Raw genomic sequence first — 57,671 nt, forward strand, 5'->3', positions numbered from 1 at the left:
TCATATGGTTCAACTTGTACAAAACGCAATGTTGAAAATGGAATGGTTATGATAGCGAGATCGCCTGTCACTGCCAAATGTTTTGCTGTCTGTTGATGAATGCAGTTAACCGTAACATTGTTTTGGTTTTGAGATATTTTCACCATTTTATGATGGAAGACAATATGTTCTTTTAATTGAGGAAGAAATGCTTGAGGAAGCCGATCCATGCCGCCTGTTATTTCATAGAAACGAGTTGGCGACGTATAAAAGATGGATTCCCGTAACACTTCAACAAGGGACATCCCCATATATGCTTCCATATCCAAAAGTACGCCGATCATATCGATTGCACCGTATGAAAAATAAGTATTCAAGTAAGAGCCTAACGAATGGTTCCGGTATTGTGTTTCAACAATCCGCCAATTTCTCGCAGGATCTACATAAATAAAATTGAGGATAGGCTGCAATACAGAAAGCATCAGCTCTTCGGCCGTTTTTCCTTGTTCATTTGCTGTAACTGGGTATCTTAAGATACCCGGATTGCTTTCAAAATGATGAAGACGTGTTTGAATGCCATTGGCGTAAATGATGTCCATTGGAGTTCTGTTCAAAAATACACTAGTTGGCAGGCTGAATCTTTTTATATATTCCAAGGTTAGAGTATGGATATCCGGAATACGCATTGGTCCAACATTGAAATACAGCCCGGCACTGAAGGGAGATCGCAACGTGCAAACTCTGCCCCCGACTCTATCACTCGCTTCCAGAATCGTCACTTTATGTCCTGCATTCTTCAGCAAAGATGCAGAAACAAGCCCGGCCAACCCGGCGCCAACGATAATAATGTGCTTTGGGTATTGTGATGTGCTAAGACCATTTCTAATAATCGCAATCATGTCTTCGTTCTTTAGTAGAGAATTCATTTTTGTGAGGCACCCTCTTTTTAGATTTATTGCATTATATTCATTCAAAAGGGTATCTATCACGAACTATATCTTTTTTTCAGTTGAGTGCTGCTCAACACAGCCTTTAAATCCTCTGGCATTCACATAACCGTTTTTACTCCAAATAGAACGTTTTTTCGTTTGTGCTTCCTGTTCATCTTTTCTAAACTGGTCTATGTATTTTGTATTTGGCTCATAAACATATGCTACTCTGGCTAATCCTTCTTTTAACAGTGTTTCTTGAACAGACTTGCCATCGACATAAACGTAAGCTAACAGCCTTCCGAATTTATCTCTGCGCTCTCCTTTATCAAATTCTAATTGCAGCTTTCCGCCGCTAACCAATTCTTTGTTTCGTTTAGATGCATCCTCGCCATATGGCTGAACACATGAATGTGGCTTTTTAGTCTCTGGAGTATCAATGAGCAAGTAGCGAACCGTATCAATATTGCCGTTATAGCTAACTTTGATCGTATCTCCGTCAACAGGCCTTTCTAACACAGCATCCACCAAGCCTTTTTTTGCTTCAGAGTTAGAATTCTTGGCAACTGGCTGTTTTAGATCTGAATGGCTTTTTTCAGCAGTATCATTTAATCCGCAGGCTGTCAAAGAAAAACTCAAAGCTAATAGACTAAAGCCTAACATTACTTTCTTCAATTCCATTTCTCCTTCTTCTGTTTCTTTCTATCTCAATCAACCAACATTCATTATAATGATATCGCTATTTATTGTGAATGTAATTTTTCTTAACACGTTTATATTTGAGTACTAGCTTTTGATCAATATTCCAATATCACAAAAAGGTTTCAAAAATGTAACCATGAAGAACATGTTTAGCTGAATTTCCTGAAATCATTCGGAGTATAAGGGGATTAGTATGTAATCCTGGTGTTAGGCGTTTTATCTGGGAAAATCCTATGATTGCTAAAAAACTTCAGAAGTTTTTTATTGACTGAAAACGCTTTTAAAATTATGATAATACCAAACCTAACAAGGATGTAACAAAAATATAACTAGGACATAACAAAAAAGTGGATATGTTTCTCGTGGTAAATGAAAACGATTTCAATTAGGCTGTTTTTGCGAAAAGCCTCTTCGCTGCATTGAGTATTGCTAATTTTCAGATTGATAAGGTCTCGGGAAATAAAAAAACTGGCTGAAACGAGTATTGCTCTTTAAAAGAGAAAGGGTGAATCCAGCACACTCGGTTGACAGAATGAAAAAATGTATAAAGCATTCTTCATAAAGGTGGGGAAAGGGTATGAAAGAACAACGAAATCCCAGGTCGTTTTTGCAGTTGATAATGATTTCAGCAACATTTGGCGGGCTTCTCTTTGGATATGACACCGGAGTTATAAATGGAGCCTTGCCTTTTATGGCAAGATCTGATCAACTTAACTTAACACCGGTCACAGAAGGGCTGGTTACAAGCATGCTTCTATTAGGAGCAGCGTTTGGTGCATTGCTGTGCGGCAAATTGGCTGACCGCTATGGCCGACGTAAAATGATCCTTAATCTTTCCTTTTTATTCTTTCTGGCATCACTCGGAACAGCAATTGCGCCGAATGTTTTAACGATGGTTATCTTTCGGTTTTTGCTGGGACTGGCTGTCGGTGGGGCATCATCAATGGTACCGGCCTTTTTAGCAGAAATGGCGCCGTATGAGAAAAGAGGGCGTATGGTAACGCAAAATGAACTGATGATCGTCGGCGGGCAATTTTTAGCCTACGTTTTTAATGCGATTCTTGGTGTTGCAATGGCTGATACAGGGCATGTTTGGAGATACATGCTTGTCCTTTGTGCCATACCGGCTCTCCTATTATTTGCAAGTATGCTCATGGTTCCGGAGAGCCCGAGGTGGCTAACTTCTAAAGGTAAAAAAAGCGAGGCGCTGCGCGTTCTTAAACTCATACGTGACGAGAAAAGGGCAGAAGCAGAATTTAAAGAAATACAAGCAGCGGCAGTCAAAGATTCAAATGTAGAGAAGGTATCTATCAAAGAGTTCTCTACACCATGGCTGCGCCGTCTTTTATGGATTGGGATCGGTGTTGCCATCGTTAATCAAATCACAGGCGTCAATTCGATTATGTATTACGGCACTCAAATCCTGCAAGAATCCGGTTTTGGTACAAAAGCAGCTTTAATCGCTAATATTGGGAATGGATTGATATCAGTCATTGCCGTTATCATCGGCATTTGGCTGGTTGGCAGGGTGAACCGGCGTCCGATATTGATGATTGGTTTATCAGGAACGACCACAGCGCTTTTATTCATTGCCATATTTTCAATCGTGTTTGATGGATCAGCAGCACTCCCGTATATCGTGCTATCTTTGACCGTTTTATTTCTAGCCTTTATGCAGGGCTGTGTCGGACCAGTAACATGGCTGGTCATTGCAGAAATATTCCCGCAAAAAGTAAGAGGGCTTGGTTCTGGCATCAGTGTATTTTTCCTCTGGATTTTAAACTTTATCATCGGTTTTGCTTTTCCAATCATGCTTAGCTCTGCAGGCTTATCCTTTACTTTCTTTATATTTGTCGCTTTGGGTATCTTGGCAATCGGTTTTGTGTACAAATTCATGCCGGAAACTAAGGGGCGAACACTTGAAGAACTAGAAGAGCATTTCCGTTCAATGGATAGAAATTATGACTCTGAAAAATCAATTCATGAAGCGTGATTATCTTATTAAAATGATATTGAATGCAATGGTTAAGCAGCCCACTTTCATCAAGTGGACAATAACAAGTAATTGTTTTCGACTAATCTTCTTGAAAATTTTACTTCTGTCTATGAACATATTAATAGTATTGCATTTGTAATTAAAGCTCTCTTTATGAGGGCTTTTTATTATGCGTCATACCGGACACTTATATTGGGGAAGCTAATGAAAAAGAAAGAAGGAGATACGAAGTGAAGAAGCATTTACTTTCCTTATGTGTTTTATTATTTGCATTGACTTTTGTTCAAACAAAGACTCAAGCCCTGACATTTACAGAATTGCCAATTAAACAAAAAACAGAACAATGGTCAGTCGAAATAGCTGAAGCAAAAAATGCAAAGGAATTAGCGAGTCCAAAAAAGGGGGAATATCACGTATATTCAATGGAAATCAAAAACATAGGGGAAGCCGCAGCTACAGTGGATGTACAATTGTATAGAAATGATCCTGATTCAACCACGAGGTTTTCACTTTTTGGCTGTCCCGAAAACTGTGTGAGACAGAAGGAGGATTTAATAAGCTTAGCCAAAAGTTTAAACGATGGTGCACCGCTGAAGTTTAACCATTTTATGGTGGCTGAAAAGGCATCTGAATTAGAGGTTGTTATTATTTGGACACAAAAAGGAAAAGAAGGACGCCAATTAAAACAAACCTTTACATTCAGTTAGAAGAGGTGAATTAGACAATGTAGTGACCTACATAGGACTTGAGCATTAAAGCTGTTTGAATGTTGTATCCATTTGGGTTAACAGGCAGATAATCAACACCTGATCAGTATTAAGGCAGACATAGATGCGCTGCGAATCACCAAGAAAGTCTTATGTGACTGCAAAACTGAAAAGACAATTTATTGGGCTGCTTTATGAGCAGCTTTTTTTATATTCTTTTTCAAGTAACATTTTGCCCATTTATTCTACTAATAAAATGAAGAAAGCGAGGGGAAACATGAGAAGCAAAAATAAAATCAAAAGATCACTAATCATTACAGCTCTATTATTGATTTGTTTAGTAACGTTCTTCGCAATGATATCAGGAGACAAAGTAAAAAATGAGGGAAGCAGCAGGAACGGATTGTGGGTTTCTACCATTGAAAAATCAGATAAAACTTCGATTGGCCCTAATTACTTCTTGAATTTATACTGGCAGGGGAACAAGAAAGAAGCGAAAAGAACCATTGTTGAAAAAATCATATTGTATATAGATGGTAAAAAGTACGATGACAGAGAAGATTATGATTTATCAGAGTACACAGGTGAAGAAATGCCAGGCGGAGGACAAATGGAAGACCACATTGCTACGTTTGATTTTATGCTTGAAGATGAAGTAATTGGACATGATGTAGTTGTTAAGGTGGAGTGGAAGACCGGTAGGGAAAAACATACAGATAAAATAAGATTACAAGAGAAACCATGGTATAAAAGATAAATCTGCAATGGCAAGTTTAGGGATGAACGTCCAAAATATAGGTCTGCTTTCAGAAACATCTGATTGATAAGTACATGTCATGATAAAGGCATGTTTTTATTCAAAGTAAAAATAAAACATGCGAGTTTAGTTCCTTACCTGTACATAAAATGCTTACATTTCTTTCAAATGCTCGTAAAGCAATTAAAGCAAACAGTACCAGATATCAAAGGGACTGCAAACAAAATAATCACTGCTATGATCTCCCAGCCGTTAAAAAAATCGTGGTTTTTAATGAATACCTGTCCTTCTAAAATGATAAAAGTTATAATCCCTGTTAATACTAAAAAGCATGAAAACAGAATGCTCCTTGCTTTTGGTTTTAGCTTTTTAAACTCATCTTTAAAATAAATGAAAACGAGAACTAAAGAGCAAAAGGATGCTACAGTGCTTATTACATCAATATTTTTCATGACTTTCGCAATGATGATACATAAGATGAAAAGAAAAAATGCTAAGTTTTTAGACAAAAAATCGCTCCTTATTTTATGGCTACCCAAAAAGTTTACAAGTTTTTCACAATAGGCACAATGCGATGGCAGTAAATTAATCAATTAGTTAACGAAATAGGTTTTTTTATCTTATTGTACCATGTACTAAATATTCAATCGTTTTTTATGTGCGGGCACTAGGGAATAATGTGTAACGGAAAGGCAAAACTGAATTGAAGAGAGTTTACCTGTGGTAAATGTGTTCTTCAAATCTATAAACTTGTACTGTCTTCCGGGTTCAGTACTCTTGTGTCGCGTTATTATAAATTACCTCTAAAATGATTTGCACTGTTATAAAACATACACCAAAAAGGAGAGATAAATGCGTAAAATCGGGATATTGGTCTTAGCGTTCTTTGCTTTTATTTCAGGCTGCAATGATAAGGAAGAAAATAAAATAAAAACGCCAAAGATGCAGAACCTTGTTGGTTTTATCCTTTTTAAGGATGACAAGTCAGCCGTTTTTCTTGAGGGCAAACATGCTCCTGAAAAAGAGGACTTTGAATTGTCTCAAGATAGACTAATAAGAAAATATAAAAATCATGTTGTGATATTGGGATTAAGTCAAATTGAAAACAAAGAAGACCTTGTGGCAGGTAAAAAAATGAAGGTGTGGTTCAACACTCTTAAAGAATCTGATCCTCCAAAAGCAACAATTAAAAAATTCAATTGGTTATAAAGGTTGGCATCCCCCGCATATGATCGCTTAATAGAAAGCTCTACAATTATTATATTTTAATAATGGTACTGCCATAAACAGCGCTATATTCAAATGCTGAGATGCCTGAAAAAAATCAATAAACACAGATGTTCTCTTTACCACGCGCAAGGGCATGAACATCACTTACACAATCAATGCAGCTTGTTGCTGTATAAAAGCAGCATGATAGTTTAGTATAAAAAACAGCACTCACACGAAGATGTAGTGCTGTTTTAACGTTTGCAGAGCATTGCATAAAAGTGGTTATTTCCAGACTGACAAATATTTCTTTCGATATTTGCTATCTTTCTCGATCTCAATCAAGTCCATTGCTATTTCCCTAATATGCTCATCTTTATCTTCATCGTATAATTTTTTTAATCCTACAATCATATCGTAGCGAATCAATGTATAATGTTTTTCGTTTATTCCATTTTTAAAGCGATCAATAATATGAGTAAGCACTAGGTCTTTTTGTTCTGGCCCAGCTAAACCAACCTTCCAGATTGCTTGCAAACTATGCCGAGCAGTTACAAATTTTGAATCCCTGGTCACTTCCCATAACGCTGGAAAGTCGTGCAGCATCCGTTTATCCGGATCACTGATTGCTAAACCAGCAAGAAACTGTGCAGCTCTCGCTCGCCTGTGGTTATCCGGATCGGTCAGCCATCCTATTAATTGATCCCATACTTCATAAGCCCAGTCTACTTTTTCTTTTGTGGCGTTAATAATATTCTGAAAGGCTTCTAATTGCAGGCTTTTGTCCTTTGCTTCTAGATTTTCAAAATGAGATTTCATTATACTGTCCATTTTCGTATCACCTTAAAATGATTAGTTATGTTGATTATATCCTTTCACTTGCGATCTTCCAATAAACATCATTTCTCGCGCTAGTGAATGCTTACCTTTTCCTATTATGTCTTTCTAATTCAATTTCAACATAAAATCTGTTACATTGGCTGGTCTTTACATTGTGTACTTGATGAGGGCTACATATCTTGTTTACAGATCAGATGTTTATGAAAGAATCATTTTTAAATCGTAATTTTTTATATAACGATCGAAGAATACAAAACAGCGAGTAACCTATTGCAGCACCTGACGTATTAAGGATTAAATCATCAACGTCAAAACTTCTATAAGAGTTTCTTAAATACATAGAAATCGAAAGTTGCGTTAGTTCTATAGACAATGAAATAAAAAATCCAGTTAATAACATTCTTTTTAGGTTCCTTAACTTGTCAAATAAAAGAGGGAACAACAAGCCAATTGGCAACAGTAAAATCAGATTTCCGCCAAGAGATCTTATCACATAAAACTGCAAGCCTAGATGATAAATATCTACAAAGAAATAAAACGGGATAAAGTTATTTCCATACAAAAATGGATGATAAGAATCGTTCCTCCAGTTCGCAATTAAATCATGATCTATAGGTAAAGGGAATATTGTAACGCTTATCAGTTCAAAGAAGTAAACGATTAAACAAACAATTACAAGATGCTTATCATTGGCCATTCGTTCTTTCTTAAATATAAATCGCTTAATAATTCTATAAAGAATAAAACAAAAATAAAGTACAAACATGAATGGCAAGAGAAAAGTTGAGTCAAGCATAAATACACCACAATTTCTTTTTTGAATCTATTTTAACATAATTAGGAAAGAGATTAAGATTAAATAAAAAAAGACTTTTATCTAGATTTAAAAGGAGGAAAGGGAAGGTGAAACTCAATAACGACAGTGATTTCCAAACCAATTTTGCTGACATGTTTTTAAGAAACGGTTGAGGAGAAGTTTATTGCTCATACGAGTCAAAGTTGAAAATGATTGGAGTGATAGTGAATTGATAAATTGTTAAAGAATAAAAAAATAACTAAATGTGTTGAAAAGATCAATTGCTCTAATAAAGGGGGGGTTCTTTTAAAGAATGCCTAATTTCGTATGGACAAATGACATTTGGCTGTGAGGTAAATACAATACAGTAAACTAGATGAGCGAATGGAGGGTTCGATGTGTTTAGACAATATCCAGTTTGGTATACACAAACACCTTACTATCTGAATTATCATGTGCCTCAATACCAAACAATCTCTTATGATCCACAACGATGCTATCAACGTTGCATGTATCAAACTGGCGGTAACTATGTTATGAAGAAATACAAGTGTAAAAGAGGGGACTTTCTCCTCTTTAAAACCACATAAATATAAATTAAAAATTAAGAATCTGATAAAAAAGGAAGTAAATTAGGATAACTCTATTTGTTAAACGATACATCTCAATTATAAATAATGATATCTCAGTTGAAGAATTTAAACCAAGTAGGAGCCAGAAAAAGCTTGCAGCTTAAAGAATTACAAAGGAAACAAGAGGACGGCAGCATCGGCAATACATATGATTACTAAGCTTGCTAAGAAAATAGAATGTTAACTGATGAAAAAGTTGACCAGGTCGATGATCTTCTTCATCAGTTAAAGAACGCTTCATCACGCATGCTTTGGAATCAAGACCAATTAAACTCAAAGGCATTTACACACTATGCTTTTACGAAATTCAAAGGTATTGTAATCAAGGAAAACTACATCGGCGGACTTCGTGTATTCGGCGGAACATTTATGGGTAAGACCGTAGCAATGAAACATTGGGTACCGGTCTAATGAAATCCAATACAATGTATTACAGCACATGAATACTAAAGAAAATGGATAAGAGCTCGGTGTCCATATCTTTAACAATAATGAGGGCTCGGTTACACACGTCCTATAGATCATTTCAATTAAGGGATCAATCCTGAAGTGAAGAACTTTATTACTTTACACACGATGATTTCAACTTGAATTAATTAATATAATACAAGCTTTCTTTTGAGACAGCAGTTTACATTATGTGGAGAAACACTGATTTGTTAAAATAAATATATCGTCACTATACCTCATTGCGAAAGGGGAATATTTATGACCAAGGTAGCGATAGTTACTGGTTCCGCAGGCGGATTAGGGAGAGGGATAGCAGAGAGATTGTGCAAGGATGGTTTTAGTGTCGTTCTGCATGATATTAACGAGGAACTGCTGCATGCAACTGTATCAGACTTCAAAGAAAAAGGCTATCATGTTATCGGAGTAAAAGGGGATGTATCCAAGCGTGATGATCAATTCAATTTAGTTAAAGCAGCGGCAGATACATTTGGCCGTTTGGATGTGTTTGTAAACAATGCAGGTATTGAGGCAGTTTCGCCATTTTTAGAAATAACAGAAGAACAACTGAATCAATTGTTCAAGGTTAATGTCAATGGCGTTGTGTTTGGTACTCAAGCAGCTGCTGATCAGTTCATTAAGCAAGAAACAAAAGGCAAAATCATTAACGCATGCAGTATAGCAGGTCACGAATCATTTGAAATGCTTGGCACATATTCCGCAACGAAGCACGCAGTGAAATCTTTTACACATTCAGCTGCTAAAGAGTTAGCCAAATATCAAATAACAGTTAACGCATATTGTCCTGGTGTTGCAAAAACAAAAATGTGGGATCGCATTGATGAGGAAATGGTTAAACATAGCGATGATTTAAAACCAGGAGAAGCTTTTGAAAAATTCTCTTCAGACATTGCTCTAAAAAGATATCAAACACCTGAAGATGTGGCCAATTTAGTCTCATTTCTAGCTTCAGATGATTCAGATTATATCACCGGTCAAGCTATTTTAACTGATGGCGGCCTGGTTTATAGATGATAGAATGTACAGTAAAATAAAAGAATCCATTTTAGAAATGGATTCTTTTTGTTTGAGATGAAACCATAATGACCTAGTTGTATAATGAGAAAAGCAATTCAGAGGTCCGTGTGTTCATTCAATGAAAATGGAGTGAACATGTTGGCAAAAAAATATTTGGTCCGTCAGCATGTTCATCTTGTGCAGGAATGATATGTTGGACAAGCAACATCGTGGCGCATGTGAGTTTTAGACACAAGCCAGACGAACAATACATAGCCATAAAGAGAGGCTTGGCGTTATACAAGCCCTATTTGTGTCAGTAGCCAAAAACCAATGTTGTACTTTGTGATCCGGCATATTTTGTGACAAATTCTTTTGTGTACTGCGGAGTTTGAACCCGGTAGCTGTAATTGGAGCCTGGATTCCACGTTGTCAACGGTGAGGATTGCCTGTTCAAGGATGGATAGCTTCCTGTATCCTTAAAGTATCCGGTGCCCTTGTCATCAAGGATTCCGCCTTTTTCGCTGCCTTTTCCAAAATAATTGTATTCAGAATATATTTTTGCTTTTGTCGCGATGGTAATTGCTTGGTTAAAATTGTTGCTGTAATTGTTTTTGACATGAAAGTAGCCATATCTCATCAGCCCCGGGCCTCTTACATACAAATTCTCAAAATAGTTGTTGGCGATGGTCATGTGCGGATAGCCGTCATATTGGTGCTGGGAATCATCAGGATATCCTAAAATTAAACCGTACTTATGATTTGCGAATTTTGAGTTGCTGATGGTGATATAATCAGCTGATTTACCGATATACAACAGCTTGTCCAGGTCACTTCCGCCAGCACTATAGCTGTGTCCTGAAAATGTAACATGGTCGATCCAATAGTTGAAGCCTGAATCTAGATAAAGCTGTATATCGTTATTTCCGTTAATCTGCGGGCTGTGTTCAAAGGTCAGATTTTGAAAGATGACATTTCCGGATGAAGAAGATGTTGTTAAATAAATATTTTTCAGCGTTTTTTTAGCGTAAGAACCTACAAGTGTTTTATTTGAACCAATCGTTACCGTTGTTTTTGAAGAAGCGGTTAAATCATTTTGAAGCACTAAAATTTTAGGTGTTGATCCGCTCAGATGGGTTTTTAAATCATTTAGACTTTGGATATAAACGATCTGGCCGTTTTTTCCGCCGGTTGTGCTGGCTTTAGAGACTCCTTTTTCATTTTTTGCATTTCCGGCAAATCCTAAAATGCCATTCGTCGAGGTATTTGGAAAATCGACGGCGCCTAAAGCTTTTTCAGGCAAGAGAAGCAATAATAAACTTAACATGGCAAATAATAAAGAAAATCGTTTCAAAGCCACTCAGCTTCCTTTCAAATTTAAATAATTTACATATGGATTATTATTACAGTTGGACAACAGTAAGAATAGAGTCTATATTCCTGATCAAAACCGGGATTTTATATGTTTTTTGATGCAAATAAAAGAGTTACAGTTGGAACCACACGAAAGGATTGATACACCATTGACTGCTGCAGCATATCGAAACACTTTGCTTTCTCTTCTTTGTTTAACAGCGGGAATCGTGGATGTGATCGGTTATTTAAGCCTAGGACACGTCTTCACTGCTAATATGACGGGAAATATCGTTTTATTGGGATTAGCAATCGGAAAATCTCTTCAAGTCACTGTTTTTCATTCTTTAACTGCGCTAATCGGCTTTATCGTGGGAGTGATTGTTTCCACGATCATTGTTGGAAAGGCAGAGAAAACATTTTGGCCATCCGCTGTAACAAAAGCTCTGGCAATTGAAGCGTTCATTTTATTTGTTTTTGCTTGTCTTTCAATATCTGCTGCTTTCGTTCCGGTGTACATCCTTATTATCCTTTTGAGTATTGCCATGGGGATACAAACAATAGCAGCTAAACAACTGGGGATTGCAGGCATTTCTTCTACAGTTTTGACCGGAACATTGGCTTCTCTTTTAGAGGATCTTTCCGGCCGGTTGTTTTTCTCTAAACAGAATAAAACATTCTTAAGAGATGCTGTGTTAAGGGCGCTGGCCATCATATTATATTGTGTGGGGGCTGTTATTGTAGCTTTTGCAGATCCACATTTTCATTACATTATTATCTGGTTTCCGATTGTGCTCATTTTAGGTATTATACTTACTGCTCTGACCAAGTTGCAAAAGGTAAAGTGAAATTCTCCCGCTTGCGATTTCAAGCGGGGATGGGAATTTTTTGAGCTGATATACTTCAGATCCTCACTATAGCTATCTATATTCTATCCATATTAATGAAACAAGAATTTTGGCTCAAATGTGCATCTGAACATAAGTAATGCATAGTTGTATAAACGCACCCTTTGATATATATAGAATAGTGAATTAGACATAAATCAATCTATGAATCTATGTCCTCTTTCAATCCATATCGAATGAGTATTACAATGATAATGATTCTCATTCGAAATTTGGATTAGGAGGATGTCTATGAAAAAGAAGATCAGTGCTGTTATTAGCGTGGTTATGTTGATGATTCTTTGTTTTTGCCCGCAGGCTTCGGCAGCCTATAACGATTTGCACGAAGGCTATGCAACCTATACCGGATCAGGCTATTCAGGAGGAGCTTTCCTTCTTGACCCTATCCCATCTGACATGGAGATTACGGCAATTAACCCAAAGGATCTTAATTACGGCGGTGTGAAATCCGCTCTTGCCGGCTCTTATCTTGAAGTGGAAGGGCCAAAGGGGAAGACGATCGTCTATGTTACCGATCTATATCCTGAGGGTGCCCCAGGAGCCCTTGATCTTTCACCCAATGCCTTCAGCAAAATCGGTGCTATGAAAGATGGAAAAATCAAAATCAAATGGCGTGTGATCAAAGCGCCAATCACTGGCAATTTCACATACCGGATTAAAGAAGGCAGCAGCCAGTGGTGGGCGGCAATCCAAGTTAGAAATCACAAGTATCCCGTTATGAAAATGGAATACTACAAAGACGGAAAGTGGATCAACATGGAGAAAACGGACTATAATCATTTCCTCAGCACCAATTTAGGAACGGGCTCTCTTAAAGTCAGAATCACTGACATTCGAGGAAAAGTTGTAAAAGACACGATTCCAAAGCTTCCTGCAAACGGAACATCTGGGGCGTACACAGTTCCCGGGCATGTTCAGTTTCCTGAATAAAACCTTTGAAAAACGGCGGAAAATCTAAATTTTCCGCCGTTTTTTTATACGTGCAAATGATTATGAAATAAGAATGTTGTGACTTACTTATGCAAGTTGGCACAGCAACGGTAGAGGAACATTTTAAATGAAAAGTCCTGCTCAAGAAAAAGGGCTAAACGAATCCTGCGACTGGTCTTTGTCTTTCAGCTACTTGGATGCTAGATGGTGACTCTGTATTCATTTGGCAACCCCTCCACCAAAGACAGCAATACCTATACTTGATAAGTAAAAATCAATATTTGCATATGTGGGCTGCTTTCGTTAATGTGTTGATTGGTTTCAAATTAAATAAATAACTAAAGAACCAATAAATTGATCAAAAAGCGTTTCCAATCCTGCTTTTTGTTGTGTTTGGGAAAGAAATTTCATAGCTCGTCTTATTGAAAAATTCGCATTAATCTTTCGCTTGTTGTTTCTCTCCTAATGTTAATACCCATTCTCTTAAGATATGTTTTTGCACATATCTTTTTCCGTCAATATCAATATGAGGGAGGTCTGTGAGATCCTTTGCTAAGAGTTTCGCCTCCGCTTGGGTTATTCCTAAAAAATGCCCGATGTAAAAGTAAATATCTCGTTCTTTAATCAGCATGATGTCATTTTTTTCGTTAGCTTTTGGGTTGTTAATATGCTTTAATCCTTCTCCGATAAAATATCCAGCCAATGCAATACCGATTCCTAAAAAAACGTCCATGTGTATGCCTCCATTATGTACTCGTCATGTTATACGGTCAATCTATACCATTGGTTTCATTTTGTTGACTGTGTACACAAAAAACCGCCAGAGCAAGCTCTGGACGGTTTCTATGCTTTTTCAATCTGCACTCGGCCTGAGAAAAAAGTGGCACCTCCGCCCATATCAGACAAGCGGTCGGGGGTCAGGGCGTTAACAAGCTGATTTTTGCCTGGTTCATCTGCCCATAATCCTTGACTGACGACAACACCGGGCAGCACTTGTTCTCCAACTGCGGCGGTTAGTTCACACTCACCTCGGCTGTTCCAAATCCGTACGGCTTCACCATCAGTGATGCCGTGTTTTTCGGCATCTTTCGTGTTGATAAAGAGTTTCGGTGTCTTTTCAAGTTTGACGTGTTTTGCATTATTGGAAAACGTTGAGTTTAAGAAATTATGATTAGGCCCGGGAACATACATAAACGGAAATTCATGATCCGGCGCAAGCGGCGTATGTGTCGGTAACGGCGGGAAACCGGCTTGTTTCATTTTTTCTGAATATAATTCTATTTTTCTGCTCGGTGTCGGCAATTTACCCGGAAATAGCGGCTTTTCACGCTTCGCCTTCATAAACGAACGTTCAGTAAGTGATTCATAAGTAATCTCTGCTAAATAAGGATTATCCGGATGGTGAAGCGCCTGGCGGATTAAGTCTTCATCTGAATCTTTAAGCTCCTGATCCGTAAATCCCATTGCCTCAGCCAATAACCGGAATACCTCAGTATTAGACTTACTTTCTCCGTATTTCTCAATAACCGGCTGCTGCAGCTGAATGTAATGATGCCAGTATGAGGTGTAAAAATCAGTATTTTCAAAAGCAGATGCAGCGGGCAGTACAATGTCCGCATATTTGGCCGTTTCTGTTAAAAACAAATCATGAACCACGGTGAACAAGTCATCCCGCAGGAGGCCTTGTCTGACTTTGTTCGCTTCTGGCGCCACAACGGCTGGATTCGTCCCATAAATAAAGAGGGAGCGAACAGGAGGGTCTGTTTCCAGAAGAACACTGCCCAGCTGGTTCATATTAAACGATCTCGGTGTGCGGCCTTTCAGTAAATCAGGACGCTGAAGCGCGGTGGTGTTATATTCTAAAATTCCGCTGTTATGCTTGATGGCACCGCCTCCTGTATGCATCCATTGACCGGTAATTGCCGGAAGACAGGCAATCGTTCTTACAATCATTCCGCCGTTGTCATGATGCTGAAGGCCGTTTCCGATTCTGATAAAGGAAGGGGAGGTTTCACCGTACATTTTTGCCAGCTGATAGATATCGTCGGTACTGATACCAGTGATCAGGGATACCTTTTCTGGATGATACTGTTTCGCATGCTCGCGCAGTTCTTCATAGCCGACTGTATATTTTGAAAGAAACGCTTCATCGTGAAGATTTTCTTTAAATAAAATGTGCATGATGCCGAGGGCAAGCGCGCTGTCGGTACCGGGTTTTATAGGAATAAACCAGTCTGCTAGACGCCCTGTCTGATTTTTATGCACATCAATCACAATAATTTTTGCGCCTTTTTTCCGTGCTTTTTGGGCGATTGTAATTTGATGCATATTTGTGCTGACTGCGTTAATTCCCCAAAAGATAAACAGTTTCGTATGGATCGTTTCTTCAGGATCGATTCCAGCACTCACACCCATGGTATATTTATAGCCCTCTGATCCGGCTTTGCTGCAAATCGTCCGCTCAAGCTGGCTTGAGCCCAAGCGGTAAAAAAAGCGGCGGTCCATTCCTTCAGCCGTTAATTTTCCCATATTGCCGTAAAAGCTGTAAGGCAGTATGCTTTCAGCTCCTTCTTCATCAATCAGCTGTTTCCAGCGGGATGTGATGGTGTCAATCGCTTCTTCCCAAGAAATTGGTTTAAACTCTGCCTCGCCCTTCACACCTGTTCGTTTTAGCGGAGTCGTCAGCCGCTTTTCATCATAGAGACGCTCAGCCATATTTCGTACTTTGTTGCATATATTTCCGGCTGTCACGGGGTGATCAGGATCACCCTGCACTTTCACAATTTTCCCGTCTTTTTTATGTACCAGCAATCCGCACTGGTCCGGGCAGTCCAGTGAGCAAACGGATTTAAAAATGCCGTTTTGTTGAGTGGCGAACGATTTCATAGCCCAGTTCCTCTCCCTAGTTAGATATATTGTAAGAATTATAACATTTCGAATGATAACGTCAATTCTGAAAAAAAGACATTGACATCAATCTGGGTCTTCTTTATGATTAACGTATTCTCAATTCTGAAAATTACATACAAAACATTTTCTATCAAGAGAGGTGGAGGGACTGGCCCTATGAAACCTCGGCAACATTATTGTGCCAATTCCAGCAAGCGCCAGCTTGAAAGATAGGAAAGTAAGGTTTATACCGGCTTCTGTCTGTGGCAGAGTGCGCCTATACATGAATCTCTTTCCATCTTTGGAGAGAGATTTTTTTGTGTGAATAATAACGATGAAAAGGATGTTTTGCATCATGACGGTTTTGATTACAGCACCGTACAACGAAGAAGGACGAAAAGAGCTTGAAGAATTGTTCGGTTCCGTTGTTTATCAGTCTTGGAAAGAAAACGGCCGGGCATACAGGGAAGATGAATTGATTCAGCTATTAAAAGGATCAAATGCGACGGGTTTGATTACTGAGCTTGATCAGGTGACAGAAAACGTGTTTGCATCAATGCCGGAACTTTCATTTGTGGGAGTATGCAGGGGAATGCCTTCCAATGTTGATGTGGCAGCAGCGTCAAACAGAGACATTCCGGTTTTCTATACACCTGGGCGCAACGCACAAGCTGTTGCTGAAATGTTTATTGGAAATGTGATTTCATTTCTCCGGCATACGAATACCTCTAATCAATGGCTAAAGGATGGAAAATGGAACAGCGATTATTTGCAGGCATATGCCAAATTCAAAGGTAATGAAATAACAGGAAAAACCGTGGGTATGGTCGGATTCGGAGCGGTTGGGCAAAGAATTGCAAAACTGCTGACTGCGTTTGACTGCAAGGTTTTGTATTACGATCCATACGTACAGCACGATTATCCGCAATATGAAAAAGTATCTCTGGAGAAGGTATTTTCAGATAGTGATATCGTTTCTGTTCATCTGCCGCGTACAGATGATACGCTTGGCCTCATTGATCGGCCGTATTTTGACTTGATGAAAGAGAGCGCCATTTTCGTGAATACATCAAGAGCTGTCGTGGTAAACCGAGAGGATCTTTTATCTGTACTGAAAGAAAGTAAAATCAGAGGTGCGATATTAGACGTTTTTTATCATGAGCCGCCAGAGCAATCGGATTATGAATTTATTACATTGCCTAATGTTCTGGCAACACCGCATTTAGCAGGAGCAACATTTGAAGTAGAGGATCATCACGTTACCATTCTGAACGAAGCGCTTAAAAAGTGGAAAGATGAAAAAACTCTCAATATTCCGACTTTATATAACAAAAACGATCTTAAAGCAGAGGTGTAAAAAGGAGGGCATCAGGATGACAAAACAAAAAGGTTATCTCGTATTTGACATTGGCACTGGCAATGCAAGAGTTGCGGTCGTAAGTGTGTCGGGAAGCGTTCAAACGGTTGAACGGGAGGACATTGTATATACGACCGAGCCGCTTTACCCGGACAGCCGCTATTTTTCTCCACAGGCGCTGTGGAATCAAATCATGAATCTGGCTAAACGTGCGATTTCTCGTTCTCATCATATTGAAATTATTGGTCTCACTTCAACAAGTCAAAGACAGGGGATCGTGCTATTTGATCAAAATGGTGAGTCTTTCCTCGGTCTGCCCAACATTGACAATCGGGGCAGGGAGTGGGAGGAAAACATACCGAATCGGGAAGAAGTATACAGCCGAACAGGCCGTCTGCCGACTGCGCTTTTTTCAGCGCTCAAGCTTTATGGTTTAAAGCACCGCCAGCCCTCCTTATGGGAAAAAACTGCAAGCTTCACAAGCATCAGTGATTGGGTGACGTATCAGTTGAGCGGAGTATTGACATATGAACCGTCACAGGCGACGGAAACGCTGCTGTTTGATGTAAAACAAAATACATGGTCAGAAGAGATGTGCAATATATTCGGTTTCTCGCCATCTATTCTTCCGCCTCTAGTAAAAGCGGGAACAGTCATTGGATCGATAACAGATGAGTATGCGGCAGAATTGGGACTATCACATCATGCGAAGGTTATAGCGGGTGGGGGAGATACACAGCTTGCTGTCAAAAGCACTGGTGCTGCTTTGGGAGACGCAGTCATTGTATCAGGTACGACAACACCGATTACCAAAATTATTGATGAAATTCATGAGGACAGACAAAATAAAGCCTGGCTGAACTGCCACACAGATCAAGGACAGTGGCTTGCGGAGACAAATCCCGGGGTAACAGGTCTGAATTTTCAAAAATTAAAGGATATTTTCTATCCGAATGAACCGTACGACGTGATGGAAGAAGAGATTGCTGCTCTTGCTAAGGAAGATCATGCATGTGTATCTTCCCTCGGTTCGTATTTATCGGCAGAAAAAAACGCCCTGACGAAAGGCGGCTTTCTCTTTGATGTACCGCTTTCAGCCCATTTAAGCAGAGCGCATTTTGTACGCGCGGCCTTACAGGAGATTGCATGTTCAATCAAATGGAACTTTGACATTTTAACAGAGATCACTCCGTTTGATCGTGACTATGTGTGGGGATGCGGAGGCGGATTCCAAAGCAGAGCATTTACACAATATATCGCCAATCTTCTTCAGAAAAAAATTTATGTCAAAGAAGGGTACAGTCAGGCATCAGTCGTTGGTGCTGCGGTGGTTTGCAATGAGGCCTATAGATTGACCGAAGAAATGTCTGGAAGTGTTCGGGTGATAGAACCGCAGGATTGCCGGATAGAAATGACTTTATACGAGGAGTGGAAGCAGGTCCAACGCTTCTTTTCAGGGTTAGAGCCGTCATCGGGAAACAAGGTATTAGTATAAGGCGGAATTTGCTGCTAATTGAGGAATTATACATTTTCTTACTTTAATGCGGTAATTGAGATAAGCATCTAAGGAGGATACAGATATGTTAGATAAAATTGGTATACCAAAGCGGCTGGCATGGGGGTTTTTAGGGGTTGTGCTGTTTATGATGGGAGACGGTCTTGAACAAGGATGGCTCAGTCCTTTTTTGATTGAAAATGGGCTCACCGTTCAGCAATCCGCTTCGATTTTTAGTATATACGGCATTTCACTGGCCATCGCTTCATGGTTTTCGGGTGTGTGTCTGGAAGCATTTGGCGCAAAGCGGACGATGTTTATGGGGTTGTTGTTTTATGTGATCGGTACAGCGGCTTTTATCGTCTTCGGATTTGAACAGCTAAATCTGCCTGTCATGTATGTGACTTACTTTATTAAAGGCTTAGGATACCCGCTTTTTGCTTATTCCTTCTTGACATGGGTCATCTACAGAACACCGCAGAACAGGCTCAGCACAGCTGTCGGCTGGTTTTGGATTGCGTATTGTCTGGGCATGTTTGTTTTCGGTGCTTGGTATTCAAGTTATGCAATTAAAACGTTTGGTTATTTAAATACGCTGTGGAGTTCTATTTTCTGGGTATGCCTCGGTGCAGTCTTCGCGTTGTTTATTAATAAAGACCGGTTTGAAAAAAAGAAAAGAAAAAGATCAGAAACGGCGGAGGAGCTTTTAAAAGGGGTTACCATTCTTGTTACCAATCCGCGGGTGCTGACAGGAGGAATGATTAGAATCATCAACAGCATCGGCACATATGGTTTCCCTGTGTTTTTGCCGATGCACATGGCTCAGCACGGCATTTCAACTAATGTGTGGCTGCAGATTTGGGGAACGATTTTTCTGGGCAACATTGTATTTAACCTCATTTTTGGAATTGTCGGTGATAAATTCGGATGGAAAAACACCGTCATTTGGTTTGGAGGTGTCGGCTGCGGCATTTTCACCGTTTTATTATACTATGCGCCTGTTTTTTCAGGCGGGAATATAGCTGTTGTGAGCATCATCGGCTTTATCTGGGGCGGTTTGCTGGCAGGCTACGTGCCGATTGGTGCGATCGTGCCGACAGTTGCCGGAAAAGACAAAGGAGCCGCCATGTCCGTTTTGAACCTCGCAGCCGGCTTATCGGCATTTGTCGGACCTGCTTTAGCTTGGATGTTCATCGGACTCGTCGGTGCACAAGGCGTTGTCTGGATTTTTGCGGTGCTTTATCTTGCGAGTGCAGTCATGACGAAATGTATTAAGCTACCTGAAGAAAAAGAAGTACAGAAAGAGACTTCCCCTCAATATGCATCCTGATGAAAAGCGCCCTGAAACAGGGCGCTTTTTATGATTTTTTTCAGCAATGGTTTCAGTTACAGAGTGCCGCGCAAATGATTGGTCTGGACGGGACTTCATCATTAGGAGTCCGCCAATAAAATAGTTTGGGCGATCGCTTCTGCATTAAAGCGCTTTTTAACTCTCATGATTGTATGCCTTTTTTTAAGTGTATCTTTGCAGGGCACGGCTCAACCATTGTAGTACGATTTAAGGGTCTCCGTATTTCTCTTCAATTAGATCTTCAAAAAAGGCTGATTTCAATGCTTTTTCTTCAACAACTATACGTTGCTGAACCATGATATACCTTTTTTCATATTGATCAATATGGAATTGTTGTATGTTTTGCAAACGAGGACGTAAGTTTTTTGAAATAAAATAGACAATATGTTGACAAACCAAAACGAAGTGCTATGATGATATAGACAACAAATTGTCTTTTGTGGGAGGATTATAATGAACTTTTCTAAAGAACTAAAAGATTTATTTTTAATGCAGCAGTCTTACGCTACACTTTTTTCTGTTTTAAACAAAATTCAATCACGAGGTGATGAGTACTATGAGAGCTTAACGACTAGGCAATTTATGACGATGGTCTCCATACTGCATTTACCGGAAGAAGAAACCACTTTCAACAACATTGCCAAAAAATTAGGTACGTCGAAACAGAACGTAAACAGGCTTGTCAGCAGTATTGAAAAAAGAGGATATGCCGTTACTGTGCCAAGTAAACGTGACAAGCGTGCGGTTAATGTGAAAATTACCGATTCTGGAAAACGCGTTTTAGAGGAGTGCGGTGAAAAAGCTGTGTACTTTATGGCAGATATTTTTCAGGGGTTTTCGACGGAAGAATTAGAGACACTGTGGAATTTATTGAAAAAGCTATACAGTTTTGACGGAGAAGAGCAGGATGGTTTCGAAGAAGATGCTCGTGACTTTGAAATTGAACAAGAACGTGATGATCTGAAAATAAAAATACTTCAGGAGTTCGCAAAACGGAGAATGTAAAAAGGAGATACGTATGAACAGCGTGGCATTAATAGAAAATTTGAAAAAGCAGTACACGAACAAAACTGCAGTAGACGGCATTTCATTTGAAGTAAAGGAGAGTGAAATCCTTGGGCTTCTTGGTCCAAACGGAGCAGGAAAAAGCACAACGATTCATATTTTATCCGGAGTACTGTCGGCCACTTCCGGAAATGTTACGATATTGGGCCATAATGTAAAAAACAGCGCAAAGAAAATGAAAAAGGGCATCGGAATCGTCCCTCAAGATATTGCCATCTATGAGGATATATCTGCTGAGCAAAATGTTCGCTTTTTTGCCAGTCTATATTCTCTTAAAGGAAAAGAGCTGAAAGCCCGGGTTAAGGAGGCCTTGGAGCTTGTACAGCTATATGATCGTAAAGATGATAAGCCTAAGACTTTTTCAGGCGGGATGAAAAGAAGACTAAACATTGCCTGTGCTATTGCCCATCAGCCGAAACTGATTATTATGGATGAGCCGACTGTTGGGATAGACCCCCAATCCAGAAATCACATATTGGAGTCTATTAAATTGCTTAAAGAAAAAGGAGCGAGCATTATTTACTCAACTCATTATATGGAAGAAGCGGAGGCTATTAGTGATCGGATTATGATTATGAATGAGGGAAAAATCATTGCTAACGGGACGAAAGATGAATTGTACAAAAAAGTAAATAAAGAAATGACTTACTCTTTTCAGCTGGCGAATGCAGATAAATTAAACAAAAACATTCTGATGGATATAGATGGGGTTATAAAAGTACACTCCATAGAGGGTGAATTGAAAGTTACAGTCCGAAAGAGCCGAGATCTCCTAGGTGAAATCATAGCAGAATTAAGTGTTCAAGGATGCAGCATTCTGCATATGAGCAGTCAAGAGGCATCATTAGAAACGGTATTTTTGGAGCTGACGGGAAGAAATTTAAGAGATTAGGAGAGGCAACATGAGTTTGGTAAAAGTAATGACATTTGATTTTATGAATATTTTAAGGAATCCGGTTCTCGTTTTAGCTAATACGATTTTTCCTTTCATTCTTATTGTGATCATGGGTTTTGTCACAAAAAACAGCTTTGGGGCAGATGGTATCAGTTCATACGATTATTACGGGGTGAATATGATCATTTTCTCAGCGGCTCTGATCGCAATGACCGCGTCCAACACATTTATGGAAGAAAAGGTGAAGAGAGGAAACATCCGCCTTGTATACGCACCCGTTTCGAAAACAAGTATTTATCTTTCAAAATTACTATCAACTTACATATTCAGTGTGATATTGTACAGCATGAATGTATGGACGGCCCAAACGATTTTTAAATTGAACTTTGGCGGAGAAGACCTTCCGTATATCTTGCTTTTACTGCATGTCTTTTTGTTCTTTGGCTGCTGTTTCGGCACCATGTTTTGCTGCATTTTTAAAAATGAAGAACAGGCGAATAGTATCATGCAAATTCCAGTTGCTTTTTTTGTTTTCTTTGGAGGCGTTTTTTTCGGAATTCATAGATTTGGAGATACCGTAAATGAAATTTCCGTATTTTCTCCGGTTAAATGGGTAGCGGAATGCTCATTTCGCCTCATTTATGATCATGATTTCAGCATTTTGCTGCCTGTGGTATCCATTCTTCTCTTGGCTTCAGTCGTTTGTATTGCCGTTTCCCATGTTGTTTTTAAGCCGGAGGGATATGTATGCTGAATCTATTCCGAAATAGGTGGGAACGAATACTGGCGAAGAAAGCCGTTATCATCATTGCAGTGATTATCATTCCGCTGATGGTTGGAGCAGCGATTCTTTTTTCCGGTAAACCGGTCTTAAAAGAAACCATTGCATTTGTCACGGAGCAGGATGAAATGAAAAATCTCCCCAAAGATCCTGCCTTTCGAGTGGTTATGGTCCATCAAAAGCCGAGGTTTTCTGATCTTATGTTAGGAAAATATGCAGCAGTCGTAGAAAAAAATCATCAAGACTACAAGGTAACCACTTTGAAGAGTGAAGCGGATAAAAAAATGATTCGGGAGCTTTTTGAGACTGGGAAAATGCCGAACAGCTATAAAGGAGAGGATAAAATAAGGACTGAAAGAGGGACAGGCACAAATATCTTAGGTTTTATCGTGATGCTTGTTTTTATGCAAGGTGCCGCGCTCACTGCCTTGTATCCTGAAGACCGCATGCTTAAAACCTTCAGGCGGATTTTAGTGTCACCCGTAAACGAGAACAAATACCTGTGTGTTCAGTTTATCTTTACATTTTTATGTCTATACATACCAACCTATCTGGCCATTGTGATGACAACAATATTATTTCATGTGAATATTGGCTTTCGCTTGGACATTTTTGCTGAACTGCTGGCTGTTCTCGCAGTGCTTGCAGCGTCATTCGCTATTTTTATGTCCTCAGTTATGGATCGAAACTTAAGCTTGGTGACGAGCGGAATCAGTGTGGTTACGTCTGTATTGTCAGGCTGTTTTATTTCTTTTACGACTAATCTTCCCGTCTTAGATGCACTATGTGCGATTCTGCCGCAAAAAGCATTCATGACCTTTATCCATGGGATAGAAATAGGGCAGACAATGCGGGAATTCAAATTTCAGCTTTTTTATATCTTTATTTGGTCGGCATTATTTTATTTCTTTGGTGGCTTTATGACAAGAAGCAGGATGAAGAAAGGGATTTATTAATGGATGTCACTAGATGCATAGAACGCTATGCATCTTTTTTATTGTTTCGTTATAATGAGTTATTTATTAGGGAGTTTTTAAGAATGAAGTGGCATTGCTGGCACGAATACAGAACCGGACATTTTATATGACAAGGCTCCGTCTTCGCCAATGCTGCGATAGAATGCGGTCTTTTTGATTGCCGCTACTGTGAGTATTTTAGCTATGATATTTTGAGAGGCAATCCTGCGGAGTGAAAACAGACGAGAGACTTAGAGAAGAGCAGCTAGAATCTCTGCTCATTCTCTGATTTTCATGAATTTATCATAGAATAAACATTTGTATCATAAGGGAAACCGCTTTGGTACATATATTGTCTTAATACGCCTTCTTTTTCAAATCCCATTTTTAACAGCAAACGATTTGACGCTTCATTTTCCATAAAAACAACTGCACCGATTCTCGTTAGTTCAAGGATATCAAAGCCGAAAGACACAATTTCTAAAATGGCTTCTGACGCATAGCCGTTTCGCCAATTCGCCGGGCTGATTTCATAACCGATTTCTGCACGTTTATGCTTGAGGGCCAAAGCATGAAAGCCAATCGTACCGATGAGTTCTTTGGTGTCTTTTCTTTTCAATTCCCCACCGTATTCCCCGCTTTTCTTGATAATTGTCGGCAAACTGATGAATCATTGTTTTTGCTTGATCTATACTTTCAAAGGGATCAAGTCCGTAGTAGAGTGTGACGCCATGGTTTGAAAAACAAGTAAAAATGGCTTCCGCATCTTTCTCTGTCAACTCTCTTAGAATAAGCCTGACGGTTTCTAATTCAGGAAACACCGAATCCCTCCCTTATGGTGTATGTAGGTTTATCATATCCCTTTTATTTCCTCTTTTCTATAACGAAATCGAATTTGATGAAGCAAAGGAGCGGATTTGTTTTTCTAATTCCTCTTTGTTTTTATTAAATTGTTTCGTTCGATGGCCGTTCGCCCCCGATGGGTGAGGGAAGCCGTGTAGGCAGGTCAGCCGCCATTTGCTGTTTTCCCTGATCAGTGTTTCACAGACTGTTTCGGCTGCTTTGCCTAGCGGGATAAGAAGAGCAGGGCTCGATAGCTTTTCAAGTTCAGCGGGAAAATGCTTATATGCATAAGTGCTTAGCATAGATGAGCGGGGGATAGCCGGACGATGTCCTGTATAGTTTTTCTGTTGAATGAAAACAGGGTATTTGATAACAGAAGTGGTGTGAAGCATATGGCGCAAGTCGCCGAAAAGCTGTGCGGCGCTTTGAATGCCTAAAACCTGCGGCAGCCCGCATTGATCCAGCATCGTAATCAGGTTATCTCTCATAGTTCCAGAAAGTCCTGCCGCTTTTTTGGTGTCTAAAGCTATCTGTTCTAGAGATCGGCCTTTGCGCAAGCTTTCTGCGGCTGTTTCATAAGCTGTTTTCATCTGTGAAAAACCCGGCGTTATGCCTGACATCACAACTGAAGCATCTTGATTGATATATTCATTATGAGGTGAATAGTACATTTCAAGCGCGTTTTCTTGGTGTATGCGAAATGGGGAAGTGAGCAAATCCGTTTTCGAAAGCGGTCTTGATACCGGAAGAGTATTTAATTTCTCTGCAAATGCTGCTAAACCGCTGCGGTTTCCAATCATGGGTGAACCTCCCTAAAAATGATATCCCATTGTCCATTTTAAACGTTACAACGGGATATCATTCATATTTAACCTCTATTCAAATGTCCTGCGTGCCACACCTCTTTAACTGCTTGAGGGGCTTCTTTCACTTCAGCAGCAGTCTGCTGCAACGCGGTTTTTTTCATTTCAACATCGTACTGAATCATTTTTTGTTTTTCAGACAGCTGCTGTGCTTCCGTTTTTACCATTTCAACTTGTTTTTGCATGGATTGCGTAACTGCAGTGAGTTCCTTCATGGCGGGATCTATTTTCTTCTTGTTTTGAATCACATTTATCCCTAAGTAAATGATTGAAATGGCTATTACTGCGATACTGATATAAACGATAACCATATGTTCACCCCTTTTCTAATGTCATACCCTATTTCGCCTATTATAATCATGTGAAATGTTATCTGGTCAGTTCATATGATTTGCGTATTGGTTTTCTTGTGCTTATAATGTGTTATCGTACATATGTAAACAAAGAAAGGGTGCTTCAATTGCAAAGTTTACAAAATAAAACTGCTCTTATCACAGGCGGAGGCAGAGGGATTGGACGCGCGACAGCTCTTGCGCTTGCGAAAGAAGGCGTAAATATCGGTTTAATCGGACGAACTGCCGCCAATGTTGAGAAAGTCGCAGAAGAAGTAAAAGCACTTGGTGTGAAAGCTGCGTTTGCCGCTGCGGATGTAAAGGATGCGGCGCATGTTGATCAAGCTGTGGCTTCTATTAAAGAGGAGCTAGGCGAGATTGATATTCTCGTTAACAATGCGGGAATCAGCAAATTTGGCGGATTCTTAGATCTATCCGCTGATGAGTGGGAAAATATCATTCAAGTGAACCTAATGGGTGTATACCATGTTACTCGTGCGGTGCTTCCTGAAATGATTGAACGCAAAGCTGGTGACATTATTAATATTTCTTCTACAGCCGGCCAAAGAGGAGCAGCTGTCACAAGCGCTTACAGCGCATCCAAATTTGCCGTTCTTGGGTTAACAGAATCTCTCATGCAAGAAGTGAGAAAGCATAATATCAGAGTCAGCGCGTTAACGCCGAGCACTGTCGCAAGTGATATGTCGATTGAACTGAACCTGACAGACGGCAATCCTGAAAAGGTTATGCAGCCTGAGGATCTTGCTGAATATATGGTAGCTCAATTGAAATTAGATCCGCGTATTTTCATTAAATCTGCAGGATTGTGGTCAACAAATCCGTAAAACGAAAGCCTGTCTAGCGACAGGCTCAGGCTGTCGAGAAAATCTCGACAGCCTTTATTTTTTCTTAAAATATCCATTCTCATGTAATAAAATAAAAGAAAGACTTACAAGGACGGTGTCTTTCTCATGTTGCACACAAGAAATTCTTCTCAAAATGCAGCCGAATTTGTTCTGCTTGACCAACTCGTCGAAGAGGATCATCTGCTTCGTAAAATTGATAAACACATAGACTTCTCTTTCATCATTGAAAAGGTGAAACCCTACTACAGCGAAAACAAAGGCCGCCCCTCACTTGATCCGCTAATTTTATTCAAAATGATGTTTATCGGCTACCTCTACGGTATCCGTTCAGAAAGACAGCTCGAAAAAGAAATTTACTACAATATGGCGTACAGATGGTTTTTGGGACTGAATATCAATGACCCGGTTCCGCACCACTCCACCATCAGCTGGAACAGACGCACACGCTTTAAAGATACAACCATCTTCCAAGACATTTTTGATGAGATCGTTCTTCAGGCCATCAATCATGACATGGTGGGCGGACGTGTCCTATTCACCGATTCAACTCATCTGAAAGCCAATGCCAACAAGCATAAATACACAAGAAAAACAATTGCGCAGGATACCCAAAACTATATCAAAGATTTAAATGAAGCCATTCAAGAGGATCGGGAGGAACACGGAAAAAAGCCATTAACAATCAAAGAGGAGGTGAAAGCTGAAAAAGAGATCCGCCATAGTACAACAGATCCGGAAAGTGGATATCTGTATCGTGAAAACAAACCAGAAGGTTTTTTCTATTTAGATCACCGCACAACAGATATGAAATACAACATTATCACAGATACCTATGTCACACCTGGAAATGTCCATGATTCTGTGCCCTATCTTGACCGATTGGATCACCAAATCGCACGATTTGGGTTTCAAGTAGAAGCCGTCGCCCTTGATTCCGGATATTTAACGACTCCGATCTGTAAAGGATTATCTGACCGACAAATCTTTGGTGTCATCGCACATAGACTTTATCACCCTATCCGAGGCTTGTTTCCAAAATGGAAATTTCATTACGACAGTGAACAAGACAGATATATTTGCCCGAACCAGCAAACCCTTACGTACTCAACAACTGACCGAAAAGGCTACCGGACATATAAATCAAATCCTGAAATATGTTCCTCATGCCCGCTGCTTGAAAACTGTACAAAATCAAAGAATCGGCAGAAAGTGATTACTCGGCATGTATGGGAAGACCATAAAGAAAAGGTCAGACAAAATCGCTTGTCTGTTTCAGGAAAAAACCTCTACAAAAAAAGAAAAGAAAAAATAGAGCGAAGCTTTGCAGATTCAAAACAGCTGCATGGGCTTCGCTATTGCAGGTTGAGGGGACAACGAAATGTGAGCGAACAAGTTCTCCTCACAGCCGCATGCCAGAACATGAAGAAGATTGCCACATACCTATCCAAGCAGGGATAGATATGTGGGAGCCTTTTTCTGTATCTAAAATACAATAAGCATCTAAAGAAACAAAAAAGCTTGTAGAAAAAACATCGTTTTCTCTACAAGCTGAGCCTGTCTAGCGACAGGCTTTTTTTATTTGAATTCAATCCGCACAGGTAAATGTTTAACACCAAACACGAAAGGACTTGGTACCGCTTCGAGTTTCTGTTCATCATCAGCTTTTTTAATATAAGCTGACATAGACAAGAGGGAGGAAAGAGCGATTTTTGCTTCGAGCCTGGCCAATGGTGCGCCGAGGCAAAAGTGAATTCCGAACCCAAAGCTGAGATGGGGGTAGGAGGGGCGGTTAATGATAAAACGATCAGGTTCAGAAAATTTAGCTTCATCCCGATTGGCTGACGCGACCCAGCTGATAACGGAAGATCCTTTCTTTATAAATGCTCTGCCAAGCGCTATATCTTCTGCTGCAACTCGTCCGATGGCTTGAACAGGCGGATAATAGCGGAGTGTTTCTTCTATTATATTAGGCACATAGTCTGTATTCTGTCTTATCTGTTGTTGCATGGCTGTGTCTTCCGTGATATAGCGAACAGCATTCGCGATCAAATTAGTAGTCGTTTCGTTTCCCGCGACAAGAAGTAGAATGCAAAAACCGAGCAGCTGCTCTTCTGTTAGATATTCTCCATCGACTTCTGACTGCAAAAGCATCGTAATCAAATCTTCTTTTGGCTGGGCTCGTCGTTTTAATAGAATGTCTCTAAAATAGTTACTTAAGAAAGCGTGGCCGTCCCGGCGTTTTTGAACCATGTCAGCGACAGATTTGTCTGAACTGTCCTTCGCTCCGGCAACGAGCACGTCGGAGTATGTTTTGATGATGTGCCGGTCTTCAATCGGTGCTCCAAGCATTTCAGCAATGATAATAACAGGAAGGGGGCCTGCTATATCATCTATCATATCGATTGTGTCTTTTTGCCGCGCCTCCTGTAAGAGGAATGCTGTAACGTCTTTTATGCGGGTTTCGATTTGTTTCACTGCCTTTGGAGTAAACGATTTGTTGACGAGTGCACGTAATTTGGTATGTTTCGGAGGGTCCATTGTTAAAATGCTTTCTGCCTGTATGCCGCGTTTGGATGAAAAAAGTTTGGGATTTTTCAGGACGAATTGAACGTCATCATACTTAAAAACATCCCAGCAATCACGCTGTTTGTCATAGCGAACAGGAGACGATTCCCGAAGCTTTTCATAAATCGGGAAGGGGAAAAGACGATCCTTTTCGAATTGCAATTCTTTCATGGGAATCAAGTTGGCGTAACGTTCTTCTTTGGCAGGGCGCGCTGTTTGCTTTGTCATTTTATCATCTCCTTTATCGATACGTTATCAAAGGCTGTTTTCAATTCAATGGACATATATTGAAGAAAATGTAAACCGGACAATAGTTTTAAATTGAAGATCATAGTGAAAACAAGTTATAATGAACCAAACAAACTATGTACCAAATGTTCATTTTATCTTTTTCTATTCCCACCAGCCATACAAACACCAAACACAAAATAACTTGATTATCATGTTATGAATAGAAGAAGGAGAACAACAGGAAAAAATTGAATATTTAGTACATGGTGTTCTCAGTTTACAGAGAAGGGGTGCAGACCGATGAAAGAAGAAAAAAGAAGTTCCACTGGATTTTTAGTCAAGCAGCGCGCGTTTTTGAAGCTTTATATGATTACCATGACTGAGCAGAAAAGACTTTACGGGTTAAAGCTTCTGGAAGTGCTTCGATCAGAATTTAAAGAGATTGGTTTTAAACCAAACCATACAGAGGTTTACCGGTCTTTGCATGAGCTTCTTGATGATGGGATATTAAAACAAATCAAAGTAAAGAAAGAAGGGGCTAAGCTCCAAGAAGTGGTCCTCTATCAATTTAAAGATTACGAGGCAGCCAAGCTGTATAAAAAACAGCTGAAAGTAGAGCTGGATCGCTGCAAGAAACTGATTGAAAAAGCACTGTCAGATAATTTTTAACATAGAAAACACCCGGCATAGTCACGAGTATCGGGTGTTTTCTGTTTTTCATTATACATATTTGTCGAAATGAAACAATACAAATCAATAGTGACCTTCAAACTTGACATCATTTCCTCACGTGGTAACATTTTAAACGTGTGAAAATACGAACAAAAAAGCGAACAAAGGAGATGTTACCGATCTTTGATCAAAAAAAAGTAGCTTTTATCGGAGCCGGATCTATGGCGGAAGGAATGATATCAGGTATCGTTCGTGCCAATAAAATCCCAAAACAAAACATCTGCGTTACAAACCGCAGCAATACAGAGCGATTAGCTGAGCTTGAACTTCAATATGGAATCAAAGGCGTGGCGCCGGATCACTTATGTATTGAAGACATGGATGTGCTCATTTTGGCGATGAAGCCAAAAGATGCCGAAAGCGCTCTGTCATCATTAAAAACACGCATCCAACCCCATCAATTAATTTTGTCGGTGCTAGCCGGCATAACCACCTCTTATATTGAACAATCATTGCATAATCAACAGCCGGTTGTCAGAGTAATGCCTAACACATCAAGTATGATCGGCGCTTCTGCAACTGCCATCGCACTTGGCAGGCATGTGACAGATGATTTAGAAAAACTGACGGCGGCTTTGCTCGGCTGCATGGGTGAAGTGTATACAATCCAGGAAAATCAAATGGACATATTCACGGGAATTGCCGGCAGCGGCCCTGCGTATTTTTATTATTTAATGGAATTCATCGAAAAGACAGGCGAGGAAGCAGGCCTTGATAAACATTTATCACGAAGCATCGGTGCACAGACACTCTTGGGTGCTGCAAAAATGCTGATGGAGACAGGAGAACAGCCCGAGGTGCTGAGAGATAATATCACCTCGCCAAATGGAACGACTGCTGCCGGATTGCAGGCCTTGAAGAAGAGCGGCGGAGGAGAAGCCATTTCTCAAGCCATTAAACATGCGGCTAAGCGTTCAAAGGAAATCAGCGATGATATCGAAAAAACAGCGGCACCGCTATAAAACAGGAGTGATAAAGTGACGTCTGAAACAGAAATGAAAAGAGTTGTCGTGAAGATCGGCAGCAGTTCATTAACAAGTCTTCATGGGGAAATCAGCATTCGCAAACTGGAAGCTTTAGTGGACCAGGTCGCCAAACTAAAAGACGCCGGATATGAAGTCATCCTGGTTTCTTCCGGCGCAGTAGCTGCAGGATATCGCAAGCTCGGGTTTCTTCAGCGACCAGATAATCTGCCTGAAAAACAAGCGTCTGCTTCAATCGGTCAAGGGTTGCTGATGGAGGCTTATTCAAAGCTGTTTTTGGCGCACGGTTATGTGGCTTCCCAAATTTTAATTACAAGAAGCGACTTTTCTGATGAATACCGATATCACAATGTTCGGAACACAATGAATGTACTGCTCGAACGCGGTATTATCCCGATAATTAACGAAAATGACACAGTGACCGTCAATCGGCTTAAGTTTGGCGATAATGATACACTCGCGGCCAAAGTCGCCGGATTAATCGATGCGGATTTGCTTGTGATTTTATCGGATATCGACGGTTTATATGACGGCAATCCGCGAAATAATCCAAAAGCGAAAAGGGTGCAGCGGGTCAGTGAGATTACACCTGAAATTGAAGCGTGTGCAGGCGATACAGACAGCGAGGTCGGCACCGGAGGCATGCGGTCCAAACTGGATGCGTTTAAAATTGTGATGGCATCCGGCATAAAAGGATTTCTTGGCCAGGCAGACGCTGCAGATATATTATATCAAGCTGTTCATGGAGAGGCGGAAGGCACCTATTTTGAAGCTGAGGGAACGCTTCCGTTGAATCAAAAAGAGCAGTGGATCGCTTTTAATTCCGGACCAGAAGGTGAAATTGTGTTATCAGATGACTGTTCCGGCCAAATAGCTGACGGTCAATCGTGTATATACCCAGATGGTGTAAGGGAGATTAAAGGAAAATTTAAAAGCGGCGCTGTTGTCCGCCTGACTGATTCTCATGGTGAAGACATCGGCCTCGGGATCGTCAATTATTCTTCCTCGCAGCTTGAGACACCCGAAAAAAATAAAGGCACGAAAAACAAAGCTGTGATTGATCCAGAAGCGTTTGTCTGCCATGTGGATTTATCTTTGCCTGTATATTAAATAGAAGAAATACACGGGAACAAAAAACCCGAACTTCTCCAGAGAAGCTCGGGTTCTTTTTTATTGATACTGTTCCAATTTCGAGAAAAACTGAATGACAAACTCATAAAAATCCTGAGCTGACGGTGCAAGCTCTCTATTTTTCGGCTTAATAATTCCGACAGTCCGTTTCACTTGAGGAAACTCAATTGGAATTTTCACAGTAAATCGGGGTGTCGTTTCAGCAAAAGTGCTCTCCGGCAGAAGGGTGACACCCATACCTGCGGACACCAATCCTTTGATAGCGTCCAAATCCTCACCCTCTGTAGAGACAAGAGGGGCAAACCCGGCTTGTTTGCAAGAGTCAATCGCCATTTTTCTGAGCACAAATCCTTCCGGAAACAACACAAATTGATCGTTGCGCAAATCGATTAAATGCACCGTTTTTTGTTTGGCGAGCGGATGATTTAAAGGTACAAGCGCGTAAATTTTTTCCGTGAATAAAATATTTCCTGCTATGTCTGGAAAATTCGTCGGCACCGGGCCTAATAACGCTAAATCGATATCGCGGTTTCTGACAGCTTCAATCAGAAACTTATAAGAGCCTTGGCGCAGCAAAAACTCTACGTGCGGATATTCTTCTTTAAATGCCGAAACGACAGTCGGCAGTAGCTGACTGGCGAGGCTTGTAGGAAAGCCGATTTTTACGGTTCCGCGATGCGGGTCAAGGTACTCATCAATTTGTTCTTTTGCATAATCGATGGCTTTCATCGCTGTTTTGACATGAATTAAAAATTCTTTTCCAATCGGAGTGAGTTTGATATTTCTCCCTTCACGCTCAAATAAAGTAACATTTAATTCTTCTTCAAGGTTTGCAATTTGTCTGCTGATTGCTGATTGGGCCACATGCAGATAATCAGCGGCTTCTGAAACGTGTTCCCGTTCAGCAACCTCCATAAAATAACGCAGTTGGCGCAGCTCCATGTAAGTCTCACATCCATCTATCTCATTTTGAGATTCTTTTGATCTAAATTATATATTGTTTATATCGTTTTGAAAACCTACAATAATATTAGAGTTGTTAGATTTTATGACCGGTATTATCGGAAACTGATCGGGGGAGAGGAATTATGACTTACAATCAAATGCCAAAAGCTCAAGGTCTCTACCGTCCTGAATTTGAACATGATGCATGCGGAATCGGCCTATATGCGCACTTAAAAGGCAAGGCGACACATGACATCGTCAAACAGGGGCTGCAGATGCTTTGCCAGCTCGACCACAGAGGAGGTCAAGGCAGTGATCCGGATACGGGAGACGGTGCCGGCTTACTGGTTCAAATCCCTGATGCTTTCTTTAAGAAAGAGTGCAAAGACATCAATCTGCCGGAAAAAGGACGTTACGGGGTAGGAATGGTCTTTTTCTCGCAGAAGGAAGATGAAAGAAAAAAAATCGAAAAGCAAATCGATGCACTGATTGAGCAGGAAGGCCAAGTTGTGCTTGGATGGAGAACTGTACCTGTAAATGTCGGAAAAATCGGAACAGTAGCACAAAAAAGCTGTCCGTTTGTCCGTCAAGTATTCATTGGCGCAAGTTCTGACCTGAAGGATGATTTGTCCTTTGAGCGAAAATTGTATGTCATTCGTAAACAGGCTGAAAACTGGGGAGTAACGGAAGGTCTAGATTTTTATTTTGCCAGTCTTTCAAGCCAAACTATTGTTTATAAAGGCCTTTTAACACCTGAACAGGTTGATGCGTTTTATTCCGATCTGCAAGATGAGGCATTCGTATCCGCTTTTGCACTAGTTCATTCACGCTTCAGCACGAATACCTTCCCTACATGGGAAAGAGCACACCCAAACCGTTATTTGGTTCACAATGGTGAGATTAACACCCTTCGAGGAAATATCAACTGGATGAGAGCACGTGAACAGCAATTTGTGTCTGAAAGTTTTGGTGAGGATCTCAATAAAATTCTTCCGATTCTGAATGCTGACGGCAGTGACTCTTCCATTTTAGATAACGCATTTGAGTTTTTCGTTATGGCTGGACGCAAGCCGGCACATACGGCGATGATGCTGATTCCTGAGCCATGGACAGAAAATACGCACATGTCTAAAGAAAAAAGAGCGTTTTATGAGTATCACAGCTCATTAATGGAGCCTTGGGACGGTCCGACGGCCATTTCATTTACTGACGGAAAACAAATCGGCGCAATACTCGACCGAAATGGTTTACGTCCGGCCCGTTATTATGTGACAAAGGATGATTATATTATTTTCTCATCTGAGGTCGGCGTTATTGAGGTTGAACAGGAAAACGTTTTATATAAAAACCGCCTTGAACCAGGAAAAATGCTTTTAATTGACCTGGAAGAAGGCCGCATCATTTCTGATGAAGAAGTAAAAACACAAATCGCAACTGAATATCCGTACCAAAAATGGCTTGAGGAAGAGCTTGTGCAAGTGAATCCTGATCCGGAAACAAGAGAGGAAGAGCAGTTCACGGATCTTCTTACGCGTCAGAAAGCGTTTGGATACACATATGAGGATATTCAAAAATATTTAATTCCTGTTATTAAAGAAGGAAAAGATCCTCTCGGCTCAATGGGGAACGATTCGCCGCTTGCTGTTTTGTCTGATCGCCCGCAATCGCTGTTTAACTACTTTAAGCAATTGTTTGCACAGGTGACCAACCCGCCGATTGACGCGATTCGCGAGCAGCTCGTGACTTCAACAATGACTTGGCTCGGAGCAGAAGGCGATCTCCTTCATCCGAATGAACGAAACGTCCGCCGAATCAAGCTGTATACACCCGTGTTATCCAATGAGCAGTTTTATGCGCTGAAAACCATCGTCCATCCTGATTTAAGAAGCCAAAAAATGAATGTGCTGTTTTCAGAAGATCTTGAACGCGGGTTAAAAGACATGTTCACCCAAGCTGAGAAAGCAATCAGCCAAGGCGTCAGTCTTTTGATTTTGTCCGATAGAGCAATGAATGATCAGTTAACGCCAATTCCGCCGCTGTTAGCAGTCAGCGCACTGCACCAGCATTTAATCCGAAAAGGATTGCGCACGAAAGTCAGCATTATCGTTGAATCGGGAGAAGCACGTGAAGTTCATCACTTTGCAGCTCTAATCGGCTATGGAGCCGATGCTGTCAATCCTTATCTGACATATGCGACCTATAAACAGGAAATTGACGAAGGCCGTTTGGATATCAGCTATGAAGAAGCAGTCAGCAAGTATGGAAAAAGCATTACCGAAGGTGTCGTAAAAGTGATGTCGAAGATGGGGATTTCTACGGTACAGAGCTACAGGGGCGCCCAAATCTTTGAAGCGGTAGGAATCAGCCGTGACGTGATTGACCTTTATTTTACGGGAACAGCATCACAGCTCGGCGGCATTGACTTAAATACCATTGCGGCAGAGGCGCAGCGCCGCCACCAGGAAGCCTATAAGGATGACTACAGCAAAACGCTTGAACCGGGAAGTGACTTCCAATGGAGAAACGGCGGAGAGCATCACGCATTTAACCCGAAAACGATTCACACCTTGCAATGGGCGTGCCGCAGAAATGATTACAATCTGTTTAAACAATATACGAAAGCGGCAGATGAAGAACGAATCGGATTCCTGCGAAACTTGTTCTCATTTGACGAAAACCGCAAGCCTCTAAAAGTGGAGGAAGTAGAATCTGCTGAATCGATTGTCAAACGTTTTAAAACAGGTGCGATGTCATTTGGATCATTAAGCAAGGAAGCCCACGAAGCATTAGCGATTGCGATGAACCGCTTGGGTGGAAAAAGCAACAGCGGTGAAGGCGGAGAAGATCCAAAACGCTTTGTGCCTGATGAAAACGGCGATGACAGAAGAAGCGCGATCAAACAAATTGCATCCGGACGATTCGGTGTGAAAAGCCATTACTTAGTCAACGCCGATGAGCTGCAGATTAAAATGGCGCAAGGCGCAAAACCGGGAGAAGGCGGACAGCTGCCAGGCAATAAAGTGTATCCTTGGGTTGCCGATGTCCGCGGATCAACACCTGGGGTCGGATTGATTTCACCGCCTCCTCACCATGACATTTATTCAATCGAGGATTTAGCCCAGCTGATTCACGATTTAAAAAATGCGAACCGTGATGCAAGAATCAGCGTGAAGCTGGTCTCAAAAGCTGGTGTCGGAACGATCGCTGCGGGTGTTGCTAAAGCAACTGCAGATGTCATCGTTATCAGCGGTTACGACGGAGGTACAGGTGCTTCACCTAAAACAAGCATTAAACATACAGGGCTTCCGTGGGAGCTTGGCCTTGCAGAAGCGCACCAAACCTTAATGCTGAACGGACTCCGTGATCGTGTTGTATTAGAAACAGACGGAAAGCTTATGACAGGCCGCGACGTCGTCATGGCCGCATTGCTCGGCGCCGAAGAATTCGGTTTCGCAACTGCTCCGTTAGTTGTTCTCGGCTGTGTTATGATGCGCGCCTGCCATTTGGATACATGTCCTGTCGGGGTAGCGACTCAAAATCCTGAACTTCGCAAAAAGTTCATGGGAGATCCTGATCATATTGTGAACTACATGTTGTTTATTGCTGAAGAAGTCCGTGAATACATGGCTGCATTAGGTTTTAAAACGTTCGATGAAATGATCGGCCGCACTGACGCACTTAACGTGAGTGAGCGGGCAAAGGCGCATTGGAAAGCGAGCCAGCTTGATTTGTCCACACTTCTTTATCAGCCGGAAGGGATACGGACATTCCAAACGCCGCAAAACCATAAAATTGATCAATCGCTCGATATCACAACAATTCTTCCTGCTGTAAAAGATGCCATTGAATCGGGAAAAGAAGCTGATATTTCAGTCGAAATCAATAACACAAACCGTGTAGCAGGCACTGTAACAGGCAGTGAAATTTCGAAACGTTACGGAGAAGAAGGACTTCCGGAAGATACGATTAAGCTGCAATTCACAGGTTCAGCCGGCCAAAGCTTTGGAGCGTTCGTTCCAAAAGGCATGACGCTTTATTTAGACGGAGATTCAAATGACTATGTCGGAAAAGGTCTGTCTGGCGGAAAAATCATTGTCAAATCACCGGAAGGATTCAACTCCGAATCACATGATAATGTAATTATCGGCAACGTAGCATTCTATGGCGCGACGAGCGGAGAAGCATATATTAACGGCCGTGCAGGTGAACGCTTTGCCGTTCGGAACAGCGGTGTGAATGTTGTTGTTGAAGGCATCGGTGATCACGGCTGTGAATACATGACAGGCGGAAGTGTTGTCGTACTGGGTGATGTCGGCAAAAACTTCGCGGCTGGTATGTCCGGCGGAATCGCGTATGTATTGGCCGAAGATGTAAAGGCATTTAAACGCAAATGCAACCTTGAAATGATTTTGTTAGAGTCATTAGAAGTTGAAAAAGAAATTCAACAAGTTAAAGCAATGCTTGAAAAACATGCCGCGTATACAAACAGCCAAAAAGCAGCAGACCTGCTTGAACAGTGGGAAGACAACGTGAATACATTCATTAAAGTGATTCCGAAAAACTATAAACAAATGCTTGCGAGCATCGAAGAGCAAAAAGCTGCGGGCTTATCTGAGGAAGAAGCCGTCATGTACGCGTTTGAAGCCAATACGAAACCAAAGCAGAAAAAAGCGCCGGCGGGACAAAAACAAGCGGTAGTACAGTAAGGAAGGGGAGAGGAACATGGGGAAACCAACTGGATTTATGGAAATCAAACGAGAAAAACCAGCTGAGCGAGACCCTCTCACTCGCTTAAAGGACTGGAAGGAATATTCTGCTCCTTTTTCAGAAGAAGCGTCGAAACGGCAGGGGGCACGGTGTATGGATTGCGGTACACCGTTTTGCCAGATCGGTGCTGACATTAACGGATTTACATCCGGCTGTCCGATTTACAACTTAATTCCTGAATGGAACGATCTTGTCTACCGAGGCAGATGGAAAGAAGCATTAGAACGGCTTGTAAAAACAAACAACTTTCCTGAATTCACAGGGCGGGTTTGTCCCGCTCCTTGTGAAGGGTCATGTACACTAGCGATTTCCGACCCGGCCGTATCGATTAAGAATATTGAACGGACCATAATTGATAAAGGGTTTGAGAATGGCTGGATTCATCCTAGAATTCCGAAAAAACGAACAGGCAAAAAAGTTGCCATCGTTGGGTCGGGCCCAGCCGGACTGGCGAGTGCTGACCAGTTGAACCAAGCTGGACATTCTGTCACTGTATTTGAACGCGCAGACAGAGCGGGCGGACTTTTAACTTACGGCATTCCAAACATGAAACTTGAAAAAGGAATTGTCGAACGCCGCATTAAGTTGCTGACGCAAGAAGGAATCGATTTTGTTACAAATACGGAAATTGGCGTTGATATAACGGCTGATGAGCTGCAAGAGCAATTTGATTCCGTGATCCTTTGCACAGGTGCTCAAAAACAGCGGGATCTGTTAATCGAGGGACGCGAATCAAAAGGTGTTCACTACGCGATGGATTACTTGACGCTTGCTACAAAAAGCTATTTAGATTCTAACTTTAAAGACAAGCGATTCATTGATGCGAAGGGGAAAGACGTTATCGTGATCGGAGGCGGAGACACAGGAGCTGACTGTGTGGCTACCGCTTTGCGCCAAAAAGCCAAAAGCGTGCACCAATTCGGCAAACACCCGAAACTTCCTCCGGCTCGCACGAATGATAATATGTGGCCTGAACAGCCGCACGTCTTTACGCTTGAATATGCATATGAAGAAGCAGAAGCAAAATTCGGAAGAGATCCGAGAGAATATTCGATCCAAACAAAAAAATTGGTTGCCGATAAAAACGGCAAATTGAAAGAGCTCCATACGATTCAAATGGAGAAAGTGAAAAATGAGCATGGAAAATACGAGTTCCGTGAACTGCCTGGAACTGAAAAAGTATGGCCTGCTCAGCTCGTCTTTATCGCTATCGGCTTTGAAGGCACAGAACAGCCGCTTTTAAAACAATTTGGTGTTGATTCTAATAACAACAAAATCAGCGCAGCATATGGGGATTATAAAACAAATATCGATGGTGTTTTCGCCGCAGGGGATGCAAGAAGAGGCCAAAGCTTAATCGTATGGGCGATTAATGAAGGCCGTGAAGTGGCGCGTGAAGTTGACCGATATTTGATGGGGAGTTCAGTTCTGCCGTAAATAAAGGGGATTATATAAAAAAAGAAACCGGACTGTTTGTCAGCCGGTTTCTTTTTTAATCTATTGTGATTCCGATGTTCCCAAACTGGCTGCCTTCCAGCATACTGGTATATGCTTCATGTGCTTGTTCTATAGGATATGTCCGGTCAAGCACGGGCCGAAGTTTATGTTTTTCCATGAAATGCAGCATTTCACGGAATTCATCGCGACTTCCCATTGACGTTCCCAATATATTGATTTGCGGAAAGAATAAAGAACGCAGCGGAAAACTGAGATTATCACCCGAACTTGCACCAAAGCTGACAATACGGCCGTTCGGTTTAACATGATCAAAGTATTCTGAAAAGAGGGCCGGTCCTATGCTATCGAGAATGACATCAGCTTTTTGTCCTTGAAGATGTTCAGACCAATTGCTGTAACTTTCAAAAGCGTGGTCAGCGCCTAATTGTATTGCTCTTTTTCTTTTTTCCTCGCTTCGAGAAGTCACGCTTACAGTTGCTCCAATCGCTTTAGCCATTACTAGCGCGTAGGTTGCAACGCCGCTTCCAATTCCGGGTATCAAAATATGCTCGCCTTTTTTTAATTGGGCCTTTGTAAAAAGTGATCGATATGCGGTCAGAGCTGATAATGGCAACACGCCTGCTTCCTCCCAGGATAGATAAGAAGGTTTTTTCACTGCGTTTTGTGAAGGAATGATCACATATTCAGCAAGTGTTCCGTTTGAAGGGCCTCCCAAAATATCCGGAACAGGAGGTACATCATCTGTTACTTCCCAATTCAAAGTCGGTAAAATCACCACTTCTGTTTGAACAGCCAGATGATCTACACCTTCACCGACCGCTTCAATAATACCAGCACCGTCAGAGCCCAGAATAAACTCAGGATCTTGTTCAGTTTTATTTTTCATGAGAAACAGGTCCCGATGATTTAATCCGGCCGTTTTCAACTTTACTTTCACTTCTCCGTATCCGGGATTTTGAGAAGGGATGTCCTGATACGCTAACCCCCGAAGTCCGCTTTTTCCGTTATGAATAACCGCTTTCATGCCGTCTGCCTCCTATATTCCTCGTAATCTATGATCTTCACATATTTTACACAGCGGTTTTCTTCAAGTAAAATGAACAAAAATGATTGCCGGTATCACATTTAATCATAGCAAGAAGGTGACAGTGTGTGGAAAGCGGAGAATTAAAGATATTCCGGGCTGTTGCCCGTGAAGGAAGTATAACAAAAGCAGCCCGGCAGCTGAATTATGTTCAATCTAATGTAACAGCCAGAATCCATAAGCTTGAGACAGATCTGAATATCAAGTTATTTCACCGGACAAATCGTGGAATGACGTTAACGGCTGCGGGGGAAAACCTATTACAATACGCAGATCAAGTTTTATCATTATTAGACGAAGCTGAGAAATCAGCGCAGTTAAGTCAGCATCCGAAAGGGCCGTTGCGGCTTGGAGCATTGGAAACAACAGCGGTCACTCACCTGCCTGAACATGCAGCTTCATTCCTCAGACGTTTTCCTGAAGTTGATTTATCAGTGAACACAGGTGATACGCACAGCTTGGTTCGGCAAGTTCTAGATCATAAGGTGGATGGCGCTTTTGTGTACGGTCCTGTTGAATACATGGATATCAAACAAATTCCTGTTTTCTATGAGGAATTGGTGTTGATTTCACCGGAGGAAGGGGCGATAGAGGACATGCTACGGCTGCCGATGCTCTTTTTTGGAACCGGCTGCTCTCATCGCGATAGGGTCAAAAGATTATTGGAGGAAGCAGGTATTCAACAGCAAAAAATCATAGAATTTGGCACATTGGAAGCCGTTATCAGAGGTGTTTCCGCTGGTTTGGGAACGGCGCTGCTGCCAAAGTCGGCCATTGCCTGCTCTGTCCATCGCCAAAGGGTGTACGTTCACCAGCTTCCCGCATCATATCAGGATATGACGATTGTGTTTATTTACAGGAAAGACTTTTTTATGACCAGTGCATTTCAGCGGTTTATTGCAGAATTGAATGAGGCCAAATTTATCCAATCAGTCTAATCAAGAAGAGAAGATTCAACAATAGCAGGGGATGCGGGATAGATTTTTGTTTTGTAAGCTGGAGAGACTGTTTTCAAAAAAACAAAGAAGCTTTAAGGTCTATGAATTGATTAGCTGATCAAACCTTTATGTGTTTCGAATTGTTATCTGGCGCATGTCTGGATGTTATATTGAAAGGTATTCGTACCGACCGTTAAGGAGTTTGCGGGGACCATAGGCAAGATTAATCGTTCACAGCAAAAAAACTGTACTCGGCAAAAATGAGTACAGTTTTTCTTTTTTATTTATGTTTTAAATTAATTCCGATCGCTGCGCCGTTTCTGCTTGAATCGGCTACTCCTTTGAAGGTGCCGTTTTCACGGTCGATAAAAATGCTTTGCACGTTTCCGATGTCCACTGGACTTGTGCCGAATTTATGGCCCATGTCTTTTAATTTGCTGAGTACATTCTCTGGAACTCCGTCTTCGTATCTGTAGGAGCTCATACTGTTTGTGTAAATTCTCGGCTCTTCAACCGCTGCTTTTAATTCCATTCCATATTCTATATTATAGAGGATGGTTTGCAGCACGGAAGAAATAATCGTTGCCCCTCCAGGAGATCCGACGGTGAGAACTGGTTTGTCATCTTTAAACAAAATCGTCGGTGTCATGCTGCTTAATGGCCGCTTGTTCGGCTGAACTTCGTTGGCTCCGCCTGGAACCGCATCAAAATCTGTTAGTTCATTGTTTAAAATGACGCCGTAATCAGGAACCATAATGCCTGTGCCAAACAGCTGTTCAATTGTTGTTGTATAGGAAACAACATTGCCCCAGCGGTCCGCGACGGTAAAGTGTGTCGTTTGGCCGTCTACTTTATCATTCGGCTGTTCGACTTGCTTATAGTTTGCGGTTCCTTCTTCGTATTTCCAAGGATCACCGGCTTTTGGTTTTTTGTTGACTTCATCTAAACTGATTAATTGCTGGCGCTCTTTTATATAGTCGGGGTGAAGCAAACCTTTGAGAGGAACATTTACAAATTCGGGATCGCCTGCATAAGCCGCACGGTCAGCGTAAGACAAATGCATGGTTTCAGCGAGCAGATGGTATTTTTCCCATGAGCGGATATCATATTGTGAAAGGTTAAAATCATCGAGAATGTTTAGCATTTGCAGCAAGAAAACGCCGCCAGAGCTTGGAGGAGGAGTCGTTGCGATTTGATAGCCTTGATATTCTCCCCAAATTGGTTCGTCAATTGTAATGTCATAATTTTCTAAATCTTTTTCGGTCATTGATCCCCCAAAATCCTGAACAGTATCAGAAAGGGCTTTGGCAAATCTGCCTTCGTAAAAGGCGTCTATGCCTTTCGAACGAATGAGCTTAAAGGTTTTGGCCAGATCTTTTTGAATGAGCGTATCGCCTTCTTTAAGCGGCTCGCCATTCGGCAGAAATACATCCTTAGCGGCAGTCCGTGATAATTTTTCCTGATAATCAGAAATCGCATCTGCTAACACTGAATCAATCGGAAAGCCTTTATCAGCGAGTTTTATAGAGGGGGAAATTAATTGTTTCATCGAACGGGTTCCCCATGTATCCAAGGCTTTTTCCAGCCCTTTCAGTGTACCCGGAACACCAACGGCAGTACCTTTTGTGACACGTTCGGAGAAAGGTATCGCTTTGCCGTTTTCATCGAGAAACATATCCGGAGTTGCGCCTGCGGGAGCGCGTTCACGGCTGTCAATGATCGTCGTATCTTTTGTTTTTCCGTCATACACCATCATAAAACCGCCGCCGCCAATACCTGACATCATCGGTTCTGTGACATTAAGCGCAAACTGAATGGCAACCGCCGCGTCAATGGCATTTCCGCCTTTTTTCAGGACGTCAGCTCCGATCTCTGAAGCGAGAGGATGCGCAGTCGCAACCATTCCGTCTTTGCCTACATCTACTTGTTTGTACTCGTCATAGCCTTTGGGCGGCTTTTTAGCTTCCGCGTGAAATGGAGCACTTCCAGCGACTAACAGAACACTAAGCAGGGCTGCTAAACAGACGTTCCACGTTTTTTTCATGTTCTCCCTCCTATTAAGCTGTTATGTTACAATCTTAGCGTAAAAAAAATACAGCGGTTTCACAAGTGACAAATGGTATATTATCTATATCATTCGGCCTTATTTCTGTGTGAAATTGATTATATTGGGGTGAGTCATGTGCTATAGTAGAAACAGCATACGGATTCAGAAAGGAATGCTATATGTATTTAACGATTAAAGAAACAGCAGAATATGCAAATCTTTCAGAGGATTATATTAAAAGTTTGGTGCTCGAAGGTAAAATCAGGGCCGTTCATGACGGTGAGCAATTTTTGATTTATAAGGGACAGTTCAAAACGCATCTCGAACAGCTGGAAAATTACAAAGCGCTCGTGCAGGAAATATTAAATGAACCGATCCCAGAAGATATTGATGTAAAGGATGAAGACTAGGACACAATTTCAAATTGTGTCTTTTTTTGCATATTTTTTTGAGAGCATCTCGAAAAGAAAAGCGTCATATTGCGTTATAAGGGCTTTTTCGGGAAGGGTCAGAGTGATTTGTCTCAGGAGGCGAAAAAGCTTTATATGAGCCTGTAAATGCCATTTCAGAAGATAGGGCGTTTCAAGAGATCTCTTTTCTACTTATGTAACACTATGTATATTATGTTACATAAATGCCTCCGAACTTTGACATTCAACGTTTTTCCGCTATAATAGTAACATAGACCTCAAAACGTTACATAACGGTTTTTAAGGAGTTTTTTGATGCATATTGTACAGCCGATCCGCAGTTTAGAGAAAATTCAAGATGTAAAACAGTATTTACGCAGCAAAAACAAGCGTGATTATTTTTTGTTTATTTTCGGCATTAACAGCGCGCTCCGAATTTCTGATATTTTGCCGCTTCAGGTGAAAGATGTCAGAAATAAAGACCATTTATGGGCGACTGAAAGCAAAACAAAAAAGAAAAGGAAGATTCTCATTTTAGAATCTTTGAAAGCAGAAATATACGAGTATACGAAAGATATGAAAGAAAATGAATACCTCTTTAAATCTGTCCGAACCAAAAAGCCAATTTCACGCATTCAGGCATACAGAATTTTAAGAGAGGCAGCCGAAGCGTGCGGACTTGAGGAAATAGGGACCCATACGCTCCGGAAAACATTTGGCTATCATTTCTACCAGCGGACAAAAGATATCGCTGAGCTGCAGAGGATCCTTAATCATTCATCACCTTCGATTACAATGCGTTATATTGGAATCGATGAAGATACAACAAGAGCTGCTTATAAGGTATTTGGAGGGCTGTAAATCAAATCGCTTGAAAATCGTGACAATCGGAGCTACTATATAGATATCAAAAAAGCTCTAGTAGCACAGCGGATAGTGCAGCAGTTTCCTAAACTGCAGGTCGGGAGTTCGAATCTCTCCTAGAGCGTAATAAAACAAAAGGGCAATGGACGATACGTCCGTTGCCCTTTTTATGCTTAACATAAAAAACGCCCGTTTTTCTCGGGCGTTTTTTTCTTATATAACTGCGTCAAAGCGATTTACTTTCCACTTTTTGTTCTCTTTTACAAATGTCACTTTCCGTTTTGCTGAAGGTGATCCGTCCAAAGTAGGAACGGTAAATTCATATGTGACTGTGCCGCCTTTTTTAGAAATGAGTTTAGCGGTTGATTTTTTCCAATTTAAGAGATTGTCTCCGTCACCGACCGGAACAGCCAGTTTTCCTTTTGAGACAACGAAATGATAGTCTTTAAAGCCTTTTTCAATCGCTGTTTTTGAGAAAATAGGTGTTAAGTAATTCACAGCTTTTTCTTTTGTGCCAAGGTCACTGCACATGTATACGTACTGAAGATTTTGATGCTCGAATGTGCCTGATGGGCAAACTGCTTTTTTCGCTTTTGGATTGTGTCCGCTCATTGTATTCCAAAAATGCTCTCTTGCTGTTATTGCCAGCTGCAATGCTTGTTTTTGTGATAAATCTCCGGATGTGTTTTTCGCAAATGCATTTGTGTTTAATGACAGAATAAGTGCAATAGTGGTTAGAAATAGAAGATATTTTTTCAATGTGGCTCTCTCCTTTAAAATCTCTTTCTCTTATGTTACAAATGTTACAATAGTTACGTTTAGATTACAATACTTTTGCATAAATTATTTTTTATTCTTTCATCTCACCAAAAGACTATGCTGTATCGCACTAGTTTATTCTTGCAGATTGAAAAATGTGTAAAAATAGGAGAATCGGGAAGGGTTTTATAAGTACTGTGGTGAATAGTTACATGTTGCATGTCGTGTTCATTTCAAAAGAAACGGGAGCACGTTAGTGAAACGAGTTTAAATAAAGGAGTCATTCATATGGAAACATTACAAGAAAATCCCGTATCTAAGAAGAAGAGCAATCCATCTGTTTGGCGGTCAATGTCACTATTTTTAGTGCCGCTCCTTCTGAGCAATGTGCTGCAATCAGTGGGCCAATTAGTCGGGATGGTCGCTGTGGGCAGATGGCTTGGCGTAGATGCGCTTGCAGCTGTCTCATCCTTTTTCCCGCTGTTTTTTCTTCTCATTTCATTTACGATCGGCATCGGTTCCGGCAGTTCCATTCTTATCGGGCAAGCCTATGGGGCAAAAAATGAGGAACGGTTAAAGGCCGTTGTCGGAACAACGCTGACATTCACCTTTTTATTAGGAATTGTGTTAGCTGTGATCGGCAGTATATTCACCTTAGATATTCTGCGTCTCATGGGAACGCCGGAAAATGTAATTCATGTCAGTGTCAGCTATGCGCGTATCTTATTTTGCGCAATGCCGTTTATGTTTTTATATTTTGCTTATACCACATTCTTGCGGGGGACAGGAGATTCTAAGACACCGTTTTATACATTGATTGTAAGCACAGTCATCAATATAGCACTTTTACCAATCTTCATTCTCGGCATGTTCGGCTTGCCGAAGCTGGGCATTTACGGCTCTGCTTACGCAACCGTTATTTCTACAATTGTGACCTTTATCGTATTATTGGTGTATCTGCGGAAAACGAAACACCCGCTGCAATTTGATAAGACAGTACGGCGTTATTTGAAAATGGATAAGGAATTGCTGGCGCTTCTGCTGCGTCTTGGTATTCCGTCAAGCATTAACATGATTCTCGTCTCACTATCGGAAATAGCAGTCATTTCATTCGTCAATCATTATGGCTCTGATGCAACAGCAGCATATGGCGTGGTCAATCAGGTAGCCAGCTATGTGCAAATGCCGGCTGTCAGTCTGGGGATCGCGGTGTCTATTTTCGCCGCTCAATCTATTGGAGCGAATGAGTTTGACCGGTTAAAGCAAGTCATTCGGGTCGGTATTTGGCTGAATTATATCATTGGCGGTGTGCTGATCCTCCTTATCTATCTTTTTGCACATCAGATTTTAGCATTATTTTTGACCGAGAAAGATACCCTTTACATTGCACACAGGCTTTTGATGATTACATTATGGAGCTATTTGCTGTTTGGGAATGCCCAAATTATTTCTGCGACGATGCGTGCAAGCGGAACGGTTTTATGGCCGACCCTTATCAGTATTTTTGCCATCTGGGGAATCGAAGTGCCGGTCGCGTTTGTTCTGTCTCACTATACAAATCTTGAAATACTCGGCATTTGGGTAGGCTATCCGGCAGCATTTGCTGTGAGTTTGCTTTTGATTTACGGGTATTATCAATTCATTTGGAAAAAGAAGCAGATTACACGTCTGATTCAATAAACTCCAAAAAACACCGTTCATTTTGAATGGTGTTTTTTGTTTACTTAAAGACAAAAGGGAAAACATAAAATGGAGGAAATAGTGCACACTGAATTGAATTTATATATAAGCATTGAACTAAGGAGAGGTTGAGTACACATGACAAATTATATTGAAAAGATGACGTATTTAGGAACACCAGCTGTCAAAGCGGGTAATGAGCATTTGGAAATAATAGTCGTGCCTGAGTGGGGCAGCAACGTCATTTCTCTCGTAGACAAAGAAACAAAGATGCACCTTTTACGAGAACCGGAAACAACTGAAAGCTTTCATGACACACCTACATTGTATGGAATTCCCATTTTGTTTCCGCCTAATCGCATAAGTGACGGAACGTTCATTTTCCGGGGCAGAACGTATCATTTTGATATCAATGAAAAAGATAAACACCATCACCTCCACGGCTTTCTCTATGACAAAAAGTGGGACATCATAACGATGAAACAAACAGACGAAGAAGTGATCATAGAAACTGAAATTGATCTATCGGAAATTCCCCATGTTTATAAACAATTTCCGCATCATGCTGTTGTACGGATGACATACATTTTAAAAGATAACACTCTTTATAAGCATGCCACGATCATGAATAAAGGGAAGGATGCATTTCCTTGGGGGCTTGGTTATCATACGACCTTCGTTTTCCCAGAAGAGAGCTCTTTATTTTCTCTTACTGCTGATCAGCAATGGGAATTGGATGAACGTTTATTGCCGACCGGAAAGCTGATCGATATACCAAATCAGGAAGCTTTGCACGAAGGAATGCTCTTGCGGCAGCAGCTTGATGATGTCTTTTTATCTTCTTATCAGAAGAGAGGAGGAGAAAATCAGGCCGTCATTTACCATCAGCATGCACACCTGAATATGATCTACAAGGCGGATGAACAATTTAAGCATTGGGTTGTGTATAATGCTGATGGAACACAAGGGTATTTATGTCCGGAGCCTTATACATGGGTGACAAACGCAGTTAACCTTGATCTCCCTTCGTCACTCACTGGCTTACATGTGTTAGAGCCTGGTGAAGAGAAGACAGTCAAAAGCAGCATCACGATTGAGCGTAATCATCGATAGCCAATCAGGAGAGGCGGGATAAGAAAATGGGAAAAAGCATGAAGCTTTATTTTGTAATATTGCTGCTTTTCATCTTTGCTTCCATTCCATATATGCATCATGCTGTACAGGCGGCTGAAGAACAGGATACACTTGCCGGGCAGATTGAAACCATTTTAGCCAATGAACCTGCTTTAAAAGGTGCAATGGCCGGCATTACTGTCCGTTCTGCAGAAACAGGCGACGTCATTTACGACCATTTAGGGGATGTCCGGATGAGACCCGCCTCTTCTTTGAAGCTTTTTACAGCCGCCGCGGCACTTTCTGTTCTCGGTGAGGATTATTCTTTCACAACAGAAGTGCGGACAGACGGCCGCCTTAAAGGACAAAAACTGAATGGCAACCTTTATCTGAAAGGAAAAGGAGATCCGACACTTTTACCATCTGATTTTGATCAAATGGCCGAAAAGCTGAAAAAATCCGGCATCAAGTCCATAAAAGGCAATCTTGTCGCCGATGACTCATGGTATGATCATCTCCGCTATTCGCCTGATTTGCCATGGAGTGATGAGTACACTTATTACGGCGCGCAAATTTCCGCACTGACAGCGTCTCCAAATGAGGACTATGATGCAGGCACTGTGATAGTAGAAGCCAGCCCGGGAAAGAAAGAAGGACAAAAGCCAGCAATATCAGTGTCACCAAAAACGGATTATGTAGCGATTGAGAATGAGGCGAAAACAGTTGAGGCGGGAAAAAAGAAAGATCTTTCTATCGAAAGAGAACATGGAACCAATACTATCACGATTAAAGGGAGCATACCGGTTGATGCAAGCAAAACAAAAGAGTGGATTTCCGTCTGGGAGCCGGCAGGATATGCTTTAGATTTATTTAAGCAGGCTCTTAAAAAACAAGGCATTACAGTAAAAGGGAAAATCATAATGGGCACAGCGCCCGACTCTTCAGACGTACTGGCCACTCATCACTCAATGCCTTTGTCTAAGCTATTTCTCCCTTTTATGAAATTAAGCAATAACGGACACGCCGAGGTACTTGTAAAAGAGATGGGGAAAGTGGAAAAAGGAGAGGGCAGCTGGGAAAAAGGGCTTGAAGTGCTAAACAGTACGCTTCCGAATTTCAGCGTTGATCCCAAAACACTTATTTTGAGGGACGGTTCCGGGGTCTCTCATATCAACGCCGTATCATCAGACCAAATCACAAAGCTGTTATATGACATCCAAGATGAAAAGTGGTTTCAACCTTATCTGCATGCTCTGCCGGAAGCGGGGAACAGTGACAGACTGGTAGGCGGGACGCTAAGAAACCGCATGAAAGACACTCCGGCAGAAGGAAAAATAAGGGCAAAGACCGGGTCCTTAAGCACTGTCAGCTCTCTGTCTGGCTATGCAGAAACAAAGAGCGGAAAAACGCTCGTTTTCTCTATTCTTCTAAACGGTTTGATTGATGACTCGGATGGCAAAGACATTGAGGATCAAATTGCTGTTATTTTGGCAAATCAATAAAAACGCTAAACCTGTTTTCCGCGAAAACAGGTTTTTTTATATTTCTTTTTACATTATTGCGCTTGTTTTTAAAACATCCATCTAAATATTGTAGAAATGTAACTGATACTGAGGCGGAGAATATCTTATAAACGGTTCAACACTATCCTCATATGAAATTAAATAAATGAAGAAAAAATCTAGTGATGAAGAACTATTAAAAATCGATACTTTCATAACTTTACATTCGAAATCCTAATAAAATTAATCAAGAAAAATAAATAATTAATACTATATTCAAAAAAATGTTATAAAAATTTTATATTTTTTATTGTACTTTAAAAAAATTCGGTTAATATAATGCATATATGGATTATATAGTCATATAATTTCTTTTTATTGTAATTTTTTCAGTTTCTTATCCTCTTATAAATTAGAATTGGAGGGAATTCGTTGAAAGAAAATACTTATGGTTTAACTCATGCCCAAAGGAGAGTTTGGTTTACTGAACTGTTGGAGCCTGGTACAAGCATCTGTAATCTGACCGCCTGTGTAAAATTCAGGGGTGATGTTGATCTTGATGCTCTTCAGTTGGCTCTGAACCTTTCAATCTCCCGTAATGATGCAATCAGGTTCCAGCTGACAGAAGGAATTGAATCGGAGTCAGAGCCTCGTCTGTATCTTGCAGAATACAAAGGATTATCACTTGAAATAATAGATTTTACAAATGCTGAAATGACTGAAACAGAGCAATGGATTCATGATCAAGCCAGAATTCCGTTTAAGCTGCTTGATTCGCCTCTGTATCAATTTTATCTCCTTAGAATCCACCCCCATGAAATTTGGCTATATGCGAAATTCCATCATATTATCATGGACGGCATCTCTTTAAATTTGATGGGAAATCAAATTATTAATCTGTATCAAAAAATCAAAAAAGGGGAGCCTATACCCGATGAGCAAGAGCCTTCCTACATTAGCTACATAGAAAAAGAGAGGCAGTACTTACAATCTTCACGTTTTGAAAAAGACCATTTGTTTTGGACGCAAACCTACCAACAGCCGCCGGAATACCACTCACTAACCGGACAGAGCACTTCACAAAAGCAGAGTACCTCCGCATCGAGAGATACTATCACACTTTCACCTTACCTAGCACATACCATCCAAGCTTTTTGCGAAGAACAGAAAATCAGTATGATTTCCTTATTTATGGCTTCATTTTACATATGTATCAGCCGCATCACCTCTAAAACGGACCTTGCGATCGGAACCTACTATGGAAACAGGGGGTCAAAGGCGGAGAAAGAAATGCTTGGCATGTTTGTCAGCTCTCTTCCAATCAGAAAAACGGTTGATTCTGACGCCGATTTTCTTTCCTTTGTACGCAGTGTCGGCAGAGAACAGCTTTCAGTCATGCGCCACCAAAGATTTCCTTATAATTTGCTGGTGAATGAATTAAGAAAAGAACACAAGGATTTACACAACCTGATCGGTATATCAATGCAGTACCATCCGCTTCAGTGGCAAAAAGCGGATGATTTGAACTATGAGACGGCGCTTTATTTCAGCGGATACACCGCGAATGAGCTTTCTGTTCAAATACAGGAGCGGATAGATACTGGAGCCATTCAATTAAATTTCGACTATCAAAATATCTTATTTTCTCTTGAGGACATTAAACGGATTCAGCACCACCTGCTTACGTTGCTGGAAAACGCGCTTCAAAATCCGCATAGCACTATAAAAGAATTAGATATGGCAGAAAAACATGAGAAAGAAAAAGTTTTGTATGAATTTAACAGAACGAAAGCTGTTTCGCCTGCAGCTTCGACGCTGCACGGGCTGTTTGAACGTCAGGCAGCTTTGACGCCGGATCGGACGGCCTTACGCTTTTCTGGCGGTTCGCTGACTTACGCGCAGCTTGACATGTACGCCAACAGGCTGGCAGCGCGCCTTACGGCGCATGGTGTCACGAAGGAAAGCATTGTCGGTGTTCTAAGCGAGCGTTCGCCGGACATGCTGACAGCCGTTCTCGCCGTATTAAAGGCAGGCGGAGCTTATTTGCCGCTTGATCCTGCATATCCAGAGGAGCGGCTGAGCTATATGCTGAAAGACAGCGGGGCAGCATTGTTGCTGACGCAGCCGGGATTAAGGGCACCTGATTTTTCCAAGAAGACACTTGAAGTGGATATGACGGCTCTTGCGAATGAAGAATCCGAATATCACTCTCTTCATCAAGCGGACAGCGATTCTCTCGCCTATGTAATCTATACGTCGGGCTCCACTGGACGGCCGAAAGGGGTCGCCGTTGAGCAACGCCAGGCTGTTTCCTTTCTGACCGGCATGCAGATGCAGTTTCCTTTAGAGGAAGACGACATCATTATGATGAAAACGTCTTTTTCCTTTGATGCATCTGTCTGGCAGCTGTTTTGGTGGACGCTTTCAGGTGCTTCGGCCTATCTGCTTCCGTCCGGCTGGGAAAAAGATCCGGCATTGATGATAAAAGCCATTCGGGAGGAAGGCGTTACAATTGCCCATTTTATCCCGGCCATGCTGAACAGCTTTTTGGATCAAGCGGAAATAGAGGCACCGAGAAGCCTGAAGCGCGTATTCGCCGGAGGTGAACCGCTGGCACCCCATACGGCAGCCCGTTTCGCTTCTTTGCTGCCGGAGACATCACTGGTCCACGGCTACGGGCCGACAGAAGCAACCGTTGATGCGGCATTTTACGCGTGTAATCCTGAGCTGGACAGGGATCGCTTGCGCCTTCCGATCGGAAAACCCGTGCCTGGCGCGCGTCTGTATGTGTTAGATCCTCATTTAGCCGTACAGCCTGTCGGCGTAGCGGGAGAATTGTATATCGCCGGAGCCGGGGTTGCCAGAGGCTACTTGAATCGTCCGGAATTAACAGAAGAACGTTTTCTTGATGATCCATTTTATCCGGGTGAACGCATGTACAAAACGGGTGATTTGGCGCGCTGGCTGCCAGATGGACAGGTTGAATTCCTCGGCCGTCTGGATGACCAGGTGAAAATCCGCGGCTATCGTATTGAGCCGGGAGAAATCGAAGCGGCGCTCAGAAGCATAGAAGGCGTGCGGGAAGCGGCTGTAACTGTTCGTACAGAAAGCGGCGAGGCGGAATTATGTGCGTATGCGGAAGGGCTCGGAAGAAATGAAGTGCGCAAGCAGCTTGAGGCATTGCTGCCGGGCTATATGATTCCTGCTCATATCATTGAAATGGAACAATGGCCGGTTACCCCGAGCGGAAAGCTCGACCGAAAAGCGCTGCCTGCTCCTGACGGAGCGGCAGATCGGGAAACCTACACAGCGCCGAGAAATCTGACAGAGATGAAGCTTTCCCAGCTGTGGGAGGAAGTGCTGAAAAGCGGACCTGTCGGCATTCACGACAACTTTTTTGACCGGGGCGGCCATTCCTTAAAAGCCACCGCGCTTGTTTCCCGGATCGCTAAGGAATTCGGCGTCCAGGTGCCGCTGAAGGATGTGTTTGCCCATCCGACGGTAGAAGGTTTGGCTTCTGTCATCAGCGAAGGAACGGAAAGTCCGTATGAAGCCATTAAGCCGGCTGAAAAACGCGAGACCTACCCGGTTTCCTCCGCCCAAAAGCGGATGTATGTGCTCCAGCAGCTGGAGGATGGTGGCACAGGCTACAATATGCCGGCAGTCTTGGAGCTGGAAGGAAAGCTGGTTCTTACAAGAATGGAGGCCGTATTCAACAAGCTGATCAAACGCCACGAGTCACTGCGCACGTCCTTTACAACGGACACAGACGGCGAGCCGGTTCAGCGTATCCATGAAGAAGTGCCGTTTACATTCCACACCTCTGTGCTCGGCGGACAAACTGAACAGGAAGCCGCGGCAGCGTTTATCCAGCCGTTTGATCTCAGCCAAGCTCCGCTGTTCCGAGCGGGGGTCGTCAAAGTATCAGACGGGCGGCATCTATTACTGGTCGATATGCATCACATTATTTCAGACGGTGTGTCAGTCAATACGCTCATTCGGGAATTCGGGGAGCTGTACGCCAATCAAGAGCTACCTGCGCTTCACATTCAATATAAAGACTATGCCGTATGGCAGGAGGCCTTTAAAAAAGGAGACACGTACAAGACGCAGGAGGCATACTGGCTGAAGCAGCTCGAAGGCGAGCTGCCCGTACTGGACCTGCCGGCTGATTACGCCCGGCCGCCGGTGCGAAGCTTCGCGGGTGATCAAGTCTCATTTACGCTCGATCAAGAACTCACAGCCGGGCTTCACAAACTCGCACGCGAGAACGGAAGCACCCTGTACATGGTGCTCCTGGCAGCTTACACAGCGTTATTGGCGCGCTTAAGCGGACAGGAAGACATCATCGTCGGGTCACCAATTGCCGGACGTCCTCACAAGGACCTTGAGCCGATACTTGGAATGTTCGTCAACACCCTGGCGCTTCGGACACGCCCGGAGGGCGGGAAGCCGTTTGCGCAATTTTTGCAGGAAGTGCGTGAGACTGCATTGGAAGCTTACGAACACCAGGATTATCCGTTCGAAGAGCTTGTCGATAAGCTCAGCGTGACAAGGGATATGAGCCGAAATCCAGTGTTTGATGCGATGTTTATTCTTCAAAATATGGACAAACAAGACATTAATCTTGGAGACATAAAAGCACGGCCTGCAAATGTCATTCATCAAATTTCTGTATTTGACATGACGTTGATTGCGGTTGAATCAGATGGAGTCATCAAATGTGACATGGAATTTAGTACCGACGTATTTATGAGAACGACAATTGAACGCTGGACGGCTCATTTTACCGAATTTTTGCGTGCTGCCACGTCAGATCCTAATACAACTCTCTCACAAGTGAATATACTCAGCGAAAAAGAAAAACAAAAGATTTTGATAGAACTCAACAAAACCCACGTTGAATGTTCTCAAACTGATATCGTTTTTCATCGCATGTTTGAAAAGAGGGCTGAAGAGACACCGGAGCATATTGCTGTTATGGACGGTGAAAAACAGATCAGCTATCGCCATCTCAACGAAAAAGCCAATCGTCTGGCGCGCACACTGCAAGAAAAAGGAAAAGAGACGCAGCCAATCGTTGCTGTTTTAGCGGAGCGATCCATTGATGCTATTGTTGGTATTTTAGCCGTTATGAAAGCCGGCGGCGTGTATATTCCGATAGATTCTCATTATCCAAAAGCCCGGATTGAATACCTTCTCAAAGACAGCGGGGCTGAAATTCTTCTTTTACAGAATGAAGTAAAGCATTTGATTGCAGGCTCAGATATAGGTGATATTTCTCGCATCTGTCTTGATGATGAAAGTTTCTATGAAGCAAAAAGATGCAACCTTGCTTCATCTCCTGCCCCGGAGGACTCGGCATATATCATTTATACGTCAGGAACAACCGGTGCGCCTAAAGGCGTTATCGTTACGCACCGAAACTTTGCTCATGCTGTTCTTGCATGGCGCAGCATATATCAGCTCGATCAAATGCCTGTCAGACTGCTTCAAATGGCGAGTTTTTCCTTTGATGTCTTTTCAGGAGACTTGGCGAGAACATTGGCCAACGGAGGGACTCTAGTCATTTGCCCTGATGAAACAAGGCTTGAGCCTGCTGAATTATATGCATTGATGAACCGCCAGCGTATCACGATCATGGAGTCAACACCGGCACTCATTGTCCCATTTATGGAATATGTTTACCGCAACCAGCTCAGTCTTCCTGACTTAGACATCCTTATTCTTGGTTCGGATATGGTGAAAGCCCATGATTTCAAAACATTGGCGGACCGTTTCGGAAACAAAATGCGCTTAATCAATAGTTACGGGGTCACAGAGGCCACGATTGATTCAAGTTATTATGAAATGAATATGGGTGAAGAGTATTCGGGAGACAGCGTACCGATCGGCATCCCGCTTCCCAATGTAAAACTGTATGTACTCAGCCAGACTGACCAAATACAGCCGATCGGTATTGCCGGCGAGCTTTGTATCGGCGGAGCCGGCGTTGCCAAGGGCTATCACGGAAAATTTGAATTAACGGAAAAGAAATTTACAAAAAACCCATTTTTATCCGGAGAAAGACTCTACAGAACAGGGGATCTGGCTTGCTGGCTTCCAAACGGCACTCTCAGGCTTCTTGGCCGGATAGATCATCAAGTAAAAATAAACGGGTACAGGATCGAAACAGAAGAAATTGAAAGTGTGCTTCTCCAAACCGGACTTGTCAATGAAGCGGTTGTAGCGGTTCAAAGTGATACGAATGGACAGGCTCGTTTGGCAGCGTATATTCTGCCTTCAGATGCCGATACAACGGTTCTCCGCGGCGCTTTATCGAAAATGCTGCCGGCATATATGATCCCTGCGCATATCATTCCTTTGGAAACTATGCCGCTGACATTAAACGGGAAGCTGGACAGAAGAGCCTTACCGGCACCAAATGAAGGTTTCTCGCGGCCGTATACTGCACCGGTCAACGAATTGCAGGGAATGACAGCGCAGATTTGGGAGGACGTGCTGAGCGTGTCTCGAGTTGGCATTCACGACTCCTTTTTTGAGCTTGGAGGAGACTCTATTAAAGCACTGCAAGTGTCCGCCCGGCTGGCAGCTGAAGGCTGGAGCATGACTATACAAGATTTATTCCGTTATCCAACAGTTCATGAGCTGAGCAGCCACATCACTCCATTGATATCTCAGGCAGAACAGAGGCCTATCGAAGGTGAAGCGGATCTCACACCGATTCAGAGCAAATTTTTCGATCAGCGTCATGCTTTTCGTGATCATTACAACCAATCGGTCATGCTTTTCAGCGAAAAGGGGTTTCATGCTGACGCGCTTCGCCAAGCGCTGCGCAAATTGACTGAGCATCATGACGCGCTTCGCATGGTGTTTACACAGGATCATACCGGGCGTGTCGTTCAGTACAATCGCGGTATTCAGATTACTGAAAATGAACTGTTCGGATTTCATCTAGCGGATTGGACAAAGGAACAGGCAAAAGGCACACTCTTGGAAGAAAAATTTGCCGCTGAGGAAATCGTGATTCAAAGTAATATGAATGTAAAAGAAGGACCTTTGCTGCAAGCAGGATTGTTTAAAACGACAGAGGGAGACCATTTGCTGATTACGATCCACCATCTCGCTGTAGATGGCGTTTCTTGGAGGATTCTGCTTGAAGATTTAGCTGCAGCCTACCAACAGTCTTTGGAGCAAACAGAGATCAAACTGCCGCCGAAAAGCGATTCTTATTTATCATATGCCAGCGGTCTGGCACAGATAGCCGGGAGCCGGCAATTGTTATCAGAAATAACATATTGGCAAACGATTTTAGATGCCCATAATGTTTTTCTGCCTAAGGACATGGCTGAGTCGGACAGGCATCAAAGCAGTGCTGAAACAGCTGCGTTTGTATTATCCAGTGACTGGACTAAAAAACTGCTGTTTGAAACGCAGCAAGCCTATGGTACTGATGCCAACGAACTTTTGCTGACTGCTTTAGGAATGGCGCTTTATGAATGGAGCGGACATGAACAAATTGTGATCAGCGCTGAGGGCCATGGAAGAGAAGGACATGTTCCGAATA

General features: G+C 41.9%; 42 protein-coding genes, 1 tRNA gene, 3 pseudogenes and 1 riboswitch (2 of these 47 running past the window's edge). Of the genes and pseudogenes, 30 read left to right on the forward strand and 16 right to left on the reverse strand.

What is annotated here, in order from left to right:
- Together H7F27_RS10805 and H7F27_RS10810 are read right to left on the reverse strand one after the other, a co-directional pair.
- Positions 1-905: the 5' portion of a flavin monoamine oxidase family protein gene (locus tag H7F27_RS10805; protein ID WP_185847882.1), read on the reverse strand. The gene continues 535 nt to the left of window position 1, outside the view; only the first 905 of its 1,440 coding nucleotides appear in the window; it begins with the start codon at positions 903-905; its stop codon lies beyond the left edge, outside the window.
- 66 nt (positions 906-971) lie between these two features.
- The gene (locus H7F27_RS10810) at positions 972-1,589 is read right to left on the reverse strand and encodes a thermonuclease family protein (protein WP_395956376.1); all 618 of its coding nucleotides are present in this window, start codon (positions 1,587-1,589) and stop codon (positions 972-974) included.
- Between the two features lie 598 nt (positions 1,590-2,187).
- Between H7F27_RS10810 and H7F27_RS10815 the strand changes: the two genes are divergently transcribed.
- The 3 genes from H7F27_RS10815 (at position 2,188) to H7F27_RS10825 (ending at position 5,070) form a co-directional block, all read left to right on the forward strand.
- Positions 2,188-3,603 (forward strand): sugar porter family MFS transporter, encoded by a 1,416-nt coding sequence (locus tag H7F27_RS10815; protein WP_024121667.1) that lies wholly within the window; start codon positions 2,188-2,190, stop codon positions 3,601-3,603.
- 233 nt (positions 3,604-3,836) lie between these two features.
- Positions 3,837-4,313: a hypothetical protein gene (locus H7F27_RS10820; protein WP_101861434.1), complete on the forward strand. Its 477-nt coding sequence runs from the start codon at positions 3,837-3,839 to the stop codon at positions 4,311-4,313.
- A 277-nt stretch (positions 4,314-4,590) separates the two neighbouring features.
- Complete coding sequence (locus tag H7F27_RS10825; protein WP_101861458.1) at positions 4,591-5,070, forward strand: DUF4944 domain-containing protein; 480 nt, start codon at positions 4,591-4,593, stop codon at positions 5,068-5,070.
- 164 nt (positions 5,071-5,234) lie between these two features.
- Here H7F27_RS10825 and H7F27_RS10830 read toward each other — a convergent pair whose 3' ends face one another.
- Positions 5,235-5,579, reverse strand: coding sequence for a YoqO family protein (locus H7F27_RS10830; protein ID WP_101861435.1), 345 nt, complete (start codon positions 5,577-5,579; stop codon positions 5,235-5,237).
- A gap of 343 nt (positions 5,580-5,922) precedes the next feature.
- Here H7F27_RS10830 and H7F27_RS10835 point away from each other — a divergent pair, with 343 nt between their 5' ends.
- Positions 5,923-6,279, forward strand: a complete 357-nt coding sequence (locus tag H7F27_RS10835; RefSeq protein ID WP_101861436.1) for a DUF3221 domain-containing protein — start codon at positions 5,923-5,925, stop codon at positions 6,277-6,279.
- A gap of 285 nt (positions 6,280-6,564) precedes the next feature.
- Here the strand turns inward: H7F27_RS10835 and H7F27_RS10840 are convergent, their stop codons facing one another.
- Together H7F27_RS10840 and H7F27_RS10845 are read right to left on the reverse strand one after the other, a co-directional pair.
- Entirely contained in the window at positions 6,565-7,110 is a 546-nt protein-coding gene (locus H7F27_RS10840) for a hypothetical protein (RefSeq protein WP_185847884.1), read from the reverse strand.
- A gap of 199 nt (positions 7,111-7,309) precedes the next feature.
- On the reverse strand, positions 7,310-7,915 hold the full coding sequence (locus H7F27_RS10845; protein WP_024121660.1) for a VanZ family protein: 606 nt from the start codon (positions 7,913-7,915) through the stop codon (positions 7,310-7,312).
- A gap of 743 nt (positions 7,916-8,658) precedes the next feature.
- On the opposite strand from H7F27_RS10845, the pseudogene H7F27_RS10850 reads away from it, so the two are divergent.
- Both H7F27_RS10850 and H7F27_RS10855 read left to right on the forward strand, forming a co-directional pair.
- Positions 8,659-8,885: pseudogene (locus tag H7F27_RS10850) on the forward strand (thymidylate synthase); the annotation flags it as partial.
- 370 nt (positions 8,886-9,255) lie between these two features.
- Positions 9,256-10,029: an acetoin reductase gene (locus H7F27_RS10855; RefSeq protein WP_024121657.1), complete on the forward strand. Its 774-nt coding sequence runs from the start codon at positions 9,256-9,258 to the stop codon at positions 10,027-10,029.
- 298 nt (positions 10,030-10,327) lie between these two features.
- Here H7F27_RS10855 and H7F27_RS10860 read toward each other — a convergent pair whose 3' ends face one another.
- Entirely contained in the window at positions 10,328-11,338 is a 1,011-nt protein-coding gene (locus tag H7F27_RS10860; protein ID WP_395958042.1) for a polysaccharide lyase family 1 protein, read from the reverse strand.
- Positions 11,339-11,534: 196 nt separating this feature from the next.
- Between H7F27_RS10860 and H7F27_RS10865 the strand changes: the two genes are divergently transcribed.
- Both H7F27_RS10865 and H7F27_RS10870 read left to right on the forward strand, forming a co-directional pair.
- On the forward strand, positions 11,535-12,212 hold the full coding sequence (locus H7F27_RS10865) for a YoaK family protein (protein WP_106021707.1): 678 nt from the start codon (positions 11,535-11,537) through the stop codon (positions 12,210-12,212).
- A 291-nt stretch (positions 12,213-12,503) separates the two neighbouring features.
- Complete coding sequence (locus H7F27_RS10870) at positions 12,504-13,202, forward strand: expansin ExlX (RefSeq protein WP_185847886.1); 699 nt, start codon at positions 12,504-12,506, stop codon at positions 13,200-13,202.
- Positions 13,203-13,638: 436 nt separating this feature from the next.
- Here H7F27_RS10870 and H7F27_RS10875 read toward each other — a convergent pair whose 3' ends face one another.
- Both H7F27_RS10875 and H7F27_RS10880 read right to left on the reverse strand, forming a co-directional pair.
- Positions 13,639-13,935 (reverse strand): hypothetical protein, encoded by a 297-nt coding sequence (locus H7F27_RS10875; protein WP_185847887.1) that lies wholly within the window; start codon positions 13,933-13,935, stop codon positions 13,639-13,641.
- Between the two features lie 110 nt (positions 13,936-14,045).
- Positions 14,046-16,088, reverse strand: coding sequence for a molybdopterin oxidoreductase family protein (locus H7F27_RS10880; protein ID WP_185847888.1), 2,043 nt, complete (start codon positions 16,086-16,088; stop codon positions 14,046-14,048).
- 148 nt (positions 16,089-16,236) lie between these two features.
- A riboswitch (SAM riboswitch) is annotated at positions 16,237-16,328 on the forward strand.
- A gap of 97 nt (positions 16,329-16,425) precedes the next feature.
- Between H7F27_RS10880 and H7F27_RS10885 the strand changes: the two genes are divergently transcribed.
- The 7 genes from H7F27_RS10885 to H7F27_RS10915 all read left to right on the forward strand — a co-directional run bounded on the left by H7F27_RS10885 (position 16,426) and on the right by H7F27_RS10915 (position 23,991).
- On the forward strand, positions 16,426-17,448 hold the full coding sequence (locus H7F27_RS10885; RefSeq protein WP_185847889.1) for a 2-hydroxyacid dehydrogenase: 1,023 nt from the start codon (positions 16,426-16,428) through the stop codon (positions 17,446-17,448).
- Between the two features lie 16 nt (positions 17,449-17,464).
- Positions 17,465-18,943 carry an FGGY-family carbohydrate kinase gene (locus H7F27_RS10890; protein WP_185847890.1) on the forward strand — a complete coding sequence of 493 codons (1,479 nt, stop codon included), beginning with the start codon at positions 17,465-17,467 and terminating at the stop codon, positions 18,941-18,943.
- A gap of 85 nt (positions 18,944-19,028) precedes the next feature.
- Positions 19,029-20,273, forward strand: coding sequence for an MFS transporter (locus H7F27_RS10895; RefSeq protein WP_185847891.1), 1,245 nt, complete (start codon positions 19,029-19,031; stop codon positions 20,271-20,273).
- Between the two features lie 474 nt (positions 20,274-20,747).
- Positions 20,748-21,299, forward strand: a complete 552-nt coding sequence (locus H7F27_RS10900) for a MarR family winged helix-turn-helix transcriptional regulator (protein ID WP_024121646.1) — start codon at positions 20,748-20,750, stop codon at positions 21,297-21,299.
- Positions 21,300-21,312: 13 nt separating this feature from the next.
- Complete coding sequence (locus H7F27_RS10905; RefSeq protein WP_185847892.1) at positions 21,313-22,251, forward strand: ABC transporter ATP-binding protein; 939 nt, start codon at positions 21,313-21,315, stop codon at positions 22,249-22,251.
- Between the two features lie 10 nt (positions 22,252-22,261).
- On the forward strand, positions 22,262-23,008 hold the full coding sequence (locus tag H7F27_RS10910; protein WP_185847893.1) for an ABC transporter permease: 747 nt from the start codon (positions 22,262-22,264) through the stop codon (positions 23,006-23,008).
- Entirely contained in the window at positions 23,002-23,991 is a 990-nt protein-coding gene (locus H7F27_RS10915) for an ABC transporter permease (RefSeq protein ID WP_185847894.1), read from the forward strand. The genes H7F27_RS10910 and H7F27_RS10915 overlap by 7 nt, the downstream gene beginning before the upstream one ends.
- Positions 23,992-24,283: 292 nt before the next feature.
- On the opposite strand, the pseudogene H7F27_RS10920 reads toward H7F27_RS10915, so the two are convergent.
- From H7F27_RS10920 to H7F27_RS10930, 3 genes and pseudogenes are all read right to left on the reverse strand, one after another.
- Positions 24,284-24,812 (reverse strand): annotated as a pseudogene (locus H7F27_RS10920) (GNAT family N-acetyltransferase).
- Positions 24,813-24,855: 43 nt separating this feature from the next.
- Positions 24,856-25,634 (reverse strand): annotated as a pseudogene (locus H7F27_RS10925) (hypothetical protein).
- Between the two features lie 68 nt (positions 25,635-25,702).
- The gene (locus H7F27_RS10930) at positions 25,703-26,008 is read right to left on the reverse strand and encodes a DUF948 domain-containing protein (RefSeq protein WP_185847896.1); all 306 of its coding nucleotides are present in this window, start codon (positions 26,006-26,008) and stop codon (positions 25,703-25,705) included.
- 149 nt (positions 26,009-26,157) lie between these two features.
- Here H7F27_RS10930 and H7F27_RS10935 point away from each other — a divergent pair, with 149 nt between their 5' ends.
- Together H7F27_RS10935 and H7F27_RS10940 are read left to right on the forward strand one after the other, a co-directional pair.
- Positions 26,158-26,874 carry a 3-ketoacyl-ACP reductase gene (locus H7F27_RS10935; RefSeq protein ID WP_185847897.1) on the forward strand — a complete coding sequence of 239 codons (717 nt, stop codon included), beginning with the start codon at positions 26,158-26,160 and terminating at the stop codon, positions 26,872-26,874.
- 126 nt (positions 26,875-27,000) lie between these two features.
- Positions 27,001-28,353 (forward strand): IS1182 family transposase, encoded by a 1,353-nt coding sequence (locus H7F27_RS10940; RefSeq protein ID WP_185847898.1) that lies wholly within the window; start codon positions 27,001-27,003, stop codon positions 28,351-28,353.
- 117 nt (positions 28,354-28,470) lie between these two features.
- Here the strand turns inward: H7F27_RS10940 and H7F27_RS10945 are convergent, their stop codons facing one another.
- Entirely contained in the window at positions 28,471-29,688 is a 1,218-nt protein-coding gene (locus tag H7F27_RS10945; RefSeq protein WP_185847899.1) for a cytochrome P450, read from the reverse strand.
- Between the two features lie 303 nt (positions 29,689-29,991).
- Between H7F27_RS10945 and rtp the strand changes: the two genes are divergently transcribed.
- The 3 genes from rtp (at position 29,992) to proB (ending at position 32,516) form a co-directional block, all read left to right on the forward strand.
- On the forward strand, positions 29,992-30,360 hold the full coding sequence (gene rtp, locus H7F27_RS10950; RefSeq protein WP_010334473.1) for a replication termination protein: 369 nt from the start codon (positions 29,992-29,994) through the stop codon (positions 30,358-30,360).
- A gap of 146 nt (positions 30,361-30,506) precedes the next feature.
- A complete protein-coding gene (proC, locus tag H7F27_RS10955; protein ID WP_101863279.1) occupies positions 30,507-31,385 on the forward strand; it encodes a pyrroline-5-carboxylate reductase in 879 nt (292 codons plus the stop codon).
- Between the two features lie 15 nt (positions 31,386-31,400).
- Entirely contained in the window at positions 31,401-32,516 is a 1,116-nt protein-coding gene (gene proB / locus H7F27_RS10960) for a glutamate 5-kinase (RefSeq protein ID WP_185847900.1), read from the forward strand.
- A gap of 60 nt (positions 32,517-32,576) precedes the next feature.
- Here the strand turns inward: proB and gltC are convergent, their stop codons facing one another.
- The gene (gene gltC / locus H7F27_RS10965; RefSeq protein ID WP_024121635.1) at positions 32,577-33,479 is read right to left on the reverse strand and encodes a glutamate biosynthesis transcriptional regulator GltC; all 903 of its coding nucleotides are present in this window, start codon (positions 33,477-33,479) and stop codon (positions 32,577-32,579) included.
- Positions 33,480-33,625: 146 nt separating this feature from the next.
- On the opposite strand from gltC, the gene gltB reads away from it, so the two are divergent.
- A complete protein-coding gene (gltB, locus tag H7F27_RS10970; protein WP_185847901.1) occupies positions 33,626-38,188 on the forward strand; it encodes a glutamate synthase large subunit in 4,563 nt (1,520 codons plus the stop codon).
- A 16-nt stretch (positions 38,189-38,204) separates the two neighbouring features.
- Positions 38,205-39,686, forward strand: coding sequence for a glutamate synthase small subunit (gltD, locus tag H7F27_RS10975; RefSeq protein ID WP_185847902.1), 1,482 nt, complete (start codon positions 38,205-38,207; stop codon positions 39,684-39,686).
- Positions 39,687-39,741: 55 nt separating this feature from the next.
- On the opposite strand, the gene H7F27_RS10980 is transcribed toward gltD, so the two are convergent.
- Positions 39,742-40,731 carry a zinc-binding dehydrogenase gene (locus tag H7F27_RS10980; protein ID WP_024121632.1) on the reverse strand — a complete coding sequence of 330 codons (990 nt, stop codon included), beginning with the start codon at positions 40,729-40,731 and terminating at the stop codon, positions 39,742-39,744.
- Positions 40,732-40,859: 128 nt separating this feature from the next.
- Between H7F27_RS10980 and H7F27_RS10985 the strand changes: the two genes are divergently transcribed.
- Entirely contained in the window at positions 40,860-41,729 is an 870-nt protein-coding gene (locus tag H7F27_RS10985; RefSeq protein WP_185847903.1) for a LysR family transcriptional regulator YofA, read from the forward strand.
- 280 nt (positions 41,730-42,009) lie between these two features.
- Here the strand turns inward: H7F27_RS10985 and ggt are convergent, their stop codons facing one another.
- Complete coding sequence (gene ggt, locus H7F27_RS10990; protein WP_185847904.1) at positions 42,010-43,773, reverse strand: gamma-glutamyltransferase; 1,764 nt, start codon at positions 43,771-43,773, stop codon at positions 42,010-42,012.
- Between the two features lie 182 nt (positions 43,774-43,955).
- Here ggt and H7F27_RS10995 point away from each other — a divergent pair, with 182 nt between their 5' ends.
- From H7F27_RS10995 to H7F27_RS11005, 3 genes are all read left to right on the forward strand, one after another.
- Entirely contained in the window at positions 43,956-44,186 is a 231-nt protein-coding gene (locus H7F27_RS10995; protein WP_024121629.1) for an excisionase family DNA-binding protein, read from the forward strand.
- A 315-nt stretch (positions 44,187-44,501) separates the two neighbouring features.
- Positions 44,502-45,047 carry a site-specific integrase gene (locus tag H7F27_RS11000; RefSeq protein WP_024121628.1) on the forward strand — a complete coding sequence of 182 codons (546 nt, stop codon included), beginning with the start codon at positions 44,502-44,504 and terminating at the stop codon, positions 45,045-45,047.
- Positions 45,048-45,101: 54 nt separating this feature from the next.
- Positions 45,102-45,174: transfer RNA gene (locus H7F27_RS11005), tRNA-Arg, on the forward strand.
- 89 nt (positions 45,175-45,263) lie between these two features.
- Here H7F27_RS11005 and H7F27_RS11010 read toward each other — a convergent pair.
- Complete coding sequence (locus tag H7F27_RS11010; RefSeq protein WP_101861451.1) at positions 45,264-45,809, reverse strand: IseA DL-endopeptidase inhibitor family protein; 546 nt, start codon at positions 45,807-45,809, stop codon at positions 45,264-45,266.
- Positions 45,810-46,097: 288 nt separating this feature from the next.
- Here H7F27_RS11010 and H7F27_RS11015 point away from each other — a divergent pair, with 288 nt between their 5' ends.
- The 4 genes from H7F27_RS11015 to fenC all read left to right on the forward strand — a co-directional run.
- The gene (locus tag H7F27_RS11015; protein ID WP_024121626.1) at positions 46,098-47,489 is read left to right on the forward strand and encodes an MATE family efflux transporter; all 1,392 of its coding nucleotides are present in this window, start codon (positions 46,098-46,100) and stop codon (positions 47,487-47,489) included.
- A 138-nt stretch (positions 47,490-47,627) separates the two neighbouring features.
- Complete coding sequence (galM, locus tag H7F27_RS11020) at positions 47,628-48,602, forward strand: aldose 1-epimerase (RefSeq protein WP_101861452.1); 975 nt, start codon at positions 47,628-47,630, stop codon at positions 48,600-48,602.
- Positions 48,603-48,628: 26 nt separating this feature from the next.
- On the forward strand, positions 48,629-50,104 hold the full coding sequence (gene dacB / locus H7F27_RS11025; protein ID WP_185847905.1) for a D-alanyl-D-alanine carboxypeptidase/D-alanyl-D-alanine endopeptidase: 1,476 nt from the start codon (positions 48,629-48,631) through the stop codon (positions 50,102-50,104).
- A 432-nt stretch (positions 50,105-50,536) separates the two neighbouring features.
- On the forward strand, positions 50,537-57,671 hold the 5' portion of the coding sequence (fenC, locus tag H7F27_RS11030) for a fengycin non-ribosomal peptide synthetase FenC (protein WP_185847906.1). Its footprint extends 548 nt past the window's final position; only the first 7,135 of its 7,683 coding nucleotides appear in the window; the start codon lies at positions 50,537-50,539; its stop codon lies off the right edge, out of view.

The organism is Bacillus sp. PAMC26543 (assembly GCF_014250375.1).
Classification (GTDB): Bacteria; Bacillota; Bacilli; order Bacillales; family Bacillaceae; genus Bacillus; species Bacillus halotolerans.

Bases quoted from the DNA above. Each gene is read 5' to 3' on its own strand.
- H7F27_RS10810 (WP_395956376.1), bottom strand. From the start codon at position 1,589: ATGGAATTGAAGAAAGTAATGTTAGGCTTTAGTCTATTAGCTTTGAGT.
- H7F27_RS10815 (WP_024121667.1), top strand. From the start codon at position 2,188: ATGAAAGAACAACGAAATCCCAGGTCGTTTTTGCAGTTGATAATGATT.
- H7F27_RS10825 (WP_101861458.1), top strand. From the start codon at position 4,591: ATGAGAAGCAAAAATAAAATCAAAAGATCACTAATCATTACAGCTCTA.
- H7F27_RS10835 (WP_101861436.1), top strand. From the start codon at position 5,923: ATGCGTAAAATCGGGATATTGGTCTTAGCGTTCTTTGCTTTTATTTCA.
- H7F27_RS10840 (WP_185847884.1), bottom strand. From the start codon at position 7,110: ATGGACAGTATAATGAAATCTCATTTTGAAAATCTAGAAGCAAAGGAC.
- H7F27_RS10845 (WP_024121660.1), bottom strand. From the start codon at position 7,915: ATGCTTGACTCAACTTTTCTCTTGCCATTCATGTTTGTACTTTATTTT.
- H7F27_RS10855 (WP_024121657.1), top strand. From the start codon at position 9,256: ATGACCAAGGTAGCGATAGTTACTGGTTCCGCAGGCGGATTAGGGAGA.
- H7F27_RS10860 (WP_395958042.1), bottom strand. From the start codon at position 11,338: ATGTTAAGTTTATTATTGCTTCTCTTGCCTGAAAAAGCTTTAGGCGCC.
- H7F27_RS10870 (WP_185847886.1), top strand. From the start codon at position 12,504: ATGAAAAAGAAGATCAGTGCTGTTATTAGCGTGGTTATGTTGATGATT.
- H7F27_RS10875 (WP_185847887.1), bottom strand. From the start codon at position 13,935: ATGGACGTTTTTTTAGGAATCGGTATTGCATTGGCTGGATATTTTATC.
- H7F27_RS10880 (WP_185847888.1), bottom strand. From the start codon at position 16,088: ATGAAATCGTTCGCCACTCAACAAAACGGCATTTTTAAATCCGTTTGC.
- H7F27_RS10885 (WP_185847889.1), top strand. From the start codon at position 16,426: ATGAAAAGGATGTTTTGCATCATGACGGTTTTGATTACAGCACCGTAC.
- H7F27_RS10890 (WP_185847890.1), top strand. From the start codon at position 17,465: ATGACAAAACAAAAAGGTTATCTCGTATTTGACATTGGCACTGGCAAT.
- H7F27_RS10895 (WP_185847891.1), top strand. From the start codon at position 19,029: ATGTTAGATAAAATTGGTATACCAAAGCGGCTGGCATGGGGGTTTTTA.
- H7F27_RS10900 (WP_024121646.1), top strand. From the start codon at position 20,748: ATGAACTTTTCTAAAGAACTAAAAGATTTATTTTTAATGCAGCAGTCT.
- H7F27_RS10905 (WP_185847892.1), top strand. From the start codon at position 21,313: ATGAACAGCGTGGCATTAATAGAAAATTTGAAAAAGCAGTACACGAAC.
- H7F27_RS10910 (WP_185847893.1), top strand. From the start codon at position 22,262: ATGAGTTTGGTAAAAGTAATGACATTTGATTTTATGAATATTTTAAGG.
- H7F27_RS10915 (WP_185847894.1), top strand. From the start codon at position 23,002: ATGCTGAATCTATTCCGAAATAGGTGGGAACGAATACTGGCGAAGAAA.
- H7F27_RS10930 (WP_185847896.1), bottom strand. From the start codon at position 26,008: ATGGTTATCGTTTATATCAGTATCGCAGTAATAGCCATTTCAATCATT.
- H7F27_RS10940 (WP_185847898.1), top strand. From the start codon at position 27,001: ATGTTGCACACAAGAAATTCTTCTCAAAATGCAGCCGAATTTGTTCTG.
- H7F27_RS10945 (WP_185847899.1), bottom strand. From the start codon at position 29,688: ATGACAAAGCAAACAGCGCGCCCTGCCAAAGAAGAACGTTACGCCAAC.
- rtp (WP_010334473.1), top strand. From the start codon at position 29,992: ATGAAAGAAGAAAAAAGAAGTTCCACTGGATTTTTAGTCAAGCAGCGC.
- gltC (WP_024121635.1), bottom strand. From the start codon at position 33,479: ATGGAGCTGCGCCAACTGCGTTATTTTATGGAGGTTGCTGAACGGGAA.
- gltB (WP_185847901.1), top strand. From the start codon at position 33,626: ATGACTTACAATCAAATGCCAAAAGCTCAAGGTCTCTACCGTCCTGAA.
- gltD (WP_185847902.1), top strand. From the start codon at position 38,205: ATGGGGAAACCAACTGGATTTATGGAAATCAAACGAGAAAAACCAGCT.
- H7F27_RS10980 (WP_024121632.1), bottom strand. From the start codon at position 40,731: ATGAAAGCGGTTATTCATAACGGAAAAAGCGGACTTCGGGGGTTAGCG.
- ggt (WP_185847904.1), bottom strand. From the start codon at position 43,773: ATGAAAAAAACGTGGAACGTCTGTTTAGCAGCCCTGCTTAGTGTTCTG.
- H7F27_RS10995 (WP_024121629.1), top strand. From the start codon at position 43,956: ATGTATTTAACGATTAAAGAAACAGCAGAATATGCAAATCTTTCAGAG.
- H7F27_RS11000 (WP_024121628.1), top strand. From the start codon at position 44,502: ATGCATATTGTACAGCCGATCCGCAGTTTAGAGAAAATTCAAGATGTA.
- H7F27_RS11015 (WP_024121626.1), top strand. From the start codon at position 46,098: ATGGAAACATTACAAGAAAATCCCGTATCTAAGAAGAAGAGCAATCCA.
- galM (WP_101861452.1), top strand. From the start codon at position 47,628: ATGACAAATTATATTGAAAAGATGACGTATTTAGGAACACCAGCTGTC.
- dacB (WP_185847905.1), top strand. From the start codon at position 48,629: ATGGGAAAAAGCATGAAGCTTTATTTTGTAATATTGCTGCTTTTCATC.